The sequence below is a fragment of the Pseudomonas sp. DSP3-2-3 genome (assembly GCF_049898225.1).
GTDB lineage: Bacteria > Pseudomonadota > Gammaproteobacteria > Pseudomonadales > Pseudomonadaceae > Aquipseudomonas.
This window is the reverse complement of record NZ_JAFCXH010000008.1, coordinates 57,672-114,752: the sequence shown is the minus strand read 5'-3', so window position 1 is coordinate 114,752 and position 57,081 is coordinate 57,672. Positions and strand designations below refer to the sequence as shown.

Below are 57,081 nucleotides of genomic sequence, written 5' to 3'. Positions count from 1 at the left end.
ATTTCTGGAGAAATTACATGCCCTCGTTCGACGTAGTGTCCGAACTGGATAAACACGAAGTCACTAATGCCGTCGACAACGCCATCAAAGAGCTGGACCGTCGCTACGACTTGAAAGGCAAAGGCGAATTCGAATTCAAGGAAAAGGACCTGACAGTCAGTCTGACCGCCGAGGCGGAGTTCCAGCTTGAAGCCATGATCGAAATCCTCAAGCTGTGCCTGGTCAAGCGCAAGATCGACGTCAAGTGCCTTGAAGTCAAAGACGCGTTTGCGTCCGGTAAATTGATGAAGCAGGACGCCGAGCTCAAGGAAGGTATCGATAAAGAGCTGGCGAAGAAAATCGTCGCGCATATCAAAGAAGCCAAACTCAAGGTTCAGGCTGCCATTCAAGGCGAGCAAGTCCGCGTCACCGGCAAGAAACGCGATGACTTGCAGGAAGCCATGGCCGTGCTGCGCGCCCACGAATTCGGCATGCCGCTGCAGTTCAACAACTTCCGCGATTGATCTTGCGGTCTCGGAGGCCAGGACCCAGCGTGTTTTCAGGCGTCCGAGGCCTGAGTTTTTTTCGCGACAGGTAAGGAGCAATAGATGGATTTGAATACCGAAGTCGACCACTTGGTCAAAGCGTCCCAGGCGTGGATTCCGATGATCATGGAGTACGGCAGCCGCGTGCTGCTGGCCCTGGTTACGCTGACCATCGGCTGGTGGCTGATCAACCGGCTGACCACCAAAGTGGGTGCATTGCTGGCTTTGCGCAATGCCGACCTGGCGTTGCAGGGTTTCATCAGCAGCCTGGCCAACATCATTCTGAAGATTTTGCTGATCGTCAGCGTTGCTTCGATGATTGGCGTGGAAACCACCTCGTTCGTCGCCGCTATCGGTGCTGCGGGTCTGGCAATTGGTCTGGCCTTGCAGGGCAGTCTGGCGAATTTCGCAGGCGGCGTGCTGATTCTGCTGTTTCGCCCGTTTCGCATCGGCGACTGGATCGAGGCTCAAGGCGTGTCCGGCACGGTCGACACCATCCAGATTTTCCATACGGTGCTGCGTACCGGTGACAACAAGACGGTGATCCTGCCCAACGGCAATCTGTCCAACGGCATCATTACCAACACCAACCGTCAGCCAACCCGCAAGATTACCTTCGATGTGGGTGTGGATTACGAGGCGGATCTGAAGCAGGCCATGCAAGTGTTGCTGGAAATGGCCGACGATCCGCGCGTGCTGCAGGACCCGGCGCCGCAGGCCGTGGTGGCTACGCTGGGCGACAGTTCGATCACTGTGTCGTTGCGGGTCTGGACCAAGACCGGCGATTTCGGCGACGTGTCGAACCGCTTCAATGCCGAAGCACGTGACCGCTTGCGCGCCGCCAACATCGACATCCCGTTCCCGCAACGGGTGATTCGTGTTGTGCAGGAATCAGCGCCGCAAGTGTAAACAGGCCCCAGTGCAGACTGTGTGGGACCGGCTTCAGCCGGGAAATGGCCGATAGGTCCGATGCATGTGTATCGAAACTGATCCAGCCTTCCCGGCTAAAGCCGGTCCCACCGTTCCAGGTCTGTCTCGACAGGTTTATTCACTCGCAGGCTTTTCCGCCCCTTCAAGCGCTTCGGCCGCCCTGGTCTGACGCACCTCTTTGCTCCACTGCAAGATGATCATCAGCAGCGTCGGCACGCCCAGCAGCGTCGTGATCAGGAAGAAGTTGTGATAGCCGAACTTCTCCACCATCACCCCTGAATAACCACCAATCAAACGCGGCAACAGCAGCATGATCGAGCTGAGCAGCGCGTATTGCGTCGCCGAGAACTTGAGGTTGGTCAGGCTCGACAGGTAGGCCACGAACGCCGAAGTCGCCAATCCTGAGCTGAAGTTATCCAGCGAGATGGTCAGGATCAGCATCTGCAGGTTCGGGCCCATGTCGGCGAGCATCAGGAACAGCAGGTTGGTCGCCGCTGACGTCATGCCGCCGATGAACAGGATCGGCAGGATCCCGAAACGCACAATCAGCAGCCCGCCGAAACCGGCGCCGAGCAACGTCATGATCAGCCCGAAGATCTTGCTGACGCTGGCGATCTGGTCCTTGGTGAAGCCCTGGTCGATGTAGAACACGTTGGCCATTACGCCCATCACCGTGTCGGACATGCGATACGTGGCGATCAGGCCCAGCAGCAGGAACGCCTGCCAGCGATAGCGCAGGATGAAGTCGTTGATCGGGGTCAGCACTGGCGCCAGGCCCTTGCGGCCAAAGGACGACAGGCAAGCAGTGGTCAGGATGATGTAGAGAATGGAGCGCAGGAACGCCCGGTCTTCCAGCAGCAGGTCCATCCAGCTGGTGCCGTTGAACAGCACGCTGGCGAAATCCGTGTTGTAGAGCTGGGTGAACATCGCCGGCACCGACACCAGCAGAATGATCAGCACAAACACCGACGCCAGTTGATGAGTGAAGCCGTAGCGAGCGGCCGACAATTGCGTGCGCAGCGGCACGGCGGGCTCACGCATGACCAGCGTAGTGATCAGCGCCGGCAGCATCAGCAGGCCGAACAGCACATAAGTGCCGGTCCAGGCCGAATGCTTGTAAGCGAAACCGGTGGAGCCGAAGCCTTCAGCGAAATACAACGCACCCGCCGTGGCGAGCAGCGCCGCGACCCGATAGCCGGACATGTAGCTGGCGGCCAGCGCGGCCTGCTGCGTGTCGTCGGCAATCTCCAGGCGATAGGCATCGATGGCGATGTCCTGAGTCGCTGAAGAGAAGGCCACAACCACGGCAATCGCGATCAGCCAGGACAAGTGCTGCTGCGGGTCGCAGAAACCCATGCCGATCAGGCCGAGTATCACCAGCGATTGCGACAGCACCAGCCAGGAACGGCGGCGTCCCAGCTTGCCCAACAGTGGCAGGCGCCATTGATCGAGCAGCGGCGACCATACCCACTTAAAGGCATAGGCCAGGCCGATGAGGCTTGCATAACCGATGGTTTCGCGAGCAACGCCCGCTTCACGCAACCAGACCGACAGGGTAGAGAAGACCAGCATGTAAGGCATGCCCGCAGCGAAACCGAGCAACAGCAGTACTAATGTCGAGGGGCTGGCATATGCGGCGAGCGCGGCGCGCCAGGTTTTACGGGGCATGGGCTGGAATCTGCCTCAGGTTACGAAAACAAAGGGCGCACTCTAACCGCTGTGCTCTATCGGACGCCAGCCATGACGCCGCATATCTACCCGATTGTTCTGAACGGTAATGCCTTCGGCGCGCAGACGGGCCCGCTGTTCGTCGCCTGAGACGCTGCCCACCGGCAGGCTGATGCGTCCACCAGCGGCAATCACTCGATGCCAAGGTAGCGAACTGCCTTCAGGCAACTGGCTCAGTGTGCGCCCGACCCAGCGCGCTGCGCGCCCCAGTCCTGCCAGGTCTGCCAATTGGCCATAGCTGACAACTTTGCCCGACGGCACCTGATTCAGGGTGATGTAGAGCGCCGTTCGTCGCGCATCTGCCGCAGATAGCCCTGAAGGGTCGTCATTTACCGATGCTTTTTCGATCAAGCATTTATTCCTGTTTATTTGCGTGTATAAACCGCGCTGCGGAACTACGGAATAATCCGATGGTCTGTGATTGCTATGCCCGCGGCGGTCTTCGATTGCCTTGACGTCATTCTCTGGATGATGCCCGATTTTCCGCTTACTGAGCCTAGTCGTTGCTTATGTTGAACAGAACTCTGTTGTGCCTCGCTGTTGCCTGCGTTTCCACCCCCTTGCTCGCTGATACCGTCTGGTTGAAGAACGGCGACAAGCTGACCGGGACCATCAAGGTTTTCGACGGCGGCAAGCTGGTGATCGACACCCCCTACGCCGGTGCGATCCCTCTGGACTGGAAACAGGTCAAGACCCTCGAAAGCGATCAGAAACTGCTGGTCAAGCAAGACCAGTATCAGGGTGAAGTCGCCAAGTCGCTGCAAGCGTCCGATGATGGCAAGGTCACGCTGCTCAATGGCGAAGCGCCGAAGACCGTCGAGTTGGCCAGCATCCAGCAGATCATGAAACCCAAACCAATCGTTACCGACCTGGTCTGGAAGGGCAACATCGACGCCGCGCTGGATTTTCAGCGCGCCGAGAACGACACCGACGACTACAACGTGGCGTTCAAGACCTCCGCGCGTCACGGCCAATGGCGGCATAACGCCAAAGGCGAGTACAACCGCGAAAGCACCGATGAGCTGACGACCACCGACAACTGGAGCGCCGAATACTCCATCGACCGCTTCCTGACCGAAAAATGGTTCTGGGATGGTCGCGTCAACTACAAACGCGACAAGATCGAAGACCTCTCCCGGCAGCGCACAGTCGGTACCGGTCCTGGCTATCAGTTCTGGGACGATGAGTTGGGTGCGTTCAAGCTGGGCGCATTGGTCAACCGTACCGACTTCGAATACTCCAACGGCGAGAAGGACAACTTCTACTCCGTGGCCGGTACCTGGGACTACAACCGCTTCCTGATCGGCAAAAAAGTCGAATTCTTCACCAACGGTGAACTGGGCAAGCCAATCAGCGGTGTGGCTGATTACAGCCTGGAAGCCGAAGTCGGCCTGCGCTACAAAGTCACCGACTGGGCGTCGCTGAACCTCAAGGCCGAGAAAGATGTAATCAGCGGCTCCAGCGATGGCGATCTTGATAAGACCCGTTACACCGCGGGGTTTGGTGTGACCTGGTAAATCACTGCCTCGGATAAAGGCGGTGGACCCAACGAAATCTTGGTTCGCCCCCCGTCTCTTCCTCGCCGCAATAGTTGTTTCCCCGTGCCCATTGCGCAGGCCATTGTTATTCTGGCTCCCAGAATTTACTGACAATGGTTCCCGGGAGTCAAAGAATGAGCATCAAGGCCGCCAAGCAAGCACGAGAACTGCTGCTCAAGGAATACCGAGGGGTTCTGTCGACCCACTCCAAGTCCATGCCGGGTTTCCCGTTTGGTTCCTCCGTGCCGTATTGCCTGGACGGGCAGGGCAGGCCGCTGATTCTGATCAGCCGAATCGCGCAACACACGCATAACCTGGGGCTGGACCCGAAGTGTTCGTTGCTGGTCGGCGAGCGTGAGGCGATAGATGTTCAGGCGACCGGGCGCGTCACGGTCATGGCCGAAGCCGAGAAGCTCGTCGAAGCCACTGCCGTTGAAGCCGCCGCCCAGCGTTATTACCGCTATTTCCCCGAATCGCGCAGTTATCACACCGCCCATGACTTCGATTTCTGGGTGCTGGCTCCGGTGCGCTATCGCTTCATCGGCGGTTTTGGCGCGATTCACTGGCTCGATAACGTCGCGCTGGCGAATCCCTTCGCCGGCGCTGCGGAAACCAGCATGGTCGAACACATGAATGAAGATCACGCCAAGGCCATCGCGCACTACGTACAACTCGCTGGGTTGCCCCAGAGCGAGCCGGCGCAAATGGCTGGCGTCGACAGTGAAGGAATGCACCTGCGTATTGGCCAGGGCCTATACTGGTTGCCCTTTGCAGAACCCTGTAATACGCCGACACAAGTGCGCGAAGCCTTGGTTAAGCTGGCTCACGCCGAAAAATGGCCGGTCCGTGACGTGCAGGACGCTTGAATTCACGTATTTGCGACGTCACTTAAGGTCTACTGCAAGGCATTCTTGCGTTGAGGAAGTCATTTGATGCGTGTTTTTTTGCTGCTCTTTCTACTATTTCCGGTGCTTGAGCTGTTTGTTCTGGTTCGGGTAGCCATGTCCATCGGCTTCCTGCCGACGTTCCTGCTGGTCGTGGCGACGTCCATGCTCGGTATTTTTGTCATTCGCGTGGCCGGGTTCGCCACTGCACTGCGGGCGCGTGAAGCCCTGTCGCGCGGTGAGCTGCCTGCACAGCAAATGATGGAAGGCCTGATGATTGCGGTCGGCGGCGGTCTGCTGCTGTTGCCGGGTTTCATCAGCGACATTTTGGGCGTGATCTGCCTGCTGCCGGTGACGCGTCGCGTGCTGGTCAACAAACTGCGCCGCCGTGCCGAGGAACAGGCTATTCGTCAACGTGCGTTCAGCGAAGACATGCCGACCAGCAACGGTCCGAGCCGTCCCGGTGCGATTCATCCGCCGACTCGCGAGCCGGACGTGATCGAAGGCGAGTTTGAGCATCGCGACAAATAAAAAACGTCTGCGGCTCAATGAATGTGGCACCTGCGGGTGTCACATCGGTTTTGGCAAGTGTCGCGCTCAAGCAAAAAAATTATCCCCCAAGCCTTGTAATCACCTTGCCCGCCCTTATGTATGGGTCACCGCAAGGTTTCTGGCTCGATTGCCAGACCGTATTCTGCGGTTCGCTTGCGAACCGTAACCGGCAACGCCGGATGTTCTAGCCCGCTGGTGTCGTCACCGGCCGTTTAAAAACCATAATTAGGAGATCGACAATGAAGCTTCGTCCTCTGCATGACCGCGTCGTAATCCGTCGCAGCGAAGAAGAATCGAAAACTGCTGGCGGTATTGTTCTGCCGGGTTCGGCTGCTGAAAAGCCAAACCGTGGCGAGATCCTCGCTGTGGGTACCGGCCGCGTGCTGGACAACGGTGAAGTGCGTGCGCTGGCCGTGAAAGTGGGTGACAAAGTAGTGTTTGGCCCGTACTCCGGCAGCAACACTGTGAAAGTTGATGGCGAAGACCTGCTGGTGATGAGCGAGAACGAAATTCTCGCGGTCGTCGAAGCCTGAGTCCTCCCGCTACCTTCCGTTACTACTAAGTATTTAAGGAATATCGATCATGGCTGCTAAAGAAGTTAAATTCGGCGACGCTGGCCGGAAAAAAATGCTCGCCGGTGTAAACGTCCTGGCTGACGCAGTAAAAGCAACTCTGGGTCCAAAAGGCCGTAACGTCATCATCGAGAAGAGCTTCGGCGCTCCTCTGATCACCAAGGACGGCGTTTCGGTTGCTAAAGAAATCGAACTGAAAGACCGTTTCGAAAACATGGGCGCGCAGTTGGTCAAAGACGTTGCTTCCCGTGCCAACGATGACGCTGGTGACGGTACTACGACTGCCACCGTTCTGGCTCAAGCCATCGTTAACGAAGGCCTGAAAGCCGTCGCTGCCGGCATGAACCCGATGGACCTCAAGCGCGGCATCGACAAGGCGACCATCGCCATCGTTGCTCAGCTGAAACTGCTGTCCAAGCCTTGCACCGACACCAAGGCAATCGCCCAGGTCGGTACTATCTCGGCCAACTCCGACAATTCCATCGGCGACATCATTGCTGAAGCCATGGAAAAAGTGACCAAAGACGGCGTTATCACCGTTGAAGAAGGTTCGGGTCTGGAAAACGAATTGTCTGTAGTAGAAGGCATGCAGTTCGACCGTGGCTACCTGTCCCCGTACTTCATCAACAAGCCGGACACCATGGTTGCCGAGCTTGATGGCCCGCTGATCCTGCTGGTCGACAAAAAAATCTCCAACATCCGCGAAATGCTGCCAGTTCTGGAAGCAGTGGCCAAAGCTGGCCGTCCGCTGTTGATCGTTGCCGAAGACGTTGAAGGCGAAGCCCTGGCGACTCTGGTTGTGAACAACATGCGCGGCATCGTGAAAGTTGCAGCCGTCAAAGCCCCTGGCTTCGGCGACCGTCGCAAGGCCATGCTGCAGGACATCGCTGTCCTGACCGGCGGTACCGTAATCTCCGAAGAAATCGGCCTGAGCCTGGAAACCACTACCCTGGAACACCTGGGTAATGCCAAGCGCGTTGTGCTGAACAAAGAAAACACCACCATCATCGACGGCGCCGGCGTTAAAACCGACATCGACTCGCGCATCGCTCAGATCCGCCAGCAAATCGGTGACACCACTTCGGACTACGACAAAGAAAAACTGCAAGAGCGTCTGGCCAAGCTGTCCGGCGGCGTTGCAGTCATCAAAGTCGGCGCTGGTTCCGAAGTTGAAATGAAAGAGAAGAAAGCCCGCGTTGAAGACGCCCTGCACGCAACTCGTGCAGCCGTTGAAGAAGGCGTGGTACCTGGCGGTGGCGTGGCTCTGGTTCGCTCGCTGCAGGCAATCGAAGGTCTGAAAGGCGACAACGCCGATCAGGACGTCGGTATCGCTCTGCTGCGTCGCGCTGTAGAAGCTCCACTGCGCCAGATCGTTGCCAACTCCGGCGACGAGCCAAGCGTGGTTGTCGACAAGGTCAAGCAGGGTTCGGGTGACTTCGGTTACAACGCTGCTACCGGCCTGTACGGCGACATGATCGAAATGGGTATCCTTGACCCGACTAAAGTGACTCGCTCTGCTCTGCAGGCTGCGTCCTCGATCGCCAGCCTGATGATCACCACCGAAGCGATGATCGCTGAAGTGGCAGACGACGGTAAGTCGTCTGGCGGCGGCATGCCGGATATGGGCGGCATGGGTGGTATGGGCGGCATGATGTAAGCCAGCTTTACCCCCAAAGCAACACCCCAAAAAAACCCCGCCTTGTGCGGGGTTTTTTTATGGGTTGGCTTCATAGCTCCGTTGGAGACTCTATGTCTGAGGGCAACCGCCACGCGCCGCACAAGTAATGTCTGAACCGACGCCTTCCCGGACAAATCCGGTCCCACTAGATCGCGCTGATTTTGTGGGACCGGATTTGTCCGGGAAGACGGCATTCCAGTAGATGCAAATGCATAGGCTGTACGTCCTATCGCGAATGTTGCGTAGATCTGTTGGAGCGAGGCTTGCCCGCGAAGACCGATAACGCGGTGTGTCTGACACACCGCTATCGCGGCCGTCGTTACCTCCGAATGCTCCCACGAAATTTATTTATGCGCCTTCAGCCCGCTCCGCTCCAACCACCCGCGCCAGTTTTGGCACTGGCCGGTACAAGACCGCGTAATACGACCCCAGACAGATCAGCCAGCAGAACACCGCTGTCCACACGTTATGCGAGAAGAAGTGCGCACCTTGCAGCATTCGCCCGACGGAAAAGGCGATTCCAAGCCCTAAGGCAAAGATCAGCCCCGCTTTTGCCAACCGCGGGCGGCGGTCACGGAACATGAAGAACAGCGCAAACAGGGTAAAGCCGGTCGCCGCATGGCCGCCGGGCCAGCAACGCCCCGGTTTGTCAGTCTCGGGACGCGGGCTGAGCAATTCGCTGTAGGTTTCCTTGCCGCCAAACTCGGTCAGGCTCCACGGGCATTGCACCGAGGTCAGCACTTTGACCGGCGTGACGAAGCTGGTCGACAGCGCCATAGACAGTACCAGACACCCCAACTCCCGACGCCATGGCATCAAGCGCTTGACCTTGAACGATGCGATGAACGCGACCAGCGCCAACAGCCCTGCGGCAATCACTGCATTCTTGGCCCAGTCATGCATGACGTTTTCGAGGAAATAGCTATGTCTGCCGATGAAGTCGCCCGCAGCCGGGTCATAGGCCAGCTTGGCGATGCCCATATCCAGGTCCGTCAGTTCCAGCAGAATCAGAACCAGGGCGGTTAGTGCAGGAATGCCCAGGCCTATCCATAAGTTGAGCGGGCGCGAGTAAGGCAGGATGGAAACTCTCGACATGTCGGATCCAGATCAGCAGAAGGGAAACCTCGCGCAATAGGCAGAGGTGCGACTAGTCTGGTTTCCAGGCTGTCGTTAACCCGTGAACCGCTGGTGAAAAAAACGTTAAGCCATTCGACGCTGGTTCTATGACTGACTTGGCCTTAAGCTGCGCCAGCCTTATTGCATACGGAGAGGTGCACCATGCGAATTCTGCTCGTTGAAGACAACCGCGACATCCTTGCCAACCTCGCGGACTACCTGGGCATGAAGGGCTATACGGTCGATTGTGCACAGGATGGCCTTTCCGGACTGCATCTGGCGGCAACCGAACATTACGACCTGATCGTACTCGACATCATGTTGCCTGGCATTGACGGCTATACCTTGTGCAAACGCCTGCGCGAAGACGCCCGACGCGACACGCCGGTCATCATGTTGACCGCTCGTGATCAGCTGGACGACCGCCTCCAGGGCTTCCGCTCCGGCGCCGACGATTACCTGCTCAAGCCATTTGCATTGTCCGAGCTTGCCGCGCGTATTGAAGCGGTGTTGCGCCGTGCCCAGGGTGGCGGTCGACGCACCTTGCAAGTCGCCGATCTGATCTACGACCTGGATACCCTGGAAGTCACCCGCGAAGGGCGCCTGCTCAAGCTCAACCCGGTGGGGCTGAAACTGCTCGCGGTACTGATGCAGAAAAGCCCGCACGTGTTGCGCCGCGAGATTCTCGAAGAAGCCCTGTGGGGCGATGATTGCCCGGACAGTGATAGTCTGCGCAGCCACGTTCACCAGTTGCGTCAGGTGATCGACAAGCCGTTTGCCAAACCGCTGTTGCAAACCGTGCATGGTGTCGGATACCGCTTGGCCGAGGGCCGAGATGGAGTTTAAGCAAAGCCTCGCCCAGCGGATCATCATTGCCTTTGCTCTGATGAGCGCACTGGTGGCGGGATCTTTCGCCATGGGCATCGTCGCCACGGTACACCTGGTCGAAGAAAAACTGATTTCCTCAGGTCTGGGCGGTGATCTCAATCGCCTGCTGTTGATGGACAGCGTCAGCGACTGGAGCCACAGGCCCGAGCCCGACCAGCTGTTCTATTTCAGCGGCGGTCCGGGAGATTTCGACGTACCTAAAGACTTGCGCCATCTGGAACCGGGATTTCACGAGGTGTTTCGCGGGCCGCTGTCTTATCACGCGATGGTCGAAGTGGTCGACGGTCGACGTTATGTGCTGCTGCAGGATCAAAGCGATTTCGAAGAGCGTGAGCGCGTGCTGTTTGCCGTGGTGTTGGTCGGGTTCGTGCTGGCACTGGCCCTGGCTGTGTTTCTTGGCTGGGTCCTGGCTCGGCGCGTCATGGCGCCGGTTGTGCGCCTGGCCAGGCAAGTCCGGCACCGCGATCAACTGCTCGGGCTGGCACCACCACTGGCGCCGGATTATGCGGCGGACGAAGTGGGTGAACTGGCCGTGGCGTTCGACGCAACACTGGGCCGCTTGCGCAGCGCCCTGACTCGCGAACGTATGTTCACCAGCGATGTGAGCCATGAATTGCGCACGCCGTTAATGGTGCTGGCCAGTTCCTGTGAACTGCTGCTTGAGAATCCTGCGCTGGATACTCGCGCCCGTGCTCAAGTGGAGCGCATCGCTCGCGCCTGCGAAGAAATGCGCGACCTCGTGCAGACTTTCCTGATGCTGGCCCGCACTCAGCGTGAAGACGCGACCATGACGCCGAAAGTAGGCCTGTGCAGCGTCGCTGAACAGCTGATTGCGTTGTGGCGTGGTCCCATCGAGAGCAAAGGGCTGACGCTTAATTTCCATCCGGCCGCAGCGGACCAGTCGTCGGAAACTGTGTATAACGCCACATTTTTGCACGCCGTCATGGGCAATCTGCTGCGCAACGCCCTGCATTACACCGACAGTGGTTTTATTACCCTCACGTTACAAGCCGAAGGCTTCATGGTGGAGGACAGCGGGGTGGGCATTCCGGAAGAAAAGCGCGAGGCAATGTTCGAACCCTTTGTGCGCGGCAACGAGCAGCGCGGCGAAGGCCTCGGGCTGGGCTTGTCGCTGGTGCAGCGGATCTGCGAAAACCAGGGTTGGACCGTGAGTCTGAGCCCGATGGATCCCAACGGGTGCCGATTCAGCGTCACCCTCAAAGCCAGATAAATTCCGACGAAACAAGGTGTTGCTCCGCCGTTACGGTTGTCGTTTCACCCATGAGAAAACCGTCATTGTGACAAATAGTGGCGGCGGGCTATCTCTAAGTCATTGTAAAATCTGGAAACATTTACCCAGGCCAAGTAACGCTTTTTTCACATAAACATGACCTGACGATGACGCTGGGCTGACTAAGTTGGCCCCATCAGAAGCAGGAGATCCACCATGAGCAAGCGAATCGAGCTCGAGTTTTCCCGTAAATACAATCAACAACATGCGCAAAAATATTTACAGAAACATCAGGACAATATGTCTCGACGGTTGTCTCACAGGCGCGATGAGCAGCTGGCACGCAAAGCACTGAAGCTGGCGGGTGATCCTGGGCTGGTGCTTGATCTGCCTTGTGGTGCCGGTCGCTTCTGGCCGCTGTTGGCGGAAAAGCCCAACCGGGTGATCATCGGCGCGGACAATTCTGCTGACATGCTCAGCACCGCTTGCAAGGCCCAGCCCGCCGAAGTGGTGAAACGGGTACAGCCTTTGCAGACATCAGCCTTCGCGATCAACCTGCCCGACAATGCCGTGGACAGTATTTTCTGCATGCGACTGCTGCACCATGTGGGCGACGCGGCCCACCGATTGACGCTATTGCGTGAATTTCAACGTGTTACCCGCGACAGCGTGATCATTTCCCTCTGGGTCGATGGCAATTTCAAAGCCTGGAAACGCAAGCGCAGCGAGCAAAAACGCAGCCGCGAAAGCGGGCAGGAAGGTTACCAGAATCGTTTTGTGTTACCCGTTGCAACCGTTGAAGCCGAATTCGAACAGGCAGGTTTCAGAATCCAGGAGCGGATGGATTTCCTGCCGATGTACGCCATGTGGCGTGTCTATTTATTGCGCAAGAGGTAACAGGATGGGCGTGGAAGGTGTAGCAGAATCGACAGTTGGCCAAGGCGAGCGCTTTGCCTATTTCTGGAACCAGCGCGGTGAATGGGTAGAAGAGCCCAACATCCGGCGCGGTGGTGAAAGCGGCGTGCAGCGCGTCCTGACTGAAAACGGTCGGCTTATCTACATCAAGCGCCAGACGGGCCACATCTACCGCAGTTGGCTGCATCCTTTCGGGCGTCCTACCGTACTGCGCGAGCGCGACGCGCTGGAAGGCCTGCGTCAGCTCAACGTGAACGTACCGAAAATGATTTTTTGTGGTGCCGAGCGTGACGAAAACAATGAGTGGCGTGCGCTGTTGGTGACTGCCGCCCTGGACGGTTTCGACGAAATCGAGAACTGGTATGCGGCCGGTGGCCGCGAGCGTTACGGTGAAGCGCTGCACGAGCAAATGCTCCATGAACTGGCAGTCAATCTGGCGCGCATGCACCGCGGCCGTTGGCAACACAGCTGCATCTACATCAAGCACGTCTTCGTCCGGGTCGTTGGCGAAGGTTCCGAGGCAAGGGCTGAAGTCGCGCTGCTGGATCTGGAGAAGTGCCGCCGTCGCCTGACCCCATACGCTGCGGCCCAACACGACATGAAACAACTGCGTCGCCATTCGTCATTCAGCCCTGCGGACTGGCAGAAACTGGTCTACTTTTACGAAGCAGCGTTTGGCAGCGCTATCAAAGGTTTAGGGTAATGAAGCTAGAACTGGCTCGAGGTCTTTTTGTAGTGGGTGCGTTGGCTGTTGCTTCTGTTGCTCTCGCCGCCTGGGAACAGCCGGGTACGAAGATCTTGAGTGCTCAACATGGTGAAGGGCATTGCCCTTTGCCCAGAGTCGCCAAGGTCGAGCAGACCGTAAAACCAGACCACGATCTACTGCTGTTGATGTTTGGCCTGGCCCAGGGTTCAGGGCCGCAACGTTAAGATTCAACGCAAAACATAACTGACTGGTGAGGCCCCGTTTTCGGGGCCTTGTTGTGTGTGTCTGACGCAGCGCCGCCTGTCCCACCGTCTTCGGGGACAAGTCCCTTCCTACCGTTCGAACGGGGGTTGGGGGGAGCGGCTTTTTTGGGGAATCTGTCCCGTCCTCTCCCACAAAGGCAACGCGTACTCCGACACTGAAATAGGTGTAAACCTATTTCGGGGCTAGACAATCTGTCAGTTCAACCGCGCAGGCTGTGCCGCCGGTGCGGCGATTTTCTTGTCCGGCGCCGCCAGAAACGTATAGACGCAAGGCAGCACGAACAACGTAAACAACGTCCCGACTGACATTCCCGTGGCAATCACGGTGCCAATATCAAAGCGGCTCACTGCGCCAGCGCCGGTGGCCAGGATCAACGGCACCATGCCAAAGACCATTGCCGCCGTGGTCATCAATACTGGCCGCAGCCTGATGGCCGCCGCTTCTTCCACCGCCTCCCTGGCCGACAGACCCTTGTCGCGTCGCAGCTGATTGGCGAACTCCACAATTAGAATCCCGTGCTTGCTGATCAGGCCGATCAAGGTCACCAGCCCGACCTGGGTGTAGATATTCATGCTCGAAAGCCCCAGGAACAACGGGATCAAGGCGCCGCAAATTGACAGCGGCACGGTCACGAGAATCACCAGCGGGTCACGGAAACTTTCGAATTGCGCCGCCAACACCAGAAAGATGATCGCCAGCGCCAGGGCGAACGTCACCCATAGCGCGCTGCCTTCCTGCACATACTGCCGCGACGCGCCTGCGTAGTCGTAGGCAAAACCTGCGGGGGCTTCTTCGCTGGCGATCTGGCGAATGGTTTCGATGGCTTCGCCCATGCTGACAATCGGGAAGCCCTGGATGATCGCCGAGTTGAGCTGCTGGAATTGATTGAGCTGGCGCGGCCGTGCGCGGTCGCTGATTTTGATCACGGTGGACAGTGCCAGCAGCTTGCCGTCGCTGTTCTTCACGTAATAGTTGTTCAGCCAGCCCGGATTGTCCCGATAGGGCCGTTCAACCTGGGCAATCACTTTGTAGCTACGCCCTTCGATGGTGAAGCGATTGATTTCCGCCTCGCCCAGCAGCGTGGCGAGCGTGCCGCCCAGATCCGCCATGGAAACCCCCATCTGCGCGGCCTTGGCCCGGTCGATATCAACCACCACTTCCGGTTTGTCGAAGGCCAGATCGATGTCCAGAAAGGCAAACTTGCCGGACTCCGTGGCCCGCGCCTTGATGCGCTCGGCCACTTGCAGCAACGCTGGGTAATCATTTGGCGTATTGATCACAAACTGAAACGGCAAACCTTCACCGGTCCCCGGAAGCGATGGCAGGTTGAAGCCGAAAATCTGCAAACCACTGATACCCGCCAGCTTTGCCTGAACCTCCGGCAGGATCTCCATCTGCGTGCGACTGCGTTCGTCCCACGGCTTGAGCAGGAAGCCGCCGACACCGGTTTGCACGCCGTTGAAACCGTTGATCTGGAACGACGAATAGTATTCGGGAAACTCCTTGAAGATCTGGATGAACTGATCGGTGTAGCGATTGATGTAGTCCAGGTTGGTGGGCTGCGGCGAGGTCGCCATCATGAAAATGATGCCCTGATCTTCATCCGGGGCCAGTTCCGATTTGGTGAATTTGAGCAACACTGGAATCAGGCACAACACGCTCACCGCAAACACCAGCACCACCGGGCGTGTATTCAGTGTGCCGTGCAACATGCTGCGGTAGCGCGACTTGAGCCGGTCGAAAATCTGGTCGAGCTTGTGCGCCAGACCGCTGGGGTTTTCGTCATGGCGCAGGAGCAGGGCGCACATCATCGGCGACAGGGTCAGCGCGACCACGCCGGAAATCACCACCGCGCCAGCCAGCGTCAAGGCGAACTCCTTGAACAGGGCGCCCGTCAGCCCCTCCAGGAAGCCAATGGGCGCGTAAACCGCTGCGAGGGTGATGGTCATCGAAACCACCGGCATGGCGATCTCTCGTGCGCCTTCAATCGCGGCATCCAGTGGCGTCTTGCCTTCCTCGATATGCCGATGGATGTTCTCCACCACGACAATCGCATCGTCCACCACCAAACCGATGGCCAGCACCATGGCCAGCAGCGTCAGCAGGTTGATCGAGTAGCCCATCAGTTGCATGAAGAACAGCACGCCGATCATCGACAGCGGAATGGTGATCACCGGGATCAGCACCGAGCGCAACGCGCCGAGAAACAGGAACACCACGACAATTACGATCAGCACCGCTTCGATCAGGGTTTTCACCACCTCGTTGATCGAAGCCTGAATGAACAGCGTCGCGTCGTAGGCAATGGAGACTTTGAGGCTCGGCGGCAGCTGGCTTTCCAGCTCCGGCATGATGCGCCGCACTTCCTTGATCACATCCAGCGGGTTGGAACTGGGCGTGCCCTTGATCCCGATATACACCGACGGCGTGCCATCGAACGAGCTGACCGTGTCGTAGTTTTCCGCGCCCATCTCGACCCGCGCCACGTCGCCCAGCAACACGCGCCGGTCACCGTCGGTCTTGAGCGGGATGGCGGCGAAGGCTTCGGCGGATTTCAGTTCCGTGGTCGCGTTGATGCTGGTCACGACGTACTCGCCCTTGACCTCACCGGCTGCTGAAAGGAAGTTGAAGCGCCGCACCGCATCGGTGACATCCGCCGCCGTGAGGCCAAAGCCTGCAAGACGCACCGGATCGAGCCACAGCCGCATGGCAAAGACCTGATTGCCGAGGATTTCCGCTTCGGCCATGCCCGGCAATGTCGCCAGCTTTGGCTGGATCACCCGGGACAGATAATCGGTGATTTGCGGATTGCTCAGTTCAGAGCTGTAGAAGCTGATGTACATCAGCGCCGAAGCGTCCGCGGCTTCCTTGCTCAGCACCGGGTCCTCGGCATCCTGCGGCAGCTTGTTCTTTACCTCGTTGCCCTTGGCCAGCAACTCGGTGAACAAGCGGTCGCTGTCGGCGCCGATACGCGCATAGATCGAAACAATCGAGAAATTCTGCCGGCTGACCGACGTCATGTAGTCAATGCCTTCCGCGCTTGCCAGACTTTGCTGCAAAGGTTGCGTGATATAGCCCTGAATGGTTTCGGCATTGGCGCCGGGGTACGCCGTGGTCACCGTGATCAGGGCGTTTTCCATCTGCGGATACTGGCGAATGGTCAACTTGCTGAACGCCTGAAAGCCCAGCAACACGATCAGCAGGCTGATCACCGTGGCGAGCACCGGACGACGTATGAACGGATCTGTAAAAGCCATGAAGAACTCCTTGATCAGTCTGCGCGGGGCTGACTGTTCTGTTCGGCTGGCAACGTGGTGTCGGCACTGATCGCGACATGGGCGCCGTTATCGAGTTTGAGCTGGCCACCGCTGACCACTTGCTCGCCCGGCTTGATCCCTTTGCTGATAATCACCAGCCCGTCGCGCCGCTCGCCGGTTTCCACGAAACGCCGCTCCACAGCCAGCTGCGCTTCGCCCTTGGCGTCTTTTTCCGGCTCGCCCTTGGCGTTTTTCTTCGGCACCACGACATACACCGAATTACCATAGAGCGTGTAGGTAATCGCGCTTTCCGGCAGCACGATTTGCGTCTTCGGCCCAGGCAACAGGACTTGCAGGTCGGCGAACATGCCAGGCAGTAATTTGTTTTCGGGATTGGGCAGCGTGGCGCGCACCAACAGGTTGCGAGTGGTTTCGTCGACCTTGGGATTGATCGCGCTGAGCGTCGCCTCGAAACTTTGCTTGGGATAAGCCGCAACATTCACCAGTACTTTCTGGCCCACGGTCAGACTGGGCAGCGCCTGTTCCGGCACGTAAAAGTCGAGATAAAGACGGCTCAAGTCCTGCAAGGTGGCGATGACCGTGCCACTGGCCAGATAGTCACCGACGTCCACCTGACGAATGCCGATGGTACCGCTGAACGGCGCCAGGATGCGTTTCTTCGCCAGGGATGCGTTCAACTGCGCCACGGTGGCACTGGCCTTTTTCAGCTGCGCCACGAGCTTGTCGAAGTCGCCTCGGGAAATCGCCTGGTCGCCTACCAGTTTGCTGCCACGACCCTGTTCCACCTGAGCCAGGCCAAGGTCGGCCTCGGCAGTGCCGAGCAGGGCTTTTTCCACATCGCTGTCCAGCTGAAGTAACGGTTGGCCGACGTGGACTTGTTGCCCGGACTCAAACATCAAAGCCTTGACCGTACCTGCGATCTCCAGACTCAGGTCAACGCCCTGCAACGCCTTGAGCGTGCCGATGGCCGGCAGACGGCTCTGCCACGCACGTTCACTGGCGGTCGCGACAGACACACTGATCGCCGGCTTGGGCGCGCTGAACTGTTGGATTTGTTGATAGACAGAAAAGGCCTTGTAGCCCGCCAGCAGCAACACGACAAGCAGCACCACACCCAGCATGATCAACATACGGCGACGCAGCATATTCACTTCCTTGCAAATACAGGTGAATCAGGCGAGCACGTTAATCCTGCGGCTCATGGAGTGCCTGATAAAAATGTCACGCAATATTACTTTAAACCCGGAACATTGCCCGGGTTATGTCAGCGAGGATGGATGCGTTTTCCTTGTTAAACCAGATGCAAATGGTTGTCCCAAAACCCCGTTGGCAGATCCAGTGGTTTGGCCAGCAGTTCGGTCTGGCGGCAGTCGTAGAAACGGCAGCGGCCCTGGCCCGAGGTGACCACAAAACCATCGGCAACAGCGCCGACGCCGGCGCAATCGGGCAGCGGCGCGTCAAGGCGAACTGCGCCGCTGTCCAGGTCCCAGATGAAGAAGCGGTTGCCTCGTGGCGCCGTGAGCGCGACCAGTCGCAGTTCGCTGTGCACCGCGACGCTGGCGGTGTAATGGCCCATCGCAGCGAGTTGTTGCTCAGCCACGGGAAACGCCTGGAACGGCTGGCCGGGGCGCTTGATTGCCAGTAGCTCGGCGCTTTCGTGAGCATCGCCCATGAATTGCTGGCCAGCGACGATGGTGCCATCGCTGGCAATGCCCATATGGCGCACGCTGTTCATCGATTGGCTGAGGGTTTCCTTGCTCAGCAGGGTGCCGTCGCGCTGCATCAACACCAGGCTGGGCTCCATGGCGTTCAGATTCATCTCGACCCGGCTTTCGGCCTCGGTGCGTATGCCGCCGTTGGCGACCACCAGAGTTTCGCCATCGGGCATCCATGACACCTGATGCGGGCCGATGCCATGCGTGGGAATTTCCCCGGCATGCACCAAACGTTCGCCTTCAAAGCGGTACACACCTAACAAGCCGCGGCCCGGATCGGTGGTGTCGTTTTCGGTGGCATACAGCCATTCACCGCTGCTGTGAATGACGGCGTGCCCATAGAAATGTCGATTCGGTTGCGAGGTGATGGTCTGCAACAAACGACCATCCCGCAGATCGATCAAATAGCTTTCGGTGCCGGGACGACGGGCCACGAACAACGCCAGATTCAGCGTCGGGTGATTGATGATGTCGTGACAGCGCTGGCCAACCTTTGTCGCGAAGACCTGTTTGCCATCCAGTCGATAACCCACGGCGTAATGCTGGCCATCGGCATCGTCACGAGCTGACAGCAACAGCGGGTCTTTGCCTTTTTGGCGAAACAGCGTCCAGCCGCCCAAGGTGCAAGCACTGAGCAGCAGACTTCCAAGGGCCAGAGCCTGGCGTCGCAACATCATCAAAATCCTCTCGCTCAATCGCCGTCGTTGGCGTTGAAGCCCAGTTGAATGCCCAGCGCCTTGGCCAGCTCGCCTTCATGCAGGCGATGGACCACGTTGAGGCTGTCGTAGAACGCGTTGAGCTGTTGGCGGCCTTCTTCGCTGGCCAGCAGATCAGCCAGCGGCGGCTTCAGCGCAGTCAGCAGTTTACGACTGGCAGCGTAGGCAGCGTCGATCTTGTCGGCCAGTGGTTTCTGCTCGGCGGGCAACAGACCGCGCAGGCCGTGATTATCAACGCCGACCCACACCGTTTCAGCACTGATCAGGCTGGCTTCCAGACTGCTGAGCGATGACTTGCTGCGCCATGCATCGGCCTGGAAAGGCTGCGGCAATCCTTTGGTCTGACGACCCAACGGCGTGCCGAGTTTTTTCTTCAGGCTGTCCAGGGCGGTGACCTGAACCCGCAGCAATTCGGCGATGGCTTCGTGGGAATCGGCATAGCGCTGGTTGGGGAATTTGCTCAACTGGGCAAGCATGCCGTCATTGCTGTTCCAGCGACTGAGGATTTCTTCCGCGAGGGTTTTCTGGCGCTCGCCAATCGCCATCAGCAGCGGGCAGTAACGCGCTTTCTGCTCGGCGTTGGCCATGTCGATTTCGGCGTCGAACAGAATGTATTCGTAGGCCGACAGGCCTTGCACGACAACGCTGGATTTGGACAAGGCTTCGGCGCTGATTTGCGGCTGCGCGGTGACCAGTTGCTCGACCTGACGGCCGACCAGGTTTTTCTTGTCCGGCCAGAACTGCACCTGCCAGGAGCGATTGCCCTCGGCCAGCGGGCCGATCAGCAAGGGCTGCAATTCGGCCCAGGTCTTCTGCGCGTGCAGGAAGTCGGCGCGCGCGGTGGCCAGATCAGTCTTGCCCTGACAGAAGGCGAGGGCGCTGACCGCCAGTTGCCGATCAGCATCGACCCAGCGACTGTACGTCGGCAGGATCACTTGCTTGGCGATGGACGCCGACGTGACCGCCTGTGGATCGGCCGGTGCGCAGGCACCCAAAGCAAGAGCGGCAAGGCTGGTGAAGAGCAACTTGGGACGGAACATGTCCGGCTCCTTATTTTTAAATGAAAGAAGTCATAACGAATTCAGGAATGCCAGCAGCGCTGCGCGTTGCTCGGCATCGAATGCCAATACTTGTCGTTGTGCCGGCTGGGCTTCGCCGCCATGCCAGAGCACTGCTTCGAGCAGATTGCGGGCGCGGCCATCATGCAGAAACTGGGTATGCCCGCTGACTGTTTGTGTCAGACCAATCCCCCATAACGGTGGGGTTCGCCACTCGCGGCCTGTAGCCTGAAATTCGGTGCGATTGTCAGCCAGTTCTTCGCCCATGTCGTGCAGCAGCAAATCGCTGTAAGGACGGATCACCTGATCGGCCAGCTCCGGCTCGGCGGCATCATGCGCGGTCTTGAACTGCGGCGTATGGCATTGCTGGCAGCCAGCTTTATAGAACAAATTCTTGCCAGCCAACACTTGCGGATTTTCAACGTCTCGTCGAGCGGGTACGGCCAGATTGCGCGTGTAGAACAGCACCAGTCGCAAAATGTTGTCGCTGACCTCGGGCTCGCCGTCCGGACCATTGCCGTCGGGCGCCGCAAGGCAGTCAGTTTGCGCGGGCGTGCAGTCATCAAACATTCTCAGGCTGGTGGTCAGGCCCATATCACCAGAGAACGCGTGAATGTTTTGTTGATTGACGTTGGGCTGTCCGGCCTTCCAGCCAAACTTGCCCAGTGCGACTCTCTGCGCAGTGTCGTCCCAGACCCAGTTCGGACGCCCGGAAATACCATCGCCGTCTGCATCGTCCGGGTCGGCATTGGCCAGAATCGCCGCATCAGGAATCGCCTCCAGCAATCCGAGGCCAATCATCGGCGGGGCGATACGCGCTGACGCGCGGGTTTCAGGATGCATCGGGCCATAACCCAACTGCGTGATGCTCAAGGTTGGTTTGCGCAGTTCGACTTGCGTCCCGTCCCGGAAATGCACCGGCAGCGGCTCATACTCAACGCGCACGCGGCCTTCCGGTGTAACGCCAGGGATCGACATATCCTGCAACTGCCCGCCATAAGTCGGCTCGGGCAAAATGCCGGCGGTTTTAATCAACTCGGCATGGATGGGATTATCGGGTATCGACAACCGCACTAGCATCGACACCGCATTGCTGTCACCGTTTTCAGGTGGATGGCCGCGGCCGTCCTTGATGTGGCAATTCTGGCAGGCGTTGGTATTGAACAATGGGCCCAGGCCGTCGCGGGCCGTGGTGGTCGAAGGCGCAATCACCCATGGGCTGCGAAAGAAGCTATTGCCGACGCTGAAATCCAGCCGCCGCACAGGCGAAAGATTGGCTGAAGGCAGCGAAAACGCGTTGCGATCAGCCTTGTTCACTGTCGCCGCCCCACCCGACAACGCTTCCCCCGGCTCCGCCTGGGTAAAACGCGGGGCGTCATCGCACCCACTCAACGCCACGGCGGCGAGCAGAGCAAAGATCGGACGAAGCGACGTAATCATAAACATCCTGCAACCAGCCCAAAATCGGGGCGTGCAAGCTTAACAGCCTCGTCCTTTTCGAATAAGAGGGATTATCGTTTACCTTGACCTGTCGCAACGTGTTGTTACGAATTTGCCCGCTTCGGGATTTCGACTTGCTGGACATCCACGAAGGTTTTGTTTAGCTCGCGGAAGTGATCAAACAAGCTTTTACCCTGACGCAAACTCATACGCACCGCCTTGCTCTGCTCGATTAATTCAGCACTGGGCTTCTGCCATTGTTCGGGCGGCAGCGGTTTGGACCAATCCAGGACACTTTTCGGGAAGCTGGTTTTCGGCAAGCGCTCGACCCAGGCGGCGATGTGGCAGGGCAGGGTCCAGCCGCTGCAGAACTGGATCAGGATGAAGCCGAATAGATAGGTCACGTACCAGTGATTTTCCCGATAAGCCTGACGGCACAGCTGGAAATAGGCGACGGTGCCTTCTTCGTACTCTTCGCTGATCGGTTGCGATACCGCGCTCAGCCCTTCTTCCATATAGCCGCGAATAGCTTCCCACTCACTGATCGCCAGTATCAGCGATGCGGTGGGCACGGTTATCCACACCACATCGCCACTGTCAGAGTCACGTAGGCCGATCATCAGCGAAAAACTGTTGTGGGTGCCATATTGCGTTATGACCTTGCCACTGCTGACGCAGGCAATGACTTCTTCCCACGGAACGAAACGTGGCGGCTGACCGCGTTTGGCGACATAGGCGACTTCGCGGCGTTGGCGGTTGAAGCGGATTGGGGAAACGTTAACAAGTTTGCGAATAGCTTTAATGAAGACGAAAGAGTAAATCAAGGTCAGCGCTGCAATGAATGCCCAGAAATATGGGTTCAGCAAAACGACGAGAAGGTGCTTTAAGTAGTTTTCATCGTTGAACTTGATTTCGGTATAGGTCACCGGGATGCTAGTTATGATGAATAGAATTATAACTGCCATTACTGAACCGATAAGGGCCCTGGTGCCGAACTCTAGGGTGCTATTTCCAGAGCCGAAGTCTATGAATGTTTCCGTAATATTTCTAAGTAAATGTCTACTGCTGAAAGCTGCTGTGCCTGTCGGTACTGGCAGTGGCGCCAGATAAAAAACTTCCGCCCCGAGCGTTTTTTTTGCCACACCTGCTTGTGGTAGATTTATATATTCATTCGCAGTCATGCAAGAGTTCTCGAGTGATTTTTATTTCTTCTAATGTATTGGTGAGTGTTGGCGATTGCGCGGACGCCGTGATAGGTTTTACGCTGATACTATCTAGAGATAATGGGATTCGGTAATGCAGATAGCCGGTATCTGCTTTCAGATAATTGGACGCAATCGTGGGAATTACTGTCAAACGCAACTGCAGGACGGCACTTAATCCTTGCCACTGATCAGGTATTTGTAGACTGAGTGTGAGTGGGTGGTTTGAGACAGTGCGAATTTCTGCGGAAAGCGCTTTTCCCGCATCCCATTCTTCGGGAGATTTCTGCAGTAAAGCGCTCCAGCGTAGCGAAAAGTCATGGAATGTCGCAGCTGTCAGCCCCGGTAACACCAAGTACAACGTTCGAACAACCTCGCCGTCTTTGTTCCGGCGATGTATACCCTTGTCAGTAAATGTCGGAAGCAATGTGGCTTCGGCAAGTTTTTGCGCGTGTTGGAGCTGATCCCATCCTTGGGGTTTTATTCCCCAGCAGCAGCCCAGCATCCACCGTTGCTGTTCGTCGAGATTGTGATAGTTATAGAGTGCTTCGCCTGCAAGTTGCAGAGCTGTAAAGACCATACCCCAAGGGGTAATACGGGCCGTAAAGTGTAAAAAGCGAGAGCCTCGGGTTGCCCATGAATTAATGGCCGCGAGCTTGCGGTCATTTCCTGGGTCAACGAGCACGTCCCAAATTAAACCCAAGCCCTCGCTAGCGGTTTTTACGCTGACCGTGGCAGAGACGCCAGTAGTGCCCAAGTCTCCGATAAATCCGGCTAGCGCCCCTGCCTTCTCTTCGGTTGTGCCGCGAATAAAGGCATCGTGCCATTTACTCCAGTTGTCCCACGATGTGCCTACGGAACTCATCAACGCCATTGGTGAAATAATGAGAGCTAAACCTAGTCCTAATTTTCCGATTCGAGCGCCTAGCAGTTTTCCCGCTTGACCGGCAGTGTTGGCGGCAGTGGCCTGAAGCGCCTTATCAACCATCGCGATGTGTACTGATTGATAGACAGACATTACGGCAGCTGCAAAACCAGCTATTGCGCCAAAGAAAATCATCCTGCTTTTGGCATTCGAATCCCCCTCCTGGCTTTGGCGATACCAAGTATCAACAGCCTCCCCCAAATTCCCCACCTGCAACCCAACCGCCAACAACGGCACCCATCCACTTTTAAACCCCGCCTTCCAGGCACCATCAGTCGCATACCCACCCGAAAACCCAGCCCTGAATCGTCTGGTTTCGTCATACAACGCACTCGACTGTTCCTGCGTGAGATTCAGTCGCACGCCGATATAGCCGGTCGGGAATTTGCTGTTGGGGGAAATTCCGTCTTCCAGGTCTCGCACCACCGCCGAGCGCTTGTTTCGCGTTTCGAGCAGTTCTTCGTTGATGCGCTGTTTCTCGACTGCCGCCTGATAGCGTTGGTCTTCGCTGCGCATGCGACTCCGGGCTAGCTTGTCGTAGAGCTTGCGGTCGGTCTTGAGGTTTTCTTCGCGTTCGAGCAATGCGCTGAGGCGGGTGAAGTTGTCCTTGAATTTCTGTACGTCGGCGTCGGATGCGATGCTCAGTGTTGCGCCCTGCTGTTGCAGGGCGACCAGTGTTCCCAGGCGTTGGGCGCGGTTGGTGTATTGCTGGAACTTCTGGAGATGCTGGCTTAGCTCCGGAGTTTCGAGTTTGGCCTGCATCTCGGCCAGCCATTTTTCCATGCCCAAGGCGATGGCCGGGATGTAGGTGGCGCTGACTGCCTGATGCAGGGAATGGGCCTGGCCTTCCAGTTGCAGGCTGCGGGTCCAGTGGTTGCCCATGATGCGGCCGATTTCGGATATCCGCGTCTGGGCGTCGGCCAGTCCACTGGAGTAACCGCGCATGTCATCCAGCAGCTTGACCACCTCTCCGGATTTTTTGCGCAAGAAGTCCAGGTCAACCCGTCCATAGAACACCGGTAACACATGCATCGGGTTGGCGTGGAAGTACTCGCCTAGTTTCTCCAGCGCTTCATCGGTGCGACACATGTCGCGGGTGCAGTTGTACTCCATGGCCAGCGCGTTGTTCAGTTGTTCGGGGTGCTCTGGATCGAAATACCAGGCGCTGCGATGGAATTCGCCTTGGGTGAACAGATAAAGTCGGTCGTCGGTGATGGCGTCCAGACGCTCGGTCCAGCGCTTGAGGTGCAGGCGCTCGCGTTTTAAGTAACGTTGCATTTCCTCATGGCGAACCAGATCGAAGATGCCTCGCGAACCCAGGCCGACGCCTTCCAGCGTGCCTTTGCTGCTGTCTTCCAGCGCGTCGATTTCATCTTTGAGATCGGCATGCAAAGGTTCGCCTAATTCGTCGACCATCCGTGCATGTTTGGCGTCCATCTCGCGTTTGGTGATAACCGTTTCCGGGCGCTCGCGAAGCTCGGCACCCCGTTTGGCCGAGTAGCGGCCATCTTCGGCCGGAGTTACCGCCAAGCCTTTGCTGTTCTCCCAACGCCACTGATTACGCGCGTTGATGTAGTCATAGATAGTGGTACGTGCGGCGGGCGTGGTTTTGCTGAAGAAGTCTGAATTGGCTGGAGTCTTGGGTACGTTTTTCTCACCAATGGTCATCAGCGTGTCGATGTAACTGCCGACCACGTAGCGCATCTCGTTGTTATGTTGCTTCGTCCATTGCTCGATCCAGTCGACGACTTTGTCTTGTTCATCTGCAAGGTCGCGCATGATGCCGATGCTGTCTTCCAGGACCAGGTACAAGTGATTGAACTGGTACTGCGCGTTCAGCGAATCCTTTAGCTGGCCAATGTGCGCTTCACGAAACGACGCTTGATGTTCCCAGACATAATCCTGGCTCTCCTCAGCGTGAGTGTCGGGCGTAAGGCATTGTTCGGCGGGCTGTTCGGCCAGTTCGGCGAGGGATTGCCTGATCTGATTTTCGACTCGCAGATGCTTGCCGCCTTTTTCGCAGTCCGCAGCGGCCAGATCCACGCGTTGCATGAAGTAGAGACGATCAGGCTTGCTGCCAATAACCTTTGAGCATTTGGCGGCGGTCCATTGCAGTTCCGAGTAAGCCACGTGCAAGACGCTGTTGCGGGCAAAGACCAGCGTTGCTTCGCCCACTGCGGAACTACGAACATCCCGGCCAACTTCGGTGCCTTGCCAGAGGAGTTTTACCGGAACGCCATTCTCTATCCGGTACTCGTGCAGATGGCCGCTGGCTTCGTCGATGACATACAAGTAGCCATCGCGAATCAGGCGCAAGCCGATGGGGCGCTGCAAGTGTTTGTAAGGTGTTGCCGCAACATCACTGGCCAAGCGCTCAACGCGCCCATAACGCGCTGGCAGCAACTGGATTTTCTTACCCATAAGCGGGCAGGTGCCCAAGCTGTCACGGGCGTCTTTGTGGCCACCGCTTCGGGCTTCCCAATAAGCGCGGTCTTTGTCTGGCAGGCGTTTGTCGGTCATGGCTGAACTCCTGACAATTGCTTGTCTCGCTCAAGGGCCAGCAGGTTGGCTTTTTGCACTCGTTGCGAGGGTGTCAGCGGCGAGGATGTGTAAAGCAGATCGGTGATGTCGGGGTGCGCAGCAGTGGGCTGTCTGTCGAGAAACTCCATGACATTGGCGTAGTGCAGGATGTCGCTCTCGCTATGGAAGCCGTGTCCGTAGGCGATGCTTGCCATTTCATGGAAATAGGCGTAGCGCTCCAGTGCGTTGAGCCGGGCCTGAAAATCCGGAAAGTGTCGGCTCATGTGCCGTTCGAGTTTGAGGATGGTGTTGCGAAAATTGACTTCGTTCAAGGCGTCGATCTGTGCGGCATTCAAGCGGTAGAGGGCCTTGTGATCACTGATTACCGGTTCACCCTGGCGTTGATGCTGGCGCCAGACTTTGCTGTATGGGTCGACGGCGTAGATCTGCTCGACAGGGCCGAACAGGGCATTATCGGTTTGCATTGGATAAAGCTCGAACAGAGCGTTGGCAACGGGCGGATCGGAAAGGTTGAGCAGTGTAGGTTTGCCGACCGGTTCATCGACCGTGACCAGCCAGCGCAGGTGATCGACGATGCATTGCGGTTCGGCGCTGCTGAAGAGCAGCAGTCCCCAGATGTGCTCCGCGCTCTGCAAGTAAGCTTGCAGCGCCGGGTCATGGCGCCCCTCAAGCACGACCAGCACCGGCGAGACGTCCAGCAGTTCTTTAAAACGCGTTCCCAGGAACAGCGGATGACATCGGATACCCGGATTCCACTGATAAAGCCGTGGCAGGAGATTGCCGGTTCGTACGGCATTGAGCAGCAGGTAGCCGTTTCGCGACCAAGGGAGGTCATTGGGGCCGGATTCAAGCTCGTTCATCGAGGCGCGCCTTGCTCGGAGCATAGGGAAACCCGAATACTCAATGGCGATGCGAGCTGCTTCAATACGCTAAAGCGTGTTTCGGAATCGGCTTACAGCAGTTACAGACGTATCGCTGCTACAGGGTAATCAACAGGAAATCAGGGGCATAAAAAAATGCCAGTCAGCAAGCCGACTGGCATTTTTAGTTCATCCGTTCGAAGCGTTCAAACACGAACGCTCAAACAGCGCAAATCAGAACTCGTGATCGGCGTTGTCCGGGTTCAGGTCAGTGATGCCCAGTTTACCGGCGGCCTGTTCGATAGCGCCGGTCTGCTTGACCAGCGAAGCGATGGCGTCGCGTACAACCTGGTTGCCTTCGGTATTACCGGCGGCGATCAGTTGATCGAAGTGTTCGCCTTTGTTGGCGCGATCAACGATGGCTTGCAGTTTGGCCTGGGTGGCGTCCAGATCGGCGCGCAGGGTGGCGTCGGTGGCTGGGTCGACTTTCGCAACCAGCGACGACAGGCTTGGGCCGCTGATTTTGCTGCCGTCTACGCGGGTGTATTCGCCCAGGTAAACGTTGCGGATGCCTTTGCCGTTGTAGAAGTGCGAGTTGTGAGTGTTGTCGCTGAAGCAGTCATGCTCGTCTTCGCTGGAGTTGGCTTCCAGTGCCACTTTCATGCGCTCGCCGGCCAGTTCGCCCAAAGACAGGCTGCCCATGCCGAACAACATCTTGCGCAGGCCGCTTTCGCCGGACTCTGCTTCCAGCGTGGCGCGATAGTTGTCGGCAACACCGGCTTTCCAGTTGTTGGACATTTCGGTCAGGTCGCTGACCAGCAAGGTGGTGACAGCCTTAAGGTAGGCGCGACGACGGTCGTTGTGGCCACCGGTGCTGCCGGCGCCTTCGATGTAGTCGGACGCAGGACGCTCGCCGGCACCCGGACCGTTACCGTGCAGGTCCTGGCCCCAGAGCAGGAACTCGATGGCGTGGTAGCCGGTGGCAACGTTGGCCTCGGAACCGCCCAGCTCATTGAGGCTGGCGAGTTTCTCTGCGGTGATGTCCTTGACGTCAACCTTGTCTTCGCCCACTTGAACTTCGGTGTTGGCGATGATGTTGGCGGTTGCACCCGGGTTGCCCAGCGCGTGCTGGTAATCCTTGGCGACGTAATCGATCAGGCCTTCGTCCAGGGGCCAGGCATTAACCTGTCCTTCCCAGTCGTCGATGATGGTGTTGCCGAAACGGAAGACTTCGCTCTGCATGTAAGGCACGCGCGCTGCAACCCAGGCGTCACGGGCAGCTTTGAGGGTTTTGTCATTCGGCGTGGCGAGGAAGTCGTTGACGGCTGTTTGCAGAGTCTTGGCGGTGGATTCGGCGTCGCTGAACACGGCATAAACCATGTTGGCGTAGTTGGCGACCACGGCTTTGGCAGCGGCGTCGGTAGATTGGGCAGCAGCGGCAGGCGCAGTGGTGGCCGCTGCCGGTGCAGGCGCTGCAGCCGGCGCGGGAGCTGCCGGAGTAGCAGCAGGGGCTGGCGCGGCAGCTTTATCCTTGCCTTCGCCACAACCGGCGAGGGAGATAGCGATGGCCAGCAGACTAGCGGTTGCCAAAGGCATACGAATCATGACGAAATCCTGCGTCTAGAGGGTTTAAGGCGCCCGGCGCCCAAAAAAAGCTGCAACATAATGCGAAAGATTTGCATTCGATGTAAAGGCAAATTGCCGGGTTCGGGAAAGGTGGTCAGTGAGAGCTTGTAACAAGGGGTTTCGGTTGGCTTGAATTTGTTGGAGCGAGGCTTGCCCGCGAACGCAGCGTTTCAGGCATGAAATTCTCGCGAAAGTCCCGGCCTCTTCGCGGGTAAATTGGATCGCCGCCCGCTCGCTCCAGCGAAATCGCGCCCGGCTAAGCGTCAGGAAACCTCGACATTGCTGCGTTGCGACTGTTTCAGGTAGGCCAGCAGTTCGCGCGCGGGCAGCGGTTTGCTGTACAGATAACCCTGACCTTCATGACAGCCTTCGGAAATGATGTAGGCCTCCTGCGCCAGCGTCTCGACGCCTTCGGCGATGACCTGCATGCCCAGGCTTTTACCGAGCTGGATGATGGCGCGCACAATGGTGGCATCATCGTCGACGTCGATAAGATCCTGCACGAAGCTTTTGTCGATCTTGATCTTGTCCAGCGGCAGGCTCTTCAGATAACTCAGGGAAGAATAACCGGTGCCGAAGTCATCAATGGCGATCAAGGCGCCCGAGCGACGCAGGCTCAGAAGGTGCTGGGCGGCGGTGCTGATGTCTTCCATCAGGCCGGTTTCGGTGACTTCCAGTTCCAGGCTGCGCGGCGGTAAACGATAGATCTGCAGCAGATTGTTGACCACGCGAGGCAACTCGGAGTGGTGCAGTTGCACGGTGGACAGATTGACCGCCATGCGCAGGTCGGTGAAGCCCTGGTCATGCCATTCACGCAATTGGCGACAGGCTTGATCCAGGACCCATTCGCCGATGGCGATGATCGTGCCGTTTTGCTCGGCCAGCGGAATGAACAGGTCAGGCGGAACCAGACCGTGTTCCGGGTGCTGCCAACGGATCAGTGCTTCGACGCCGACCACACGGTGGTCGCGGTAGCTGATCTGCGGTTGGTAGACCAGATACAGCTGATCACGGGGCAAGGCTTCGCGCAGGTCTTTTTCCAGCTCCCGGCGACGGCGCATTTCGCTGTCGACACTGGCGATATAGAACTGATAGCGGTTGCGTGAGCGCGACTTGGCCAGGGTCATGGTCTGTTCGGCCTTCTGCAGCAGCTTCTCGGTACTGTCGCCATCTTCCGGGAACAGCGTGATGCCGATGGTTGCGCGCAGGCGAATTTCCTGGTCACCCAGGGCAAACGGCGCCTCCAGATCATCCAGGATATTCTGCGCCAGCTCGGCGGCTTCGTAAGGCTGTTCGATGTCGGCCTGGACCAGGGCGAACTGATCGCCACCCAGTCGCGCCAACGCGCCAAGCCGACCGCTGTGGCTGCGTAATCGGTCAGCCAGCGCCAGCAGCAATTGGTCGCCGGTTTGATAGCTGAATTGTTCGTTGATGCCTTTGAAGTCGTCCAGACCGACACAGATGACCGCCACCCGCCGCTGCAGCCGGCCTGCGTCAACCAGGATCTTGTCCAGTTGTTGCTGCAATTGCTGGCGGTTCGGCAGACCGGTGAGAAAGTCGTATTGAGCCATGCGCAGCAGGCTGTTTTCGGCTTCGTGGCGCAGGTGGGTATTGCGCTCGATCGAGGCCAGCAGCTGGTTGGCGGTGTTGACCCAGATGCCCAGTTCATTTTTCTCGTGCCCTTTAAGGAGCGGCAGCTGATTTTCACTGGGGCGGTCAGGATTGATGCTGGTCAGGTGTTCAATGATTTTCGACAGCGGCTTGGTCAGCAGCCAGTGATAAACCAGATACAGCACCAGGCCCATGGTCAGCGCGCGCAGGACTCCGGAAATGAAGATGATCACCGAATTGACGATGAAGCCGTCGCCGTAGGTCGCGGTATCGAGGGTGATGCGCAGGTCGCCGTAATACTCGCTATAAGGGCTTCGGCCTACCAGTTGGGTGGTGAAGCTGCGTTCCTGGCCGAGAATCAGGTCGGTCAGCCAGCGAGTGGGAGAATCCTTGAGCGGGCGTTCCTTCTCTGCCAGCAAGGTTTCATTGGGATGGCCAATGGATGCCATGCGCACGGCGTTGTCTTGAAACAGGCCTTCTATGACCTGCATGCCCATTTCCCGGTCCAGGCTGTAGACCGCCTGGGTCGAAGGGTCGCGGAACATACCCAGGATTCGCTCGGCATCGTTGGCGACGGCCTGACTGGTCTTGTAGGCGTCATAAACGATCTGCGCACAGCTGAGCACGACGCCGACGATCAGCGCCGATAGCAGGACCACACGCAGCAGTTTTACCGACAGGCTGTTTTTGAGTTCCAGCTTCAAATGGTCATTCCTTAATCCGTGCCGGGAGCGTGTACCCTTCCTAACCATCAAAAACACAGCCGACGAGCGCTGCCGCGAGCATCATGCGCAGATGATGCGGCGCCACTTCCTGCTTCCGTGCGGCGACTCGACTTGCCGGGCAAGGTCGGGCCATTCCCTGTGTCGGACGAAAACCTTTGAAACTTGAGCGGAGCTTCGAAAAACCCAAGGAGATGATATTAGTCCGCTATCGCTTTCTGACAATACATAACTATGTGTTACAGGCGAAAAAAAACCCGGCAATGCCGGGTTTTTTCATCTGGAGCTGAAATCAGGCTGTAAATTGCTTGCCTTCAAATTGCTCAGCCACAAATTTCCAGTTAACCAGGTTCCAGAACGCTTCTACGTATTTTGGACGCAGGTTGCGGTAGTCGATGTAGTAGGCGTGTTCCCAAACGTCGCAGGTCAGCAGCGGAGTGTCGCCGCCGGTGAGCGGGTTGCCGGCGCCGATGGTGCTGGCCAGAGCCAGGGAACCGTCAGCTTTCTTGACCAGCCAGCCCCAACCGGAACCGAAGGTGCCGATGGACGTCTTGCTGAACTCTTCCTTGAACTTGTCGAACGAACCGAACGCAGCGGTGATTGCGTCAGCCAGTGCGCCAGTAGGTTCGCCGCCAGCGTTAGGCGCCAGGCAGTTCCAGTAAAAGGTGTGGTTCCAGACCTGGGCGGCGTTGTTGAAGATGCCACCCGAAGAAGTCTTGATGATTTCTTCCAGGGTCTTGCCTTCGAACTCGGTGCCAGGCACCAGGTTGTTCAGGTTTACGACATAGGTGTTGTGGTGCTTGTCGTGGTGATATTCCAGTGTCTCTGCGGAAATGTGCGGCACCAGAGCATCTTTGGCGTAGGGCAGCGGCGGCAATTCAAAAGCCATGGTTTATCTCCTAATCAGGTCAGTTGCGGTGAGCGCAAGGCCGATCACGGGCGGCCAGACAGAACATACGCCGGGGAGTTTGTACTCTTTGCGGCGCAGGGTCTGGATCATAGCACCGGGTCCGTGCCTTAACCACGCAACAACTGTGTGGGATAGAGGTTCCAGAGGCTTTGCGTTGCCTGCCCATTAAATTACAGACGCCTCACGCAGCCCTGATCAGCTGCGCCGCCACGCTGAACATCATCACAGCAACCATCAGGTCCAGCACCCGCCATGTCGCTGGTCGGGCCAGCCAGGGCGCGAGCCATGCCGCACCAATCGCCAGGGTACTGAACCACAGCAGCGAAGCACTTGCGGCGCCGACAACATATGCGCCGGGGACACTTTGCTGGGCACCGAGCGAGCCGATGAGCAGAACCGTATCGAGATAAACGTGGGGATTGAGCAGCGTGACCGCCAGGGCGCTCAACAGCACGGCCCGCCGTGAGCGCAGGCCGACCACTTCGTTTTGTTGCAGGCTCTGCCGCGAGCAGGCGCGACGCAATGCCAGGCCGCCGTAGCAGAGCAGAAACACTACGCCGCCCCAGCGCGCCACCGCCAGTACGGTCGGATTATGCGCCAGCACATTGGCCAGCCCGAACACGCCAGCCGCAACCAGCAACGCATCACAGGCAATGCAGAGCATGGCGACGGGCAGGTGATGTTCCCGGCGCAGGCTTTGCGCCAATACAAACGCATTCTGGGTGCCGATCGCCATGATCAAGCCGGCGGCAACCAGCAAGCCATTCAAATAGCTTTGCCACATGGAACACGCTCCGAGGTCAGGTTTAGGTAGCGAGTGTGGAGCGTGACGCGGTATAAGAAAAACCAATAATCCTGATTGCTCATTAGGAAAACTGATGTTCGACTACAAATTGCTGTCCGCCCTTGCTGCGGTCATCGAGCAAGCGGGCTTTGAGCGGGCGGCGCAGGTGTTGAGCCTGTCGCAGTCTGCGGTTTCCCAACGCATCAAATTGCTGGAGGCGCGCATTGGTCAGCCGGTGCTGATCCGGGCGACGCCGCCACGTCCGACGGAAATTGGCCGGCGGCTGCTCAACCATGTGCAGCAGGTGCGTCTGCTTGAGCGGGATTTGCAGAGCCAGGTTCCGGCGCTGGACGAAGAAGGCATGCCCGAGCGGCTGCGCATTGCGATCAATGCCGACAGCCTGGCGACGTGGTGGGCCTCGGCGGTGGGGGATTTTTGCGCCGAACACCGTCTGTTGCTGGATCTGGTGGTGGAGGATCAGGACGTCGGCCTCAAACGCATGCGGGCCGGAGAAGTAGCCGCCTGTATCTGTGGCAGCGAACGTCCGGTGGCGGGGGCTCGCAGTCAGGTGCTGGGCGCCATGCGCTATCGTGCACTGGCCAGCCCGGAGTTTATCGCCCGGCATTTTCCCGCAGGTATCACCCCGGCGGGGTTGGCGCGGGCACCGGCGCTGGTGTTCGGCCCCGACGATTTTTTGCAGCATCGCTACCTGGCATCGCTTGGGGTCGAGGGCGGATTCGAGCATCATTTGTGCCCATCGTCCGAAGGCTTCATCCGCATGACCGAGGTTGGCATGGGTTGGGGACTGGTGCCCGAGTTGCAGGTCCGCGAGCAGCTGCAACGTGGCGCGCTGGTTGAGCTGGTGCCGGACAAGCCGGTGGATGTGCCGCTGTATTGGCATCACTGGCGCAACGGTGGACAGCTGCTGACGCAGTTGACGGAGCATCTGGCGCAACAGGCCGGGCAATGGCTGGTGCCGCTTGGGGCTGATTGAGCGTCAGTGCGCAGTGAACAGCGCACTTGTGGGAGCAAGCTTGCTTGCGAAGGCAGTGTCTCAGGGGCTTGGCTTTTCGCGAGCAAGCTCGCTCCCACAGGTAAATTGTCCATGAACCTTGTCACACGAAATTCGATGGAGCGGTAAATGAAGATTCTGATCACCGGCGCAAGCGGCTTTATAGGCGGGCGCTTTGCGCGTTTCGCCCTGGAGCAGGGGTTTGACGTACGGGTCAATGGTCGTCGCGCCGAAGGTGTCGAACACCTGGTAATGCGTGGCGCCGAGTTTGTTCAGGGTGATTTGATCGATCCGCAATTGGTGCGCGAGCTGTGCCGGGACGTCGATGCGGTGGTGCATTGCGCCGGGGCAGTCGGCGTCTGGGGCCGCAAGCAGGACTTTATCCAGGGCAATGTGCAAGTCACCGAAAACGTGGTTGAAGCCTGTTTGAAGCAGCGCGTGCGCCGGTTGGTGCATTTGTCGTCGCCTTCGATTTACTTCGATGGCCGCTCGCATTTGGGTATCACCGAAGATCAGGTACCCAGGCGCTTCAACAATCATTACGCAGCGACCAAGTATCTGGCCGAGCAAAAGGTCTTTGGCGCAGAAGAATTCGGCCTGGAGGTCATCGCCTTGCGGCCGCGATTCGTGACCGGCGCGGGCGACAACAGTATTTTTCCGCGACTGCTGAATATGCAGCGCAAAAACCGTTTGTCGATCATCGGCAACGGGCTGAATGTCGTGGACTTTACCAGCATGCAAAACCTCAATCAGGCCATGCTCAGCAGCCTGCTGGCGACCGGCTCGGCCTTGGGCAAGGCCTACAACATCAGCAACGGAACGCCAGTGCCGGTGTGGGATGCGGTGAATTACGTGATGCGCCGGATGCAATTGCCGCAGGTAACACGTTATCGTTCCTACGGCCTGGCTTACGCCGCAGCTGCTATAAATGAGGGCGCATGCCTGCTTTGGCCCGGACGACCTGAACCTACGCTGTCGCGTGTGGGCATGCAGGTGATGAGCAAGGACTTCACCCTTGATATCAGTCGGGCCCGGCATTATCTGGATTATCAGCCGCAGGTCAGCCTTTGGGCGGCACTGGACGAGTTCTGCGACTGGTGGAAAGCGCAACAAAACATGTGAGCGCCGTAGTTGCGAATTGCAACGGTTATACTCCCCCGACTTTCAGGCTTAAAAAGCGGATTCATACAGGGTTCCTCATGCGTAACGATCCTTACGACGACGTCGATGACGTCCCGAACCTCAGCGCCAAGGACGATGATGACGACTTCGCGCCAACCACCGGCGCGCGCAAACGCACCACGGTCTACTCCCGCGATACACCTGTGGTCAAGGTCAAGGCGCCGAGCACTGGCCCGTTATGGGCGCTGGTTGGCGCGCTGTTCATCGCTTTTTGCGGGCTGGGCTGGTGGAGTTTTCAGCAGATTTCCCTGATGGAGCAGCAACTGGTAGCCACTCAGGAAAGCTTTGCGCGGATCAGCGAAGAAGCGGCGGGGCGCCTTCAGGATATTTCCGGGAAAGTGGTCGCCACCGAGTCGGTCGTGGTCGACGGCGTTGCGCTCAAGCAGCGGATCAAGTTGCTTGAAGATCAGCTGGCCGATCAGGACAAGCAGCAGGAAGGTGTGACGGGCCAGCAATCTGCGCTGGAAAAACGTCTGGAACAGATGACCGCCCAGACCGCCCAGCAACAGAACGCCAATGCTCAGCTGGCAGAACAACTCAAAGCCGTGACCACCGAGCTGGCTTCGCTCAAGGCCGCCATACCTGACTCGAAAGCGAGCCAGGGCGATCAGGAAAAAATCGACGCTCAGCTCAAGAGTCTGAACGCCGATGTGGCTGCGCTGAAGAAACAAGGCAATCCAGCAGCTGCCATCGAGCGTCTGGAACAAGACCTGATCGTGCTCAAGAGCGAACAGGAAAATCGTCCGGCTCCTTCAGCAGGTGGCAATACTGCCGAGTTCGATTCATTCCGTGCCCAGGTCACCCGCAACATCAATACCCTGACCGCGCAGATTCAAACCTTGTCGCAGCAGTTGAATGCTCGAAGGTAGTCAACGGATCTACGCAACATTCGCGATAGACGATACAGCCGATGCAGTTGCGTCTACTGGAATACCGTCTTCCCGGATAAATCCGGTCCCACACAAGTAGCGCGATCTAGTGGGACCGGCTTTAGCCGGGAAGGCGTCGGTTCAAACAATACTTCTGCGGTGCCTGGCGGTTGCCCCCAGACATAGAATCTCCAACGAATCGCCCATTGTTGGTGCTACCTCAAAGCGCCGGATAGTCGATATAGCCCACCGGCCCTTTGGCGTAGAAGGTTTCCGGGTGCGGGGCGTTCAGCTCTGCATCCAGTTTCAAGCGCGCCGGCAAGTCCGGGTTGGCGATGAAGGGCACACCGAAGGCGACGGCATCGGCCGAGCCGTTGGCCAGCCAGGCGTTGGCGGTTTCCTTGGTGAATTTCTCGTTGGCGATATAAGCGCCGCCGAAGGCTTTTTTCAGCTGTGGACCAATGCTGTCGCCGGCTTCGCGTTCCCGGGCACAGATAAAGGCGATGCCGCGTTTGCCCATTTCGGTTGCCACGTAGTTGAAGGTTTCGCTCAGGTTGTCGTCACCCATGTCGTGCAAGTCAGCGCGCGGCGAAAGGTGCAGGCCGACACGACCGGCGCCCCAGATTTCGATGGCCGCATCGACCACTTCAATCATCAGCCGCGCACGGTTTTCCACGGAACCACCATATTGGTCGGTACGCTGGTTGGTGCTGGTCTGCAGGAACTGGTCGAGCAGGTAACCGTTGGCGCCGTGGATTTCCACACCGTCAAAACCGGCGGCCTTGGCGTTTTCCGCACCGACTCGATAGGCGTCCACGACGTCGGCGATTTCCGCCAGTTCAAGGGCGCGCGGGGTCACGTAATCCGCCAACGGGCGAACCAGGCTGACGTGGCCTTCAGGCTTGACGGCGCTTGGCGCGACCGGCGCTTCGTCGTTGAGGTACGAAGGATGGGAAATCCGACCTACGTGCCACAGTTGCAGGACGATCTTGCCGCCGGCGGCATGTACGGCTTTGGTGATGTTGCTCCAGCCGCGCACCTGATCGTTGGACCAGATGCCCGGAGTGTCCGGATAACCGACACCCATTGGCGTGATCGAAGTCGCTTCGCTGATGATCAGGCCCGCCGAAGCACGCTGAACGTAATATTCGGCCATCATCGCATTAGGCACGCGCCCTTCGTCGGCGCGGCAGCGCGTCAGCGGCGCCATGATGATGCGGTTGGACAGTTGCAGCTCGCCCAAGGTGATCGGGTCAAAGATAGTCGTCATGGTGCAAACCTCTTGAATGATCAAATAATTAGTGGGTAGCAGGGGCCAGCTCGGTATTGGCGGTCTGGCGGAAAGTAATCAGGGTGACGATCAGCGCCAGCACGGCCAGCAACGCGGCGGCCAGGGGCACGCTGGTCAGGCCCAGACCGTGGGCGATGACGCTGCCGCCGATCCAGGCACCCAGGGCATTGCCGACGTTGAAGGCGCCGATGTTCAGGGTCGACACCAGATTTGGTGCCGCCTTGCCGTAGGTCACCACGTTGATCTGCAGGGCAGGCACGGCGGCGAATGCGGCAGTGGCCCACAGGAACAGAGTGATTTCAGTAGGGATCAACGCCACGCTGGTCCAGCTCAGCACGGTCGAGATCACGGCCATGGCGATGAACACGCCGATCAGCGTCGCGGCCAGGCGTTTGTCAGCCAGCTTGCCGCCGATGACATTGCCGACGGTCAGGCCCAGGCCGATCAGCAGCAGCGTCCAGGTCACGCCTTTTGGCGAGATGCCGGTGACTTCGCCCAGCAGCGGCGCGATGTAGGTGAACAGGGTGAACATCGAGGCGGAGAACAGCGCCGTCATGCTCAGCGACAGCCAGATGCCAGCACCTTTCAGGGCGCCAAGCTCGGCGCGCATGTCGAGTTTTTCTTCGTCGCGTTTGGTCGGCAAGTAACGGATCAGGCCGATCAGCGCGATCACGCCGATGACGGTCACGGCCCAGAATGTCGAGCGCCAGCCTGCGTATTGGCCCAATGCCGTACCCAACGGAACGCCCAGCACGTTGGCCAGAGTCAAGCCGGTGAACATCAACGCCACAGCGGAAGCGCGGCGATTGGCTGGCACCAGCCCTGCGGCTACCACTGAACCAATCCCGAAAAATGCACCGTGGCACAACGCCGTGATCACCCGGGCAAACATCAATACGTTGTAGTCGCTGGCAATCGCGCAGAGCAGGTTGCCGATGATGAAGATGCCCATCAGCGTAACCAGTGCAGCCTTGCGCGGCAGTTTGGCGGTGGCCATGGCCATGAACGGCGCACCGATGGCCACGCCCAGCGCATAACCGGTCACCAGCCAGCCGGCACCGGGGATCGACACGCCCAGATCACTCGCCACATCAGGTAGCAGGCCCATGATAACGAACTCGGTGGTGCCGATGGCGAAGGCGCTCAAGGCCAGAATTAGCAGTGAAAGAGGCACGAGGCATCTCCTGAATGAATAGTGTTGAGCCGGCGTGTCAGGACGGCTTTTTCAGTTCCAGCAGCAGCGCGTCGATGAAGGCCTGGATGACCTCTTCGTTGCGCCTGAAGAAGTGCCATTGGCCAACCTTCTTGCTGCTGATCAGGCCAGCGCGTTGCAGCGTCGCCAGATGGGCAGAAATCGTGGACTGCGAAAGGCCTGCACGTTGGTCGATCTGACCGGCGCAGACACCGTTTTCCGTGGAGTGCTCCTGATCGGGAAAGCAGGTGAGGGGATCTTTGAGCCACACCAGAATTTCACGGCGAACAGGGTGAGCCAGGGCTTTTATTATTTCGTCGAGGTCGATAGGCATTTCGTTCTCAATATGGGTATAGCGCTATATCGCGATGGAGCGAACTTTATATTGGTATTTCGCGATATACAAATATGATTTTCTGCTGAGGACTGGATAAAACGCTATATCGGGTTATAACGATATTTGCCTGCCGGGCGTTTCCGGGCGTACGCTGGCGGTATGAATTACCTCGCGCATCTGCACCTCGGCGGTCAACGCCCGCCGCAATTACTCGGCAGCCTGTATGGCGATTTCGTCAAAGGGCCTTTGGCTGGGCGCTTTTCGGACGAGCTGGCCGACGCCATCCAGTTGCATCGCAGCATTGATGCCTTCACCGACAGCCATCCGCTGGTCAAAGCCGCGATTGCGCGTTTCCCCGCCGAGCGGCGGCGTTATGCGGGGATCATCCTCGACGTATTTTTCGACCATTGCCTGGCCCGTGACTGGCAGCGCTACGCCGATGTGCCGCTGGAGGTATTCACCCGCAAGGTTTATGGCGTGCTCGCTGCCGAACCGGAATTACCCGGCAACCTGGCGCTGATTGCGCCGCGCATGGCTGCTCAGGACTGGTTGAGTTCGTATCGGGATTTTGCCGTGGTGGAGCAAGTGCTGGCGGGGATTTCCCGGCGTTTGTCACGCCCCCAGGGGCTGGCGGGCGCCATGCAGGAACTGCAGGCGCTTTACCAGCCGTTGAGTGCTGACTTCGCTGAGTTTTATCCTGTGCTGCAGAATTTCTCTCAAGCCGCTCTGGCGGGACGGGCCACTTCGGTCGGTTGAGCGATCTCGCCGAATAACGCTACTTGCACCGCCTGCTGGGCTTGAAAGGCCAGCGCGGCGCGTTCCTGGCCAAGCGTTGCGATCGGCTCCAGCAACTGGATATGCACGTCACCTTGCTCATTGGCGAACAAGCGGCGCAGGTGGGAGAGCAGATCGTCATCGCCAATGAATGGCGCGATAGGGTCAGGTTTGCCATTGCGCGAATAGTGAATCGCCACCGGTTGCAGCGGCACGCCAGTATCGATGGCGCTGGACATCAGGCGACCATGAAAGGTGCGCAGACTGCGGCCATCGGTGGTGGTGCCTTCCGGGAAGATCATCAATGCATTGTTCTGTTGCAGATGATTGCTCATCTGCTTCTGGATCAAACGGCTGTCACCCGAACCACGGCGAATGAACAGCGTACCGGCTTTTAGCGCCAGCCAGCCGGCAACCGGCCAGGTGCGCACCTCGGCCTTGGACAGAAATGACAGGGGTGCCAGCATGCCCAGCAACGGAATGTCGGTCCACGACACATGATTGCTGACCCACAGCATCGGCTGACGTGGCAGCTCGCCGCTCACGGTGACACGAAACGGCAGAGCGTTGGTCAGGCGCGCCATGAACCAGCGGCTCCAGCGTTGGCGGCGCGCCATGGAGTTGCCGATCCGCAAGCGCTCCATCAAGGAAAACGCTCCGGCAATCGTCAGACCCAGGGCAATCACCAACAATACTCTGGCCACTCGCGCGTAGCCGCGCGTGCGGCTCATCACACGGCTGCCTTGAAGTGGCGGGCATAGCGCGGGCATAGCTCGTCGCGCTTGAGCAGGATGAACACGTCGGCCACCTGGAAATCTTCGTCCCAGCACGGCTCGCCGCAGATTTTCGCACCCAGACGCATGTAGGCCTTGAGCAGTGGCGGCATTTCGCAGATCACGTTGCTCGGCAGATCCAGGGACGGCAGCGGATTTTTCGGCTCGGCGCGCAGGTTTTCGGTGCACAGGTAACGTTCGCGCAGGCGCTGCATGATGGCGTGGGCCTGAATGCCGCCGTCCTGCATCGGGATGCTGGCGCAGCCCATCAAGTAACTGTAACCGCCTTCGTTGAGAATTTCGGCCAGTTCGCTCCACAGCACCGCGATGGTGCCGCCGTTGCGGTAGGCAGGATCAACGCAAGTGCGACCCAGCTCCAGGATCGGGCCTTGCAGATGGCTCAGGCCGTGCAGGCTGAACTCTTCTTCGCTGTAGAAACGGCCCAGGGTATTGGCCGCTTTGTGATCGAGCAGGCGAGTGGTTGCTACCAGCTTGCCGGTGCTCAAGTCACGAACGCCGATGTGCGAGCAATGCACGTCGTAGTCGTCCATATCCAGGCCCAATTCCGCGCCTTTGAGTTTGGCGTTGAATTCGCCGCTGAACACACTGAAACGCAGGGCCTGTGCTTCCTGCAAGGCTTTGCTGCCGATCAGGCGTTCGGCCTGAAGGCGGCGGTCGTTAGCGGTGTCGCGAATACGAGCGATCTGGGTCATGCGAAGTCTCCGTGAGCCAGCCCTGCAAGTGCGGGCGATGGGCTGAAATGGCCAAGCGCTTTGCTGTACTTATGCAGGCTAGGCAGACGCCGTGTCATGACCGTGACGCTTTGGTGATGGTTGTGTGACGGGGCGTTGAAGCGACTTGTCTGTGGTTGGAGATTCGATGGTCGCAACGCCCGGCTTGGTGTGGACGGTGCCTTTGTGGGAGAGGACTTGTCCTCGATAGCCAGCCCAGACGACCGTGATCCGCCTGACCCACATGCAGTGCTGAAATGACAGCCATCGAGGACAAGTTCTCTCCCACAAAAGCCGTCCTGCCAGGCGTCTCCCGCGTTCTGTCATGAACCGCTGCTAGAGTTCCCGAACTCTGCAAAAGGTCCGTCCCATGCATCGTCGGCTTCTCTGTTTATTGATGCTGCTGTTCACCGGTATTCATGCTGTTTCAGCCAGCGTCGAAAACTGGCCGGCGGAGCATTGGTCGATCAATCCCGCTGCCAGAACTGCGGCGCTGGCAACGCTGGAAAACTATGCGTTCCCGGCACGCGACGAGACCGAGCGCAAAGGTGTGCGTACTGACGCCTTGCTGGTTATCCGTAACGGCCAGGTGATCTATGAACGTTATGCAGGTGAGACCACAGCTGCCACGCCGCACCTGACCTGGTCGATCAGCAAAAGCGTGATGGCGAGTGTGCTGGGCGTGGCGTTTGGGGAAGGGCGCTTTCAGCTGGATGATCCGGTGGCGAAGTTTTATCCGCCCATGTTGGCACACCCCGATATCAAACTGCGCGACTTGCTGCACTGGGCTTCCGGGCTGGACTGGCAGGAAGACTACGAATATGCGCCGCTCAATTCGTCGGTAGTCGCCATGCTCTATACCCGAGGGCGCAGCGATATGGCGCGCTTCGCCGCCGGGCACCGACGCGGGCAAGCGCCGGGCACTTCGTTTCTGTATTCCAGCGGCGACAGCAACCTGCTGTCAGCCGCCCTGAAAACCATCGTCGGCGCGCAGGCTTACGCTGATTCCCCCTGGACCGCGCTGTTCGAGCCGCTGGGCATTCTCAGTGCTGTGTGGGAAACCGATGGCGTTGGCACCTTCGTGGGGTCGTCCTACGCCTACATGACCGCCCGCGACCTGGCGCGCGTCGGCTTGCTGATGCAGCGAGAGGGTCGCTGGAATGATCGACAATTGCTGCCCGAGGCCTGGGTGAAGTTCGTGCTGACGCCATTCGCTGGACTGAACGTGAATCCCGGCGCTGAAATCCCCGGCGGGCAATGGTGGCTCAATCGCACGCTGGAGGGTGCGAGCGGGCCATGGCCGGACGCGCCGCCCGATACGTTCGCAGCCTTGGGGCATTGGGGGCAGGCGTTGTATGTGATTCCCAGCGCTGGGTTGGTGATCGTGCGTTACGCCGATGATCGCGATGGCAGTTACGACCACGATCAACTGCTCAAGCTCGCCCTGGCCGCCTTCGGCAAAAAGGACAGCCAATGACCACGCGCAGACACTTCATCCGCCGCCGCCCCTTTAGCAGCCTGCTGTTGTTGATACTGTTCGCCGTGGCCGCACTGGCCTGGCAAAACCGCGTTGCCCTGAACGCATTCCCCGGCATCATCAGTGCCTACACCGCCAAAGAGTATTGCTCCTGTCGCTACGTCGTGCTTAATTCCGCCAACTATTGCCGCGTCTACGTCAAACAGTACGTACCCAGTACCTTGACCGACGATGCCGCCAACAAACGAGTGACCGCCAGCGGCCTCGGCCGGAGCAGCAGCGCCGCCTGGCAGGGCGAGCGGCAGGGCTGTCGGCTGTTGCCGCAGACACCTTGATGAACCGTGCTGCGAACATAGCGGTTTGCCAGCTGTCAGACAGGCGGTAAGGTTGCTCCCTCATTGCGCATCTGGAGTTTGCATGCACACCACCACCCGCCTGCTGCTGGCCTTTTTGGCCGTGCTCGCGCTTCCCGCTCAGGCGAACTGGTATCTGGACAACGAGTCGTCACGACTGTCGTTCACGTCCACAAAAAATGCCGACACCGCTGAAGTGCATCGCTTCCTCACGCTGCACGGCAAAGTCGATCCCAAAGGTGTGGCCGAGCTGGAAGTCGAGCTGGAATCGGTGAGCACCGGCATTGCCTTGCGCGACGAGCGTATCCGCGATGCCCTGTTTGAAGTCGACAAATTCCCCGACGCGCGCATCAATGCCCAGCTGAATTTGCAGCCGATCAACGATCTGGCGCCGGGCGCGCAGCTGGAATTGCGCTTGCCGCTGACCGTGCAGCTGCATGGCAAAACGCACAGTTACAACGCCGAGCTGCTCGCCACGCGCCTTGATCAGCGCCGTTTTCAAGTTGTGACCCTTGAGCCGCTGGTCATGCACGCCCAGGACTTCGATCTGGTGCCCGGCCTCAAGACCTTGCGCAGCGTGGCTGGATTGTCAGCCATCAGCCTTTCGGTTCCCGTTGGCGCTGTTCTGATTTTCACGGCTCGCTGATGACCGGGGCGATCTTTCCTTGGCGCAAGGACAACCAATTCAAACTGTTGATCGACGGTCCGGCGTTCTTTCCGCGCATGATCGCTGCCATCGACGGCGCGCAGCAGCAAGTGGAGCTGGAGCTCTACCTCGTGGAGGCTGGCGCCTGTGCCGAAGCCGTGGTCCGCGCATTGGTCGATGCGGCCAAGCGTGGCGTCATCGTGCGCTGCCTGTTCGATGACTTCGGCGCGCAGGCTTTCACCCTGGGCCTGCGCAAACGGCTTACCGACGCCGGGGTCATCCTGCGGTTTTATAACCGCATCCACTGGCGGCGCGGCGTGCGCAACTTCTATCGCGACCATCGCAAGCTGTTGTTGGTCGACAAGGAGCTGGCGGTGGTCGGCGGGACCGGCGTGACCGATGAATTCTGGGACCCGACCAAGGACGCCAGCGAATGGCATGAAGTGATGGTGGAGATTGCCGGGCCGCTGGTCATCGATTGGCAAGCGCTGTTCGACCGCCAGTTTCACGCCAACCCACGCCGCACGGCCTGGCGTCCAGAGCAAAACTTCGGCCTGCCGCGTCTGCCCAAGGTGCCGGTATCGGGAGAAGGGCTGGGCCGTGTGGCCTATGCCGACGCCCGTCAGCATCGGGACATTCTGCAATCATTGGTCCGCGCCTTGAACAGCGGCCACCAACGCATCTGGCTGGCGACCCCGTATTTCCTGCCGACCTGGAAAGTCCGGCGTTCGCTGCGCAAGGCGGCCGAGCGCGGCATCGATGTGCGCCTGTTGCTCACCGGTCCACGCACTGATCACCCGTCGGTGCGCTACGCCGGTCATCGCTATTACCCGCGTCTGCTGCGTGCCGGGGTGAAGATTTTCGAGTACCAGCCGTGCTTCCTGCACCTGAAAATGGTCCTGGTCGACGATTGGGTCAGCATCGGCTCCTGCAACTTTGATCACTGGAACCTGCGTTTCAACCTTGAAGCCAATCTTGAGGCGCTGGATTCCGGGTTGACCGACGATGTGGTCGCCAGCTTTGAAAAAGACTTTGCGGTGAGCAGCGAAATCACCCTGGATGCCTGGAAAAGCCGCCCCTTGTGGAGTCGCGTCAAGCAACGCATCTGGGGCTGGGTTGATCGGTTGGTGGTCAATGCGCTGGACCGGAGGGACTGACGCAAACGCTCATCGACTTCTACTCTTGTAGTACCAGGCTGTTACCACGCCTTTCTACATTGGCCGATACTGGCTTCACTACCCAAGAGGAGAACAATGATGGCTGCCAAGAAAATCCTGATGCTGATCGGCGACTACGTCGAAGACTACGAAGTGATGGTGCCATTCCAGGCCCTGCAAATGGTCGGGCATGTGGTGCACGGCGTCTGTCCCGGCAAGAAGTCGGGTCAGACCGTTCGCACGGCGATTCATGACTTCGAAGGCGATCAGACTTACAGCGAGAAACCGGGGCATAACTTTGCGCTGAATTTTGACTTCGACAAGGTCAAGGTTGAAGACTACGACGCATTGCTGGTCCCCGGCGGCCGCGCTCCCGAATACCTGCGCTTGAACGACACCATTCTTGACTGGGTGCGAGCATTCGACAAGGCCGGCAAGCCCATCGCCGCGGTGTGTCACGGCGCGCAATTGCTGGCGGCGGCGGGCATTCTTGAAGGTCGCGAATGCAGCGCCTACCCGGCCTGTGCGCCTGAAGTGCGACTGAGTGGCGGTACGTTCATCGACATAGACGTGACCGCCGCGCACACCCAAGGCAATCTGGTAACCGCGCCGGCATGGCCTGCGCATCCTGCATGGCTGGCGGGTTTTCTGGTATTGCTGGGGACTGAAATAAAGCTTTGATCGAATCCGTTGGAGCGAGGCTTGCCCGCGAAGGCAATAGTTCAGACTCAAAGGATGAGCTGGATCTATTTGCGTCTTCGCGAGCAAGCTCGCTCCCACAGGTGAAATGCGGTCATCCCGTGGGACCGGATTTATCCGGGAAGGCTTCGGTGCACACACCACATCTGCGGCGTCTGTGGGTTGCCCTCAAACATAGAATCTCCCACATGCAAGGCGACTACCATGTGCGAACTGTACGTAAAAGCTGATCTCATGCGCTACAAACGTAGGGTGCGTAAATCACCGTGCATTGCGCATGTCAGTTTCGCCAGGGTGCTTGCCTGACCAGAATTTATACCTACCCACAACATGGCTTATAACCTACGCTCCACAACGGCGTGAGGAGATGAAAAGTATCTCGGGGTTCGTAACTCTGGTCTAAAAATTTTATTGATGAGCAAATTGAACCGTTCGGGTGTAGTCGCTGCGAGTACTTGATCCCTATCGGTGTCCGGCAAGGTTCTAGCTATCCCGATCAGGGATAGTCCGAGTGCCGTTTTCGCTTTCGAAGCATGGAACATCAGCGCCTCAGGGTTTTCAAAGTAATCCCGTGCCGACAATATGTCATTCGCCTCGTCACTTAAATTTAGAATCTGAGGATCAGGGATAGTTGGATGCAGTTGTTCAAATAAGGTGATATGTCCATGCGGTCGAAGCGGTCCACGCTGGTATTGAGTAACCGGGTGTCACCGTTAGGTTCTTTGCTGATCCCCAGTGGGGCTTGTGCAGTCGGGCCATTGACGTAGCAGGCGCCATATTTGGCGGACAAGGTTCCCCGGCTTTCCTTAACCCCAATTACGTTCTGGCCTGCCTCCAGAATATTGGGCGATGGATACGGGGCATACTTATGCACAGCCAGCAAAGCCTCGACTGCATCACTGTGCAGGCCGGTTTTCTCGATGAATATCTTCAGTGAATCCAGAGAGTTGGGCACTCCAGGGATGTAGTCGATACCGTAGCTGGATTTGAAGAAGCGGGCGATGGTGTTCGGGTCGTCATTCAGGGCAGGCGCGGATACGATCGCCTGCTGTTCGGGCCCAAACCCACTCATCATCATCTGCGCTACGGTGCTGTTTTGTTGTACCGCACCATACGCGTTGGTCCCGGCAGCAGTTGCAGGTAACTCAAGGCTCACCCGGTAACTCAGTTCACCCAGTCTCGGTTTTTTGCCACTGAGGCCTAAGGTGATTTGTTGGTAGTGGAAGTTATAAGGGAACTGAAAGGGATGTTGTTTCTCCGCCATCAATTGATAGAGAGTCTTGTCTTTATCTTCGTCGACGGTGTCGACATAGGTCTCGATGGCTTTGCTCAATATCTGGTTGACGATCTGCAGTGTGGGCACCGGGTTGAAGGTGCTTTGCTGATCGATCAGAAGATCTTTCAAATCGGGGCGACGGTCTTCAAGGAGGATGCGATTGGTTTCTGCGGTGCTGCCTTCCAGTTCTTCCTTGGCAAATCTGTACAGGGAAGTGAGGTAAGCCGCTGGCGAATCCTTGGCTTCAATCGCCCCGACTTTGCAAAACAGATCCCAGTTCTCCTTGAACAAGTTAGGAAAGCTTGGGCCGATATCGACCAGTGAGCGCACGCCCGTGCGGCGGGTCAGATTTTGCGTGCGCCCGGACGAAACAAGCTGGTTGCGATACAGCCGTACAATTTGGGTGGCATAACAACAGGCATTCTCATAGGCCAGTTCACCGTTGGCATCACTCAACTTGTACAGGTCACGCACGAAAGTGGTTTTGGACCGACGTACGATATCGAATACGGAGTGGATATCCAGTTGATCCATGGCGTCGACGAAGGCCATCTTGCCGTTGGTGTGTTTGACTGTTGTTTCGATCTTCGCCAGATTTTGTAGTAAGGAAAAAGGTTGGTCGGCCATGTCAGTGCTCCCTGCACGAGTGACGACAGCCTTTTCCAGAGATGCGGTGGTGTCTACCTGTCAGAAGTGACAGTCGCGTTCCTGATTGATTATTTTTGCATTTGAATTCAAATGATTAACGGCACTTTCGGGGCTTGAGACTTTTTAGCTATCGGTGTTATTGCCTATTTGTTGGAAGGTAATGGGACTGTGCTGGCTATCGTCAGGAGCGGTTTTCAACCCATTGCTCAAGGCCGCGCACCCGGCATGGCTGGCGGGATTTCTGGTATTGCTGGGGACTGAAACAAAGCTTTGATAAACGTGCAGGTTCGCGGGCAAGCCTCGCTACACCGGGATTTGCGTTGATATAAAAAACCCGCATCGCTGCGGGCTTTTTCATGGGTGGCTGACGTGCTTACTGCACTTCAACCGCCAGACTTTCACTGATCTTCTTCTGCCAGATCTGCGGGCCGGTGATGTGCACGGATTCACCGTTGCTGTCCACGGCGACCGTGACCGGCATGTCCTTGACCTCGAACTCGTAGATCGCTTCCATGCCCAGTTCGGCGAAGGCCACAACGCGAGACTTCTTGATGGCCTGCGCCACCAGATAAGCCGCGCCGCCAACTGCCATCAGGTACACAGCCTTGTAGTCCTTGATCGCTTCGATCGCGGTCGGGCCGCGCTCGGATTTGCCGATCATGCCCAGCAAGCCGGTCTGATCGAGGATCTGCCGGGTGAATTTGTCCATCCGCGTTGCGGTGGTCGGGCCAGCCGGGCCAACCACTTCTTCGCGTACCGGATCAACCGGGCCGACGTAATAGATGAAGCGGCCTTTGAGGTCGACCGGCAGGGTTTCGCCCTTGTTGAGCATCTCGACCATGCGTTTGTGCGCAGCGTCGCGACCGGTGAGCATCTTGCCGTTGAGCAACACGGTTTCGCCCGGCTTCCAGCTCTGCACGTCTTCCGGCGTCAGCGTGTCGAGGTCGACGCGGCGTGCCGACGGGCCGGCTTCCCAGACGATTTCAGGGTAGGCACTCAGTGGCGGAGCTTCCTGAGCGACCGGGCCGCTGCCGTCCAGCACGAAGTGCGTGTGGCGGGTGGCGGCGCAGTTGGGGATCATGCACACCGGCAGCGAAGCGGCGTGGGTCGGGTAATCCATGATCTTCACGTCGAGTACGGTGGTCAGACCGCCAAGACCTTGAGCACCGATACCCAGCTGGTTGACCTTCTCGAACAGCTCCAGGCGCATCTCTTCGATACGGTTGGACGGGCCGCGCAGTTTCAGCTCATGAATGTCGATGGATTCCATCAACACTTCCTTGGCCATCACCGCAGCTTTCTCGGCGGTGCCGCCAATGCCGATACCGAGCATGCCCGGCGGGCACCAGCCAGCGCCCATGGTAGGTACGGTTTTCAGTACCCAGTCGACGATCGAGTCGGACGGGTTGAGCATCGCCATCTTCGATTTGTTTTCCGAACCACCGCCCTTGGCCGCGACGTCCACTTCCACGGTGTTACCCGGGACGATGGAGTAGTGGATAACGGCAGGAGTGTTGTCTTTGGTGTTCCTGCGAGCACCGGCCGGGTCGGCCAGGATCGAAGCGCGCAGGATGTTTTCCGGCAGGTTGTAAGCCTGGCGCACGCCCTGGTTGATCATGTCGTCCAGGCTCATGGTGGCGCCATCCCAGCGCACGTCCATACCCACGCGAACGAACACGGTGACGATACCGGTGTCCTGGCAGATTGGCCGATGACCGGTCGCGCACATGCGCGAGTTGATCAGGATCTGAGCCATGGAGTCGCGGGCAGCTGGCGACTCTTCCCGCAGATACGCTTCGTGCATGGCCTGAATGAAATCTACCGGGTGGTAGTAGGAAATGAATTGCAGGGCATCGGCGACACTTTGAATCAGGTCGTCTTGCTTGATCACGGTCATGGGGCGCGCTCCTCTGTTGGGACGGGAACATTCAAATGTGTGCCGAATACTACAAAACGCGGCTGTTGTATCAGCGTTGTTACGACGACTCGGCTGGCGCAAAAAGGCGCGGCAGTATAACCCGCTGGTTGCTAAGGTCCATCCATCGGTTAACAACACTCTGTTGTCACGTCGGGGGTTGTCGCTGGGCCAGAGTGCAACGGGGATGCGGGTAAAATACTCGATAAACAGGGGGTTTAGGGCGATTCCGACTGATTTGTGCTGGTTGCAATTGAACATATTTGAACGTATTTATCTTTACAGCTGGTCAACTTTTGGATCCAAGGCTAAGGTTTGGGCCTGGTGCCACTATGGGAAGGAATCCTTTTGAGCACAATGAGCGGGAGAGTCATCTCTCCAACCACGCAGTCCCTCTTTTTGAAACGTTTTGGGATGGCCGCAGCGACCTATTTGATCGTCATGTCGCTTACCTGGCTGGCGATCTATGCCGGAGAACTTCATCAGCCGCTTCACGTCGCGATCATCGGCAGTGCTTTGGTGGTGTTGAGTCAGTTTGCGCTGCTGGGGGTTTTCCTCAGTCGGTTCAATCAGCGTTTCAAAGACGCAAGTCTGACCGAGTTTCAGGTACTGCTGGCCTTGGGTTGGCTGACCTGGCTGATTTCCTATCTGGACACTGCTCGGGGCGCGTTTTTGATTCTCTACGCCCCCATTCTGCTGTTCGGGTTGTTTCAGCTGACGCCGATCGTGTTTGCGCGCTGCTCGGTGCTGGTCCTGGCCAGCTTCTGCGCGATCAACGCCTGGGAGTTTTCCCAGGGGCAGATGGCCCACCCGGCCACCGCGCTGCTGCAATTGAGTGCCTTGTTCGTCATGCTGCTCTGGCTTAGCCTCTTTGCCAGCTATGTGCACACCCAGCGCATGCGCATGCGCCAGCGTCGGTACGCTTTGCAGGCGCATCAGGACACCTTGCGCGGCATGATGCTGCAACTCGAAGAACTGGCCGCGACTGATGAACTGACCAACCTGTACAATCGTCGTCACTTCTTGCGCATGGCCTCTCGGGAGCTCGCTCTGCTTGATGGCTATGCATTACACGGGCTGGCGCTGATCGATCTTGACCATTTCAAACGCATTAATGACAGCTACGGTCATGCCGCAGGTGACCAGGTGCTGCAAGCCTTCGCCGCCCATGCCGAAGATTGCCTGCGCGACACTGACGTATTGGCGCGCTATGGCGGAGAAGAATTCGTGCTGCTGATCCCGCACTGCACCGAGCAACAATTGATCGACTGCTGTGAGCGCGTGCGCGAGGCATTCGCCCGGGTTCAGCTCAATGATTTGCCCGATGCGGCCCTGAGCCTGTCTATCGGCATGACCCTGCTGCGCTGGGGCGACAACCTTGACGACGGCCTGCATCGCGCGGATCAGGCGTTGTATCTGGCCAAGCGCAGTGGCCGTAACCGCTGTGTGGCTGCCTGGGAATCCGTTGATGCCTGACTTGCGCGTCGGCGACCAGCAGTGGCCGGTCGTAGCGGGCAGCAATTTGCTCGATGCCCTCAATCAGGCCGGAATGCGCATTCCCTATAGCTGTCGGGCGGGCAGTTGCCATGCTTGTCTGGTGCGTTGCACCCAAGGCGAACCGCTGGACGCGCTGCCCGAAGCACTGGATGCAGGCAAGCGTCAGCAAGGGTGGCGTCTGGCTTGTCAGTGTCGGGTCGTGGAAAACCTGACGGTCCAGGCTTTCGATCCACTGCGCGACGGGTCTCCTGCTCGCGTGACGGGCTGTGATTGGCTCAGTCCGACAGTCTTGCGTTTGCGTCTGGAACCCGAGCGGCCGTTGCGCTATCGCGCGGGTCAGCATCTGGTGCTGTGGACGGCCAGCGGTGTAGCCCGGCCTTACTCGTTGGCGAGTGTGCCGGGCGAAGACCCCTTTCTGGAATTTCACCTCGATTGCCACCAGTCAGGCGCGTTCGTTGATGTCGCCCGGCAATTGAAGGCCGGTGACAGCGTTGGGCTCGGCGAGCTGCGCGGCGGGGCGTTGCAATACGATCCGGATTGGCAGGAGCGGCCGCTTTTGCTGCTGGCAGCAGGTACCGGGCTCGGGCCGTTGTGGGGTGTGTTGCGCGAAGCCGTGCGGCAAGAGCACCAAGGGTCGATCCGGCTGGTGCATCTGGCCCGCGACAGCAGCGAACATTACCTGGCTGCGCCGCTTGCCGAGCTGGCGGCGCAGCATTGCGGACTGCAAATCCAGCTGGCGACCGCCGATGACTTACCGACCATGCTCGCTGACTTACGCCTGCTGTCCAGACGAACCATGGCCTTGGTATGCGGCAGCCCGACCAGCGTCGAAGGGTTTTCCAAACGCTTGTACCTGGCGGGCTTGCCGCGCAATCAGGTGTTGGCGGATGTGTTTTTGGGGCGGGAGTGATTGAGTGGGTTTGTGTGGGAGCGAGCTTGCTCGCGAAGCAATGTCAGGCGCTGAATGTGTGCCGGATCTACTAACCCTTCGCGAGTAAGCTCGCTCCCACAGGGGCGTCTAGCGCTAATCAGCTACAAAAAAGCCCCGACTCTCGCGAGCCAGGGCTTTGGGTGTTGCACGTGCAGTCTTAGACCAACGGGTCGCCAACGTGCAGCAGTTTCATGCCGTTGGTGCCGCCAATGGTGTGATAGCTGTCACCTTTGGTCAGGATCACCCAATCGCCTTGCTCGACCAGACCGCGTTTGAGCAGCTCGTCGACCGCAGCCTGGCTGACCTGGCCCGGTGGCAGGGCTGCCGGGTCGAAAGGCACGGTGTAGACGCCACGGAACATGGCGGCGCGGGCCTGGGTTTCGCGGTGCGGGGAGAACGCGTAGATCGGCACCGAGGAACGGATGCGCGACATGATCAGCGGCGTGTAGCCACTTTCGGTCAGCGCGATGATCGCTTTCACGTCCGGGAAGTGATTGGCCGTGTACATGGCCGCCAGCGCGATGCTTTCGTCACAACGGGTGAATTTATGACCGATGCGGTGGCTGGACGTCTTGCCGGTCGGGTGCTTTTCAGCGCCGACGCAGATGCGCGCCATGGCCTGTACGGCTTCGATCGGGTACGAGCCCGCGGCGCTTTCAGCGGACAGCATCACGGCGTCGGTGTAGTCGAGCACGGCGTTGGCCACGTCGGACACTTCGGCGCGCGTCGGCATCGGGCTGGAGATCATCGATTCCATCATCTGCGTGGCAACGATGACCGCCTTGTTATGGCGACGTGCGTGCAAAATGATTTTCTTCTGGATGCCGACCAGTTCAGCGTCGCCGATTTCCACACCCAGGTCGCCACGGGCAACCATGACTGCATCGCTGGCGCGGATCAGGGCATCAAGCACTTCGTCGTTGGCCACGGCTTCAGCGCGTTCGATCTTCGCGACCAACCAGGCAGTACCGCCGGATTCGTCACGCAGCTGGCGGGCGTATTCCATGTCAGCGGCATCGCGCGGGAAGGAAACGGCCAGGTAATCCAGCTCCATTTCTGCCGCGAGCTTGATGTCCAGCTTGTCTTTTTCAGTCAGGGCCGGTGCCGTCAGGCCACCGCCGCGACGGTTGATGCCTTTGTGATCCGAGAGCGGACCGCCGATCAGCACGGTGCAATGCAGCGCATTGGCAGTCTGGGTATCGACGCGCATGACCACGCGCCCGTCGTCGAGCAACAGCTCGTCGCCAACGCCGCAATCCTTGACCAGATCGGGGTAATCGATACCGACGATTTCCTGGGTGCCGTCCGTCAGCGGGTGAGCGGTGGAGAAGGTGAACTTGTCACCGACCTTCAGCTCGATTCGCTTGCTGGTGAACTTGGCGATACGAATTTTCGGACCTTGCAGATCCCCCAGCAGTGCGACGAAGCGCCCGTGCCTGGCGGCGATTTCGCGAATCAGCTTGGCGCGAGCCTTGTGCTCATCCGGGGTGCCGTGGGAAAAGTTCAGGCGAGCAACGTCCAGACCCGAAAGGATCAGTTGTTCGATGATTTCCGGCGAGTTACTGGCAGGGCCAAGGGTGGCGACGATTTTGGTACGGCGTACGGTCATGCACAAACTCCTTAAATGAAGCGCAGCGAGAGGCTACTACTGTCTTGCTCTGTAGTCATTGTTCCTTTGCACTACCTCGATACCGGTTGGCAGGGCAATCAGTAGACAATCGGTTGTCTCAAGGCTTGAAGAAATTCGTGATCAGGTCGATACATTGCAGAGCACAGGAGAGTCCCATGCGAATCGTGATGATTTTAGTATTACTGGCTGCAATCAGCGGCTGCACCCGTTGGTCAATGAATTCCAATTTGAACAGCGCCTACCGCGCCTATGATCGCGGAGATTGTGAAAGTGTCATGCTCGACCTGTCCAAGGTTGATCGGCAGAGTCGGGCCCGACGCTATGTTCAGCCGGAGGTTTCGATGCTGCGCGGACAGTGCCTTGAACGGCAAAAGCTGTTTGTCGATGCGGCCCAGACCTACCGCTTCATCATCAGCCAGTACCCAAACAACGAATACGCTTTCCGTGCCCAGGCGCGTCTGGATACGCTGCAACAGCTAGGGCACTACCCGGCTCGGGTGCAGGTCAAAACGTACCCTGTTTCACGATAGGTACACCCGATTGGATGGACGGTATCGTTTTTGGGTGGCCGATCGGAATGTTTGCGCTAGTCTCTTTACAGCGGGGGCTCAAGCAGAGTGATAAATGTTCGAGTAACGTGACTTCTACGGCTGCTTGTCAGTCAGAGCCACGTCCCTGCGGATCACAACCTTGAAGCATTTGCCCGCAGTCAGGCGCAGGTCAGGGCTGCAACTTTCATAAAGGCATTAGCGTGGCCATGCTAAATGGTCTATGACGGCGACTGATCATGTTAAAAGAACGACGAATCGAGCGGCATCAACTGCCTTATTACCTGCAAGTGCTCAATCGGTACACGAAAAAGCCGATCGGTTGTCTGGGTAATGTTTCCGAGCAAGGGCTGATGCTGATCAGTGATCTGCCGGTGCTGGTAGGCGCTGATTTCCATCTGCGTTTGGCGGTACCCGGTGAGCGAGGCCTTCAAAAGACCCTGGACGTTGTGGCGACTTGTCTTTGGTGTCATGAAGATGAAACCCCTGGGAGCTACGACTCGGGATTCAAGGTGCAGGACGCGCCGGATGAATACATAGAGTTGATTGGTGCGCTGCGCCAGTACTTCAGTTTTTATCCGCTGGAAGCTTCAGCCTGAAACCCCATCAAACGGGCTGGCGTCCTTCGCCAGCTCGCGCTCTTTTGCTGTGTGATCACAGCGTTCCGGCTTTTTTCCAGCTTAAATAGCGGCTGACCAGCTCGGCCCCCAGTTGTCCCGGGCGCGAGTCCAGCACCTGCACGCCGTGTGCGCCCAAGCGTTCGAGCAAACCTGCCCGGGCATTCAGGAAGTCGACAGTTCCGCAGTAGGTCAGCGCTTCTTCCAGCGTCTGGACCGGCGCTTGTCGCAAATTATCCATGACCTCCTCACGCAAGCTGACCACCAGAACCCGATGGCGCTGACCCAGCTGTTTGACTGCTGTCAGCAATTCATCGTCGTCTTCATCACGCAAGTTGGTCATCAGTACCACCAATGCCCGACGTTTCTGCCTGACCAGCAACTGGCGCGCGGCAGCGCTATAGTCGGCCGGCCGCTGGGTGCTGGCCAGATCATAGACAGTATTGAGCAGCACGTTCAGCTGATCAGGGCCTTTGACCGGGGCCAGATAACGGTTTTGCTCGCTGGCAAAGGTCGAGAAACCCACGGCATCGCCCTGGCGCAGGGCGACATAACTGAGCAGCAAGGCGGCATTGAGGGCGTGATCGAAATGGGCAAGGTCACCATCCTGGCTGCGCATGCGGCGTCCGCAATCGAGCATGAACATGATCTGCTGGTCGCGCTCGTCCTGGTATTCCCGGGCAATCGGCGTGCGCTGCCGGGCGGTGGCTTTCCAGTCGATCTGGCGCAAGCTGTCGCCTTCGCGAAACTCGCGTAGCTGATTGAATTCCAGGCCCAACCCTCTGCGTTGCCGCTGGTGCACACCGAGCTGGCTGAGCCAGTTATCCACAGCCAGCAATTGCCCGCCATACAGCCGGGCGAAGTCCGGATAGACCCGAGTCGTGCCCGGCAGCGTCAGGTAGCGACGCGCGGTCCAGAATCCCATCGGGCTGGGCAGGCTGATTTCACAGCGTTCAAAGTTGAAAAGCCCGCGTTGCAAAGGCCGCAGGCGATAACCCATCTGGCTGTTAACGCCGGGTTGCAGCATCACGGACTGCGGTTGATGTTCGAAGTCCAGCCCGGCGGGAGGATGATCGAAAACAGCGATGGCCAAGGCTGAAGGGTGGCTGTGACTCAGGTCCAGGCGCACCTCGCCCCAGCGGCCCAGGGCCAGACCGCCAGGCAGATGGCGTTGCACGTCTGGCGAAGGCAAGCGTTTCAGGCGCCAGGCATCCAGCAGCGTCAGCAACAGCATGGCCGCGAGCAACGCCCAGTACAGCGTGTCAATTTCCTTGGGCACGTCGAGATTCAATGCCGAAAGAATCCCCAGCACCACCGCCACGACGGACAGGCCGGCCAGCCAGTAAAGCAAGGCAACAGACGGTTTCAGCGTCTGCTTCACAGGCGCGGTGCCGGGACTTGATCAAGCATTTGCCGGAGCACCTGTTCCACGGAAAGGCCTTCGATATCCAGGTCCGGGGACAGCCGGACCCGGTGGCGCAGTACAGCCAGGGCACAGCCTTTTATATCGTCGGGAATCACGAATTCACCGCCGCGCAGCAAAGCCCGGGCGCGACCGCCGCGCACCAGAGCAATGGAAGCGCGCGGGCCCGCGCCCAGCGTCAGGCCGGGCCATGTGCGAGTGGCGCGCGCCAGACGTACGGCGTAGTCGAGCACCTGTTCGTCCAGTGGCAATTCGCTGGCGATGCGCTGCAGGACTTGCACCTCTTTGGCTTGCAGGATCACTCGCAATGGCTGCACGTCGAGCATGTCGGCGCGGGTCGAACGGGTGACCTGGCGCACCATGTTCAGTTCTTCGGCAATATCGGGGTAGTCCATGCGCAGCTTGAGCATGAAGCGATCCAGCTCGGCTTCGGGCAGTGGATAAGTGCCTTCCTGTTCGATCGGGTTCTGGGTCGCCAGCACCATGAATGGCTGGCCGATTGGCAGTGCGCGGCCTTCGAGGGTGACCTGGCGTTCCTGCATGGCTTCGAGCAGCGCCGCCTGGGTCTTGGCCGGAGCCCGATTGATTTCGTCGGCCAGCAGCAGATTGGTGAACAGCGGTCCTTTGCGCAGCTTGAACTGCTCGGTCTGCATGTCGTACACGGCATGGCCGGTAACATCACTGGGCATCAGGTCGGGGGTGAACTGGATGCGCGCGAAGTCGGCGCCAATGCAGCGGGCCAGGGCGCGGACCAGCAAGGTCTTGCCAAGCCCCGGCACACCTTCGATCAACACATGGCCCGCGCCAATCAAGGCGGTCAGCACATCGTCCACGACTGCGCTCTGGCCGATCACGGCTTTTTGCAGTTCGTTGCGCAGGGCCTGGGCGAGCTGGCTGGCTCGCTGTCGCTGCTGAGCCTGATTGCTGACGGCGGCCGCAGGTTCGATCACAGGATCAAGGGTGAAATCGACAACAGGTTCACTGTGGTTCGACGGATCGGTCGTTTGATCGCTCATAAGGCATTCCTGAGGATTTGCAGGTGGGCCACCTGACGGGTGAATTCAGCATTCGACATTCGCTGCACGGGCCTTGGGCGCAAGGCCTGGCTGATGGCGCTGGTCGGTTGACGAGTGAGGCGCGACAGCACTTGCCACTGATCGGCCACTCCCAGCGTTTCGAAACCTGGATG

At 58.4% G+C, this 57,081-nt stretch carries 51 protein-coding genes (1 of these 51 cut by a window edge); 25 read left to right on the top strand and 26 right to left on the bottom strand.

Going from position 1 to position 57,081, the window contains the following annotated elements:
- The first annotated feature begins 17 nt into the window (after positions 1-17).
- Together ACP7E4_RS11820 and ACP7E4_RS11815 are read left to right on the top strand one after the other, a co-directional pair.
- On the top strand, positions 18-503 hold the full coding sequence (locus ACP7E4_RS11820) for a YajQ family cyclic di-GMP-binding protein (protein WP_426113774.1): 486 nt from the start codon (positions 18-20) through the stop codon (positions 501-503).
- A gap of 84 nt (positions 504-587) precedes the next feature.
- Positions 588-1,433: a mechanosensitive ion channel family protein gene (locus ACP7E4_RS11815; protein WP_426113776.1), complete on the top strand. Its 846-nt coding sequence runs from the start codon at positions 588-590 to the stop codon at positions 1,431-1,433.
- 135 nt (positions 1,434-1,568) lie between these two features.
- Here ACP7E4_RS11815 and ACP7E4_RS11810 read toward each other — a convergent pair whose 3' ends face one another.
- Together ACP7E4_RS11810 and ACP7E4_RS11805 are read right to left on the bottom strand one after the other, a co-directional pair.
- The gene (locus ACP7E4_RS11810) at positions 1,569-3,122 is read right to left on the bottom strand and encodes an AmpG family muropeptide MFS transporter (RefSeq protein ID WP_426113778.1); all 1,554 of its coding nucleotides are present in this window, start codon (positions 3,120-3,122) and stop codon (positions 1,569-1,571) included.
- Positions 3,123-3,164: 42 nt separating this feature from the next.
- Positions 3,165-3,530: an MGMT family protein gene (locus ACP7E4_RS11805; RefSeq protein ID WP_426113949.1), complete on the bottom strand. Its 366-nt coding sequence runs from the start codon at positions 3,528-3,530 to the stop codon at positions 3,165-3,167.
- A gap of 161 nt (positions 3,531-3,691) precedes the next feature.
- Between ACP7E4_RS11805 and ACP7E4_RS11800 the strand changes: the two genes are divergently transcribed.
- The 5 genes from ACP7E4_RS11800 (at position 3,692) to groL (ending at position 8,385) form a co-directional block, all read left to right on the top strand.
- Complete coding sequence (locus ACP7E4_RS11800) at positions 3,692-4,699, top strand: DUF481 domain-containing protein (RefSeq protein ID WP_426113780.1); 1,008 nt, start codon at positions 3,692-3,694, stop codon at positions 4,697-4,699.
- A gap of 155 nt (positions 4,700-4,854) precedes the next feature.
- Positions 4,855-5,586: a HugZ family protein gene (locus ACP7E4_RS11795; RefSeq protein WP_426113782.1), complete on the top strand. Its 732-nt coding sequence runs from the start codon at positions 4,855-4,857 to the stop codon at positions 5,584-5,586.
- A 66-nt stretch (positions 5,587-5,652) separates the two neighbouring features.
- Positions 5,653-6,135: an FxsA family protein gene (locus ACP7E4_RS11790; RefSeq protein WP_341521204.1), complete on the top strand. Its 483-nt coding sequence runs from the start codon at positions 5,653-5,655 to the stop codon at positions 6,133-6,135.
- A 260-nt stretch (positions 6,136-6,395) separates the two neighbouring features.
- Entirely contained in the window at positions 6,396-6,689 is a 294-nt protein-coding gene (locus ACP7E4_RS11785; protein WP_020292988.1) for a co-chaperone GroES, read from the top strand.
- A gap of 49 nt (positions 6,690-6,738) precedes the next feature.
- Complete coding sequence (gene groL / locus ACP7E4_RS11780; RefSeq protein WP_065832644.1) at positions 6,739-8,385, top strand: chaperonin GroEL; 1,647 nt, start codon at positions 6,739-6,741, stop codon at positions 8,383-8,385.
- Positions 8,386-8,754: 369 nt separating this feature from the next.
- Here the strand turns inward: groL and ACP7E4_RS11775 are convergent, their stop codons facing one another.
- Positions 8,755-9,501 (bottom strand): phosphatase PAP2 family protein, encoded by a 747-nt coding sequence (locus ACP7E4_RS11775; RefSeq protein WP_426113785.1) that lies wholly within the window; start codon positions 9,499-9,501, stop codon positions 8,755-8,757.
- A 183-nt stretch (positions 9,502-9,684) separates the two neighbouring features.
- Here ACP7E4_RS11775 and colR point away from each other — a divergent pair, with 183 nt between their 5' ends.
- The 5 genes from colR (at position 9,685) to ACP7E4_RS11750 (ending at position 13,486) form a co-directional block, all read left to right on the top strand.
- Positions 9,685-10,368: a two-component system response regulator ColR gene (gene colR / locus ACP7E4_RS11770; RefSeq protein WP_020292991.1), complete on the top strand. Its 684-nt coding sequence runs from the start codon at positions 9,685-9,687 to the stop codon at positions 10,366-10,368.
- A complete protein-coding gene (locus ACP7E4_RS11765) occupies positions 10,358-11,641 on the top strand; it encodes a sensor histidine kinase (protein ID WP_426113788.1) in 1,284 nt (427 codons plus the stop codon). Before colR ends, ACP7E4_RS11765 begins: the two co-directional genes overlap by 11 nt.
- Positions 11,642-11,857: 216 nt before the next feature.
- Positions 11,858-12,538 (top strand): class I SAM-dependent methyltransferase, encoded by a 681-nt coding sequence (locus tag ACP7E4_RS11760; protein ID WP_426113790.1) that lies wholly within the window; start codon positions 11,858-11,860, stop codon positions 12,536-12,538.
- A 4-nt stretch (positions 12,539-12,542) separates the two neighbouring features.
- The gene (locus ACP7E4_RS11755) at positions 12,543-13,259 is read left to right on the top strand and encodes a lipopolysaccharide kinase InaA family protein (protein WP_426113792.1); all 717 of its coding nucleotides are present in this window, start codon (positions 12,543-12,545) and stop codon (positions 13,257-13,259) included.
- On the top strand, positions 13,259-13,486 hold the full coding sequence (locus tag ACP7E4_RS11750; protein ID WP_426113794.1) for a hypothetical protein: 228 nt from the start codon (positions 13,259-13,261) through the stop codon (positions 13,484-13,486). Before ACP7E4_RS11755 ends, ACP7E4_RS11750 begins: the two co-directional genes overlap by 1 nt.
- Before the next feature lie 234 nt (positions 13,487-13,720).
- Here ACP7E4_RS11750 and ACP7E4_RS11745 read toward each other — a convergent pair whose 3' ends face one another.
- The 12 genes from ACP7E4_RS11745 to ACP7E4_RS11690 all read right to left on the bottom strand — a co-directional run bounded on the left by ACP7E4_RS11745 (position 13,721) and on the right by ACP7E4_RS11690 (position 32,914).
- On the bottom strand, positions 13,721-16,783 hold the full coding sequence (locus ACP7E4_RS11745; RefSeq protein ID WP_426113796.1) for a multidrug efflux RND transporter permease subunit: 3,063 nt from the start codon (positions 16,781-16,783) through the stop codon (positions 13,721-13,723).
- Positions 16,784-16,797: 14 nt separating this feature from the next.
- A complete protein-coding gene (locus ACP7E4_RS11740; protein ID WP_426113798.1) occupies positions 16,798-17,949 on the bottom strand; it encodes an efflux RND transporter periplasmic adaptor subunit in 1,152 nt (383 codons plus the stop codon).
- Between the two features lie 146 nt (positions 17,950-18,095).
- Positions 18,096-19,193, bottom strand: coding sequence for a DUF1513 domain-containing protein (locus ACP7E4_RS11735; RefSeq protein WP_426113800.1), 1,098 nt, complete (start codon positions 19,191-19,193; stop codon positions 18,096-18,098).
- Between the two features lie 17 nt (positions 19,194-19,210).
- Positions 19,211-20,275: an imelysin family protein gene (locus ACP7E4_RS11730; protein WP_426113804.1), complete on the bottom strand. Its 1,065-nt coding sequence runs from the start codon at positions 20,273-20,275 to the stop codon at positions 19,211-19,213.
- 30 nt (positions 20,276-20,305) lie between these two features.
- Positions 20,306-21,733 carry a di-heme oxidoredictase family protein gene (locus ACP7E4_RS11725; protein WP_426113806.1) on the bottom strand — a complete coding sequence of 476 codons (1,428 nt, stop codon included), beginning with the start codon at positions 21,731-21,733 and terminating at the stop codon, positions 20,306-20,308.
- 104 nt (positions 21,734-21,837) lie between these two features.
- Positions 21,838-22,914, bottom strand: coding sequence for a DUF6708 domain-containing protein (locus ACP7E4_RS11720; protein ID WP_426113808.1), 1,077 nt, complete (start codon positions 22,912-22,914; stop codon positions 21,838-21,840).
- A complete protein-coding gene (locus ACP7E4_RS11715; RefSeq protein ID WP_426113810.1) occupies positions 22,901-26,380 on the bottom strand; it encodes a toxin VasX in 3,480 nt (1,159 codons plus the stop codon). Before ACP7E4_RS11715 ends, ACP7E4_RS11720 begins: the two co-directional genes overlap by 14 nt.
- Entirely contained in the window at positions 26,377-27,261 is an 885-nt protein-coding gene (locus tag ACP7E4_RS11710) for a DUF4123 domain-containing protein (protein WP_426113812.1), read from the bottom strand. The genes ACP7E4_RS11715 and ACP7E4_RS11710 overlap by 4 nt, the downstream gene beginning before the upstream one ends.
- A gap of 234 nt (positions 27,262-27,495) precedes the next feature.
- The gene (locus ACP7E4_RS11705; RefSeq protein WP_426113814.1) at positions 27,496-28,866 is read right to left on the bottom strand and encodes an imelysin family protein; all 1,371 of its coding nucleotides are present in this window, start codon (positions 28,864-28,866) and stop codon (positions 27,496-27,498) included.
- Between the two features lie 284 nt (positions 28,867-29,150).
- Positions 29,151-31,250 (bottom strand): putative bifunctional diguanylate cyclase/phosphodiesterase, encoded by a 2,100-nt coding sequence (locus tag ACP7E4_RS11700; protein WP_426224892.1) that lies wholly within the window; start codon positions 31,248-31,250, stop codon positions 29,151-29,153.
- Positions 31,251-31,512: 262 nt separating this feature from the next.
- Positions 31,513-32,109, bottom strand: a complete 597-nt coding sequence (locus ACP7E4_RS11695; protein ID WP_426113818.1) for a superoxide dismutase — start codon at positions 32,107-32,109, stop codon at positions 31,513-31,515.
- A gap of 202 nt (positions 32,110-32,311) precedes the next feature.
- Entirely contained in the window at positions 32,312-32,914 is a 603-nt protein-coding gene (locus ACP7E4_RS11690; RefSeq protein ID WP_426113820.1) for a LysE/ArgO family amino acid transporter, read from the bottom strand.
- Between the two features lie 94 nt (positions 32,915-33,008).
- Between ACP7E4_RS11690 and ACP7E4_RS11685 the strand changes: the two genes are divergently transcribed.
- From ACP7E4_RS11685 to ACP7E4_RS11675, 3 genes are all read left to right on the top strand, one after another.
- The gene (locus tag ACP7E4_RS11685; protein ID WP_426113822.1) at positions 33,009-33,908 is read left to right on the top strand and encodes a LysR family transcriptional regulator ArgP; all 900 of its coding nucleotides are present in this window, start codon (positions 33,009-33,011) and stop codon (positions 33,906-33,908) included.
- A gap of 147 nt (positions 33,909-34,055) precedes the next feature.
- Positions 34,056-35,048, top strand: coding sequence for an NAD-dependent epimerase/dehydratase family protein (locus ACP7E4_RS11680; RefSeq protein WP_426113824.1), 993 nt, complete (start codon positions 34,056-34,058; stop codon positions 35,046-35,048).
- 77 nt (positions 35,049-35,125) lie between these two features.
- Positions 35,126-35,977 (top strand): ATPase, encoded by an 852-nt coding sequence (locus ACP7E4_RS11675; protein ID WP_426113826.1) that lies wholly within the window; start codon positions 35,126-35,128, stop codon positions 35,975-35,977.
- Positions 35,978-36,197: 220 nt separating this feature from the next.
- On the opposite strand, the gene ACP7E4_RS11670 is transcribed toward ACP7E4_RS11675, so the two are convergent.
- From ACP7E4_RS11670 to ACP7E4_RS11660, 3 genes are read right to left on the bottom strand one after another with little or no spacing between them, the layout of a single operon-like run.
- On the bottom strand, positions 36,198-37,247 hold the full coding sequence (locus ACP7E4_RS11670) for an alkene reductase (RefSeq protein WP_426113828.1): 1,050 nt from the start codon (positions 37,245-37,247) through the stop codon (positions 36,198-36,200).
- Positions 37,248-37,275: 28 nt separating this feature from the next.
- Positions 37,276-38,442 carry an MFS transporter gene (locus ACP7E4_RS11665; RefSeq protein WP_426113830.1) on the bottom strand — a complete coding sequence of 389 codons (1,167 nt, stop codon included), beginning with the start codon at positions 38,440-38,442 and terminating at the stop codon, positions 37,276-37,278.
- Between the two features lie 37 nt (positions 38,443-38,479).
- Positions 38,480-38,794 carry an ArsR/SmtB family transcription factor gene (locus ACP7E4_RS11660; RefSeq protein WP_020293015.1) on the bottom strand — a complete coding sequence of 105 codons (315 nt, stop codon included), beginning with the start codon at positions 38,792-38,794 and terminating at the stop codon, positions 38,480-38,482.
- A 162-nt stretch (positions 38,795-38,956) separates the two neighbouring features.
- Here ACP7E4_RS11660 and ACP7E4_RS11655 point away from each other — a divergent pair, with 162 nt between their 5' ends.
- Positions 38,957-39,553: an ACP phosphodiesterase gene (locus ACP7E4_RS11655; RefSeq protein WP_426113832.1), complete on the top strand. Its 597-nt coding sequence runs from the start codon at positions 38,957-38,959 to the stop codon at positions 39,551-39,553.
- On the opposite strand, the gene ACP7E4_RS11650 is transcribed toward ACP7E4_RS11655, so the two are convergent.
- The gene (locus ACP7E4_RS11650) at positions 39,514-40,302 is read right to left on the bottom strand and encodes a lysophospholipid acyltransferase family protein (RefSeq protein ID WP_426113834.1); all 789 of its coding nucleotides are present in this window, start codon (positions 40,300-40,302) and stop codon (positions 39,514-39,516) included. The two genes, ACP7E4_RS11655 and ACP7E4_RS11650, sit on opposite strands and share 40 nt — an antisense overlap.
- On the bottom strand, positions 40,302-41,057 hold the full coding sequence (olsB, locus tag ACP7E4_RS11645) for an L-ornithine N(alpha)-acyltransferase (RefSeq protein WP_065832094.1): 756 nt from the start codon (positions 41,055-41,057) through the stop codon (positions 40,302-40,304). Before olsB ends, ACP7E4_RS11650 begins: the two co-directional genes overlap by 1 nt.
- 415 nt (positions 41,058-41,472) lie before the next feature.
- On the opposite strand from olsB, the gene ACP7E4_RS11640 reads away from it, so the two are divergent.
- The 5 genes from ACP7E4_RS11640 (at position 41,473) to ACP7E4_RS11620 (ending at position 45,389) form a co-directional block, all read left to right on the top strand.
- A complete protein-coding gene (locus tag ACP7E4_RS11640; protein WP_426113951.1) occupies positions 41,473-42,552 on the top strand; it encodes a serine hydrolase domain-containing protein in 1,080 nt (359 codons plus the stop codon).
- On the top strand, positions 42,549-42,887 hold the full coding sequence (locus ACP7E4_RS11635; protein WP_426113836.1) for an amidase: 339 nt from the start codon (positions 42,549-42,551) through the stop codon (positions 42,885-42,887). The genes ACP7E4_RS11640 and ACP7E4_RS11635 overlap by 4 nt, the downstream gene beginning before the upstream one ends.
- Before the next feature lie 82 nt (positions 42,888-42,969).
- Positions 42,970-43,551: a YceI family protein gene (locus tag ACP7E4_RS11630; RefSeq protein ID WP_426113838.1), complete on the top strand. Its 582-nt coding sequence runs from the start codon at positions 42,970-42,972 to the stop codon at positions 43,549-43,551.
- Positions 43,551-44,708 (top strand): phospholipase D-like domain-containing protein, encoded by a 1,158-nt coding sequence (locus ACP7E4_RS11625; protein WP_426113840.1) that lies wholly within the window; start codon positions 43,551-43,553, stop codon positions 44,706-44,708. The genes ACP7E4_RS11630 and ACP7E4_RS11625 overlap by 1 nt, the downstream gene beginning before the upstream one ends.
- A gap of 96 nt (positions 44,709-44,804) precedes the next feature.
- Positions 44,805-45,389, top strand: coding sequence for a DJ-1/PfpI family protein (locus ACP7E4_RS11620; RefSeq protein ID WP_426113842.1), 585 nt, complete (start codon positions 44,805-44,807; stop codon positions 45,387-45,389).
- Positions 45,390-46,014: 625 nt separating this feature from the next.
- On the opposite strand, the gene ACP7E4_RS11615 is transcribed toward ACP7E4_RS11620, so the two are convergent.
- Positions 46,015-47,310: a Tc toxin subunit A gene (locus ACP7E4_RS11615; protein ID WP_426113844.1), complete on the bottom strand. Its 1,296-nt coding sequence runs from the start codon at positions 47,308-47,310 to the stop codon at positions 46,015-46,017.
- 394 nt (positions 47,311-47,704) lie between these two features.
- A complete protein-coding gene (locus ACP7E4_RS11610) occupies positions 47,705-49,228 on the bottom strand; it encodes a fumarate hydratase (RefSeq protein WP_426113846.1) in 1,524 nt (507 codons plus the stop codon).
- A gap of 432 nt (positions 49,229-49,660) precedes the next feature.
- On the opposite strand from ACP7E4_RS11610, the gene ACP7E4_RS11605 reads away from it, so the two are divergent.
- Complete coding sequence (locus ACP7E4_RS11605; protein WP_426113848.1) at positions 49,661-50,722, top strand: diguanylate cyclase domain-containing protein; 1,062 nt, start codon at positions 49,661-49,663, stop codon at positions 50,720-50,722.
- Positions 50,715-51,653: an iron-sulfur-binding ferredoxin reductase gene (locus tag ACP7E4_RS11600; protein WP_426113850.1), complete on the top strand. Its 939-nt coding sequence runs from the start codon at positions 50,715-50,717 to the stop codon at positions 51,651-51,653. Before ACP7E4_RS11605 ends, ACP7E4_RS11600 begins: the two co-directional genes overlap by 8 nt.
- Before the next feature lie 178 nt (positions 51,654-51,831).
- Here the strand turns inward: ACP7E4_RS11600 and pyk are convergent, their stop codons facing one another.
- Positions 51,832-53,283, bottom strand: a complete 1,452-nt coding sequence (gene pyk / locus ACP7E4_RS11595; protein ID WP_426113852.1) for a pyruvate kinase — start codon at positions 53,281-53,283, stop codon at positions 51,832-51,834.
- A 176-nt stretch (positions 53,284-53,459) separates the two neighbouring features.
- Between pyk and ACP7E4_RS11590 the strand changes: the two genes are divergently transcribed.
- Both ACP7E4_RS11590 and ACP7E4_RS11585 read left to right on the top strand, forming a co-directional pair.
- Complete coding sequence (locus tag ACP7E4_RS11590) at positions 53,460-53,834, top strand: tetratricopeptide repeat protein (protein WP_426113854.1); 375 nt, start codon at positions 53,460-53,462, stop codon at positions 53,832-53,834.
- A gap of 257 nt (positions 53,835-54,091) precedes the next feature.
- Positions 54,092-54,451: a PilZ domain-containing protein gene (locus ACP7E4_RS11585; RefSeq protein WP_426113856.1), complete on the top strand. Its 360-nt coding sequence runs from the start codon at positions 54,092-54,094 to the stop codon at positions 54,449-54,451.
- A 55-nt stretch (positions 54,452-54,506) separates the two neighbouring features.
- Here the strand turns inward: ACP7E4_RS11585 and ACP7E4_RS11580 are convergent, their stop codons facing one another.
- The 3 genes in view from ACP7E4_RS11580 to ACP7E4_RS11570 are tightly spaced (at most 8 nt apart) and all read right to left on the bottom strand, a layout consistent with a single transcriptional unit that may run on beyond the window.
- Positions 54,507-55,838: a DUF58 domain-containing protein gene (locus tag ACP7E4_RS11580; protein WP_426113953.1), complete on the bottom strand. Its 1,332-nt coding sequence runs from the start codon at positions 55,836-55,838 to the stop codon at positions 54,507-54,509.
- A gap of 8 nt (positions 55,839-55,846) precedes the next feature.
- Positions 55,847-56,908 (bottom strand): AAA family ATPase, encoded by a 1,062-nt coding sequence (locus ACP7E4_RS11575; protein ID WP_426113859.1) that lies wholly within the window; start codon positions 56,906-56,908, stop codon positions 55,847-55,849.
- Positions 56,905-57,081 carry the 3' end of a DUF4350 domain-containing protein gene (locus ACP7E4_RS11570; protein WP_426113861.1) on the bottom strand. The gene runs 1,041 nt beyond the window's last position, so 177 of the gene's 1,218 nt are visible here — the last part of the coding sequence; its start codon lies off the right edge, out of view; its stop codon occupies positions 56,905-56,907. The genes ACP7E4_RS11575 and ACP7E4_RS11570 overlap by 4 nt, the downstream gene beginning before the upstream one ends.

Coding starts and splice junctions, on each gene's coding strand:
- ACP7E4_RS11820 (WP_426113774.1), top strand. CDS start 18: ATGCCCTCGTTCGACGTAGTGTCCGAACTGGATAAACACGAAGTCACT.
- ACP7E4_RS11815 (WP_426113776.1), top strand. CDS start 588: ATGGATTTGAATACCGAAGTCGACCACTTGGTCAAAGCGTCCCAGGCG.
- ACP7E4_RS11810 (WP_426113778.1), bottom strand. CDS start 3,122: ATGCCCCGTAAAACCTGGCGCGCCGCGCTCGCCGCATATGCCAGCCCC.
- ACP7E4_RS11800 (WP_426113780.1), top strand. CDS start 3,692: ATGTTGAACAGAACTCTGTTGTGCCTCGCTGTTGCCTGCGTTTCCACC.
- ACP7E4_RS11795 (WP_426113782.1), top strand. CDS start 4,855: ATGAGCATCAAGGCCGCCAAGCAAGCACGAGAACTGCTGCTCAAGGAA.
- ACP7E4_RS11790 (WP_341521204.1), top strand. CDS start 5,653: ATGCGTGTTTTTTTGCTGCTCTTTCTACTATTTCCGGTGCTTGAGCTG.
- ACP7E4_RS11785 (WP_020292988.1), top strand. CDS start 6,396: ATGAAGCTTCGTCCTCTGCATGACCGCGTCGTAATCCGTCGCAGCGAA.
- groL (WP_065832644.1), top strand. CDS start 6,739: ATGGCTGCTAAAGAAGTTAAATTCGGCGACGCTGGCCGGAAAAAAATG.
- ACP7E4_RS11775 (WP_426113785.1), bottom strand. CDS start 9,501: ATGTCGAGAGTTTCCATCCTGCCTTACTCGCGCCCGCTCAACTTATGG.
- colR (WP_020292991.1), top strand. CDS start 9,685: ATGCGAATTCTGCTCGTTGAAGACAACCGCGACATCCTTGCCAACCTC.
- ACP7E4_RS11765 (WP_426113788.1), top strand. CDS start 10,358: ATGGAGTTTAAGCAAAGCCTCGCCCAGCGGATCATCATTGCCTTTGCT.
- ACP7E4_RS11760 (WP_426113790.1), top strand. CDS start 11,858: ATGAGCAAGCGAATCGAGCTCGAGTTTTCCCGTAAATACAATCAACAA.
- ACP7E4_RS11755 (WP_426113792.1), top strand. CDS start 12,543: ATGGGCGTGGAAGGTGTAGCAGAATCGACAGTTGGCCAAGGCGAGCGC.
- ACP7E4_RS11750 (WP_426113794.1), top strand. CDS start 13,259: ATGAAGCTAGAACTGGCTCGAGGTCTTTTTGTAGTGGGTGCGTTGGCT.
- ACP7E4_RS11745 (WP_426113796.1), bottom strand. CDS start 16,783: ATGGCTTTTACAGATCCGTTCATACGTCGTCCGGTGCTCGCCACGGTG.
- ACP7E4_RS11740 (WP_426113798.1), bottom strand. CDS start 17,949: ATGCTGCGTCGCCGTATGTTGATCATGCTGGGTGTGGTGCTGCTTGTC.
- ACP7E4_RS11735 (WP_426113800.1), bottom strand. CDS start 19,193: ATGTTGCGACGCCAGGCTCTGGCCCTTGGAAGTCTGCTGCTCAGTGCT.
- ACP7E4_RS11730 (WP_426113804.1), bottom strand. CDS start 20,275: ATGTTCCGTCCCAAGTTGCTCTTCACCAGCCTTGCCGCTCTTGCTTTG.
- ACP7E4_RS11725 (WP_426113806.1), bottom strand. CDS start 21,733: ATGATTACGTCGCTTCGTCCGATCTTTGCTCTGCTCGCCGCCGTGGCG.
- ACP7E4_RS11720 (WP_426113808.1), bottom strand. CDS start 22,914: ATGACTGCGAATGAATATATAAATCTACCACAAGCAGGTGTGGCAAAA.
- ACP7E4_RS11715 (WP_426113810.1), bottom strand. CDS start 26,380: ATGACCGACAAACGCCTGCCAGACAAAGACCGCGCTTATTGGGAAGCC.
- ACP7E4_RS11710 (WP_426113812.1), bottom strand. CDS start 27,261: ATGAACGAGCTTGAATCCGGCCCCAATGACCTCCCTTGGTCGCGAAAC.
- ACP7E4_RS11705 (WP_426113814.1), bottom strand. CDS start 28,866: ATGATTCGTATGCCTTTGGCAACCGCTAGTCTGCTGGCCATCGCTATC.
- ACP7E4_RS11700 (WP_426224892.1), bottom strand. CDS start 31,250: ATGGTTAGGAAGGGTACACGCTCCCGGCACGGATTAAGGAATGACCAT.
- ACP7E4_RS11695 (WP_426113818.1), bottom strand. CDS start 32,109: ATGGCTTTTGAATTGCCGCCGCTGCCCTACGCCAAAGATGCTCTGGTG.
- ACP7E4_RS11690 (WP_426113820.1), bottom strand. CDS start 32,914: ATGTGGCAAAGCTATTTGAATGGCTTGCTGGTTGCCGCCGGCTTGATC.
- ACP7E4_RS11685 (WP_426113822.1), top strand. CDS start 33,009: ATGTTCGACTACAAATTGCTGTCCGCCCTTGCTGCGGTCATCGAGCAA.
- ACP7E4_RS11680 (WP_426113824.1), top strand. CDS start 34,056: ATGAAGATTCTGATCACCGGCGCAAGCGGCTTTATAGGCGGGCGCTTT.
- ACP7E4_RS11675 (WP_426113826.1), top strand. CDS start 35,126: ATGCGTAACGATCCTTACGACGACGTCGATGACGTCCCGAACCTCAGC.
- ACP7E4_RS11670 (WP_426113828.1), bottom strand. CDS start 37,247: ATGACGACTATCTTTGACCCGATCACCTTGGGCGAGCTGCAACTGTCC.
- ACP7E4_RS11660 (WP_020293015.1), bottom strand. CDS start 38,794: ATGCCTATCGACCTCGACGAAATAATAAAAGCCCTGGCTCACCCTGTT.
- ACP7E4_RS11655 (WP_426113832.1), top strand. CDS start 38,957: ATGAATTACCTCGCGCATCTGCACCTCGGCGGTCAACGCCCGCCGCAA.
- ACP7E4_RS11650 (WP_426113834.1), bottom strand. CDS start 40,302: ATGAGCCGCACGCGCGGCTACGCGCGAGTGGCCAGAGTATTGTTGGTG.
- olsB (WP_065832094.1), bottom strand. CDS start 41,057: ATGACCCAGATCGCTCGTATTCGCGACACCGCTAACGACCGCCGCCTT.
- ACP7E4_RS11640 (WP_426113951.1), top strand. CDS start 41,473: ATGCTGCTGTTCACCGGTATTCATGCTGTTTCAGCCAGCGTCGAAAAC.
- ACP7E4_RS11635 (WP_426113836.1), top strand. CDS start 42,549: ATGACCACGCGCAGACACTTCATCCGCCGCCGCCCCTTTAGCAGCCTG.
- ACP7E4_RS11630 (WP_426113838.1), top strand. CDS start 42,970: ATGCACACCACCACCCGCCTGCTGCTGGCCTTTTTGGCCGTGCTCGCG.
- ACP7E4_RS11625 (WP_426113840.1), top strand. CDS start 43,551: ATGACCGGGGCGATCTTTCCTTGGCGCAAGGACAACCAATTCAAACTG.
- ACP7E4_RS11620 (WP_426113842.1), top strand. CDS start 44,805: ATGATGGCTGCCAAGAAAATCCTGATGCTGATCGGCGACTACGTCGAA.
- ACP7E4_RS11615 (WP_426113844.1), bottom strand. CDS start 47,310: ATGGCCGACCAACCTTTTTCCTTACTACAAAATCTGGCGAAGATCGAA.
- ACP7E4_RS11610 (WP_426113846.1), bottom strand. CDS start 49,228: ATGACCGTGATCAAGCAAGACGACCTGATTCAAAGTGTCGCCGATGCC.
- ACP7E4_RS11605 (WP_426113848.1), top strand. CDS start 49,661: ATGGCCGCAGCGACCTATTTGATCGTCATGTCGCTTACCTGGCTGGCG.
- ACP7E4_RS11600 (WP_426113850.1), top strand. CDS start 50,715: ATGCCTGACTTGCGCGTCGGCGACCAGCAGTGGCCGGTCGTAGCGGGC.
- pyk (WP_426113852.1), bottom strand. CDS start 53,283: ATGACCGTACGCCGTACCAAAATCGTCGCCACCCTTGGCCCTGCCAGT.
- ACP7E4_RS11590 (WP_426113854.1), top strand. CDS start 53,460: ATGCGAATCGTGATGATTTTAGTATTACTGGCTGCAATCAGCGGCTGC.
- ACP7E4_RS11585 (WP_426113856.1), top strand. CDS start 54,092: ATGTTAAAAGAACGACGAATCGAGCGGCATCAACTGCCTTATTACCTG.
- ACP7E4_RS11575 (WP_426113859.1), bottom strand. CDS start 56,908: ATGAGCGATCAAACGACCGATCCGTCGAACCACAGTGAACCTGTTGTC.